The organism is Pelagicoccus sp. SDUM812005, assembly GCF_031127875.1.
Classification (GTDB): domain Bacteria; phylum Verrucomicrobiota; class Verrucomicrobiia; order Opitutales; family Opitutaceae; genus Pelagicoccus.
The window spans coordinates 1-57,350 of sequence record NZ_JARXIA010000016.1 but is presented as its reverse complement, the minus strand read 5'-3'; the positions used below and the strand labels follow the sequence as shown (position 1 = coordinate 57,350).

General features: G+C 59.4%; 47 protein-coding genes, 2 tRNA genes and 1 other RNA gene (1 of these 50 running past the window's edge). 19 read left to right on the top strand and 31 right to left on the bottom strand.

The genetic code is table 11. The annotated features are described in order from the left end of the window. From QEH57_RS17545 to QEH57_RS17535, 3 genes are all read right to left on the bottom strand, one after another. Window positions 1–740, bottom strand: the 5' portion of a protein-coding gene (locus QEH57_RS17545; protein ID WP_309008073.1) for a hypothetical protein. 49 nt of this gene lie to the left of the window's left edge; only the first 740 of its 789 coding nucleotides appear in the window; it begins with the start codon at window positions 738–740; its stop codon lies off the left edge, out of view. A 222-nt stretch (window positions 741–962) separates the two neighbouring features. Beyond that, a complete protein-coding gene (locus QEH57_RS17540) occupies window positions 963–3,530 on the bottom strand; it encodes an FtsX-like permease family protein (RefSeq protein WP_309008072.1) in 2,568 nt (855 codons plus the stop codon). Then, window positions 3,527–4,255, bottom strand: coding sequence for an ABC transporter ATP-binding protein (locus QEH57_RS17535; protein WP_309008071.1), 729 nt, complete (start codon window positions 4,253–4,255; stop codon window positions 3,527–3,529). The genes QEH57_RS17540 and QEH57_RS17535 overlap by 4 nt, the downstream gene beginning before the upstream one ends. On the opposite strand from QEH57_RS17535, the gene QEH57_RS17530 reads away from it, so the two are divergent. Beyond that, entirely contained in the window at window positions 4,254–4,922 is a 669-nt protein-coding gene (locus QEH57_RS17530) for an arylesterase (protein WP_309008070.1), read from the top strand. The two genes, QEH57_RS17535 and QEH57_RS17530, sit on opposite strands and share 2 nt — an antisense overlap. A 16-nt stretch (window positions 4,923–4,938) precedes the next feature. Here QEH57_RS17530 and QEH57_RS17525 read toward each other — a convergent pair whose 3' ends face one another. Next, a complete protein-coding gene (locus QEH57_RS17525; RefSeq protein WP_343224811.1) occupies window positions 4,939–5,445 on the bottom strand; it encodes an EVE domain-containing protein in 507 nt (168 codons plus the stop codon). A 223-nt stretch (window positions 5,446–5,668) separates the two neighbouring features. On the opposite strand from QEH57_RS17525, the gene QEH57_RS17520 reads away from it, so the two are divergent. From QEH57_RS17520 to QEH57_RS17490, 7 genes are all read left to right on the top strand, one after another. After that, window positions 5,669–6,634, top strand: coding sequence for a MoxR family ATPase (locus QEH57_RS17520; RefSeq protein WP_309008068.1), 966 nt, complete (start codon window positions 5,669–5,671; stop codon window positions 6,632–6,634). A 63-nt stretch (window positions 6,635–6,697) separates the two neighbouring features. Next, complete coding sequence (locus QEH57_RS17515; protein WP_309008067.1) at window positions 6,698–7,618, top strand: DUF58 domain-containing protein; 921 nt, start codon at window positions 6,698–6,700, stop codon at window positions 7,616–7,618. After that, window positions 7,615–8,646, top strand: a complete 1,032-nt coding sequence (locus QEH57_RS17510) for a VWA domain-containing protein (RefSeq protein WP_309008066.1) — start codon at window positions 7,615–7,617, stop codon at window positions 8,644–8,646. Before QEH57_RS17515 ends, QEH57_RS17510 begins: the two co-directional genes overlap by 4 nt. Continuing rightward, window positions 8,643–9,680, top strand: a complete 1,038-nt coding sequence (locus QEH57_RS17505) for a VWA domain-containing protein (RefSeq protein ID WP_309008065.1) — start codon at window positions 8,643–8,645, stop codon at window positions 9,678–9,680. Before QEH57_RS17510 ends, QEH57_RS17505 begins: the two co-directional genes overlap by 4 nt. After that, window positions 9,677–10,672 (top strand): hypothetical protein, encoded by a 996-nt coding sequence (locus QEH57_RS17500; RefSeq protein ID WP_309008064.1) that lies wholly within the window; start codon window positions 9,677–9,679, stop codon window positions 10,670–10,672. Before QEH57_RS17505 ends, QEH57_RS17500 begins: the two co-directional genes overlap by 4 nt. Window positions 10,673–10,674: 2 nt before the next feature. Continuing rightward, the gene (locus QEH57_RS17495; protein WP_309008063.1) at window positions 10,675–13,257 is read left to right on the top strand and encodes a BatD family protein; all 2,583 of its coding nucleotides are present in this window, start codon (window positions 10,675–10,677) and stop codon (window positions 13,255–13,257) included. A 118-nt stretch (window positions 13,258–13,375) separates the two neighbouring features. Beyond that, entirely contained in the window at window positions 13,376–13,984 is a 609-nt protein-coding gene (locus tag QEH57_RS17490) for a TlpA disulfide reductase family protein (RefSeq protein ID WP_309008062.1), read from the top strand. Between the two features lie 23 nt (window positions 13,985–14,007). Here the strand turns inward: QEH57_RS17490 and QEH57_RS17485 are convergent, their stop codons facing one another. Continuing rightward, a complete protein-coding gene (locus QEH57_RS17485) occupies window positions 14,008–17,073 on the bottom strand; it encodes a DUF748 domain-containing protein (RefSeq protein WP_309008061.1) in 3,066 nt (1,021 codons plus the stop codon). Window positions 17,074–17,229: 156 nt separating this feature from the next. Between QEH57_RS17485 and QEH57_RS17480 the strand changes: the two genes are divergently transcribed. The 3 genes from QEH57_RS17480 to QEH57_RS17470 all read left to right on the top strand — a co-directional run bounded on the left by QEH57_RS17480 (window position 17,230) and on the right by QEH57_RS17470 (window position 19,858). After that, a complete protein-coding gene (locus QEH57_RS17480; RefSeq protein ID WP_309008060.1) occupies window positions 17,230–17,913 on the top strand; it encodes an HAD family phosphatase in 684 nt (227 codons plus the stop codon). A gap of 73 nt (window positions 17,914–17,986) precedes the next feature. After that, the gene (locus QEH57_RS17475) at window positions 17,987–18,772 is read left to right on the top strand and encodes a dienelactone hydrolase family protein (protein ID WP_309008059.1); all 786 of its coding nucleotides are present in this window, start codon (window positions 17,987–17,989) and stop codon (window positions 18,770–18,772) included. An 18-nt stretch (window positions 18,773–18,790) separates the two neighbouring features. Further along, entirely contained in the window at window positions 18,791–19,858 is a 1,068-nt protein-coding gene (locus QEH57_RS17470) for a metallophosphoesterase (protein ID WP_309008058.1), read from the top strand. 7 nt (window positions 19,859–19,865) lie between these two features. On the opposite strand, the gene QEH57_RS17465 is transcribed toward QEH57_RS17470, so the two are convergent. The 3 genes from QEH57_RS17465 to QEH57_RS17455 are packed head-to-tail and all read right to left on the bottom strand — an operon-like array spanning window position 19,866 to window position 22,638. After that, complete coding sequence (locus QEH57_RS17465) at window positions 19,866–20,393, bottom strand: hypothetical protein (protein WP_309008057.1); 528 nt, start codon at window positions 20,391–20,393, stop codon at window positions 19,866–19,868. 35 nt (window positions 20,394–20,428) lie between these two features. After that, window positions 20,429–21,970, bottom strand: coding sequence for an ATP-binding protein (locus QEH57_RS17460; RefSeq protein WP_309008056.1), 1,542 nt, complete (start codon window positions 21,968–21,970; stop codon window positions 20,429–20,431). Further along, window positions 21,967–22,638: a response regulator transcription factor gene (locus QEH57_RS17455; RefSeq protein ID WP_309008055.1), complete on the bottom strand. Its 672-nt coding sequence runs from the start codon at window positions 22,636–22,638 to the stop codon at window positions 21,967–21,969. Before QEH57_RS17455 ends, QEH57_RS17460 begins: the two co-directional genes overlap by 4 nt. Before the next feature lie 171 nt (window positions 22,639–22,809). On the opposite strand from QEH57_RS17455, the gene QEH57_RS17450 reads away from it, so the two are divergent. Both QEH57_RS17450 and QEH57_RS17445 read left to right on the top strand, forming a co-directional pair. Continuing rightward, a complete protein-coding gene (locus QEH57_RS17450; RefSeq protein WP_309008054.1) occupies window positions 22,810–23,265 on the top strand; it encodes an EF-hand domain-containing protein in 456 nt (151 codons plus the stop codon). A 120-nt stretch (window positions 23,266–23,385) separates the two neighbouring features. Continuing rightward, on the top strand, window positions 23,386–23,904 hold the full coding sequence (locus QEH57_RS17445) for a hypothetical protein (protein ID WP_309008053.1): 519 nt from the start codon (window positions 23,386–23,388) through the stop codon (window positions 23,902–23,904). A gap of 76 nt (window positions 23,905–23,980) precedes the next feature. On the opposite strand, the gene QEH57_RS17440 is transcribed toward QEH57_RS17445, so the two are convergent. The 19 genes from QEH57_RS17440 to QEH57_RS17350 all read right to left on the bottom strand — a co-directional run bounded on the left by QEH57_RS17440 (window position 23,981) and on the right by QEH57_RS17350 (window position 42,588). Next, window positions 23,981–24,331: a VPDSG-CTERM sorting domain-containing protein gene (locus tag QEH57_RS17440; protein ID WP_309008052.1), complete on the bottom strand. Its 351-nt coding sequence runs from the start codon at window positions 24,329–24,331 to the stop codon at window positions 23,981–23,983. Window positions 24,332–24,466: 135 nt separating this feature from the next. Then, on the bottom strand, window positions 24,467–24,739 hold the full coding sequence (locus tag QEH57_RS17435; RefSeq protein ID WP_309008051.1) for a hypothetical protein: 273 nt from the start codon (window positions 24,737–24,739) through the stop codon (window positions 24,467–24,469). Window positions 24,740–24,804: 65 nt separating this feature from the next. Continuing rightward, a complete protein-coding gene (dnaX, locus tag QEH57_RS17430) occupies window positions 24,805–25,950 on the bottom strand; it encodes a DNA polymerase III subunit gamma/tau (protein WP_309008050.1) in 1,146 nt (381 codons plus the stop codon). A 57-nt stretch (window positions 25,951–26,007) separates the two neighbouring features. Then, an RNA gene (ffs, locus tag QEH57_RS17425) (signal recognition particle sRNA small type) lies at window positions 26,008–26,106 on the bottom strand. An 87-nt stretch (window positions 26,107–26,193) separates the two neighbouring features. Continuing rightward, entirely contained in the window at window positions 26,194–28,779 is a 2,586-nt protein-coding gene (gene mprF / locus QEH57_RS17420) for a bifunctional lysylphosphatidylglycerol flippase/synthetase MprF (RefSeq protein ID WP_309008049.1), read from the bottom strand. Then, a complete protein-coding gene (locus QEH57_RS17415; RefSeq protein WP_309008048.1) occupies window positions 28,776–29,603 on the bottom strand; it encodes an alpha/beta hydrolase in 828 nt (275 codons plus the stop codon). The genes mprF and QEH57_RS17415 overlap by 4 nt, the downstream gene beginning before the upstream one ends. Window positions 29,604–29,717: 114 nt before the next feature. Beyond that, window positions 29,718–30,410 carry a hypothetical protein gene (locus tag QEH57_RS17410; protein WP_309008047.1) on the bottom strand — a complete coding sequence of 231 codons (693 nt, stop codon included), beginning with the start codon at window positions 30,408–30,410 and terminating at the stop codon, window positions 29,718–29,720. Further along, on the bottom strand, window positions 30,407–33,265 hold the full coding sequence (locus QEH57_RS17405; protein WP_309008046.1) for a hypothetical protein: 2,859 nt from the start codon (window positions 33,263–33,265) through the stop codon (window positions 30,407–30,409). The genes QEH57_RS17410 and QEH57_RS17405 overlap by 4 nt, the downstream gene beginning before the upstream one ends. A 3-nt stretch (window positions 33,266–33,268) precedes the next feature. Continuing rightward, window positions 33,269–34,219: a type II secretion system protein gene (locus QEH57_RS17400; RefSeq protein WP_309008045.1), complete on the bottom strand. Its 951-nt coding sequence runs from the start codon at window positions 34,217–34,219 to the stop codon at window positions 33,269–33,271. Further along, on the bottom strand, window positions 34,216–34,698 hold the full coding sequence (locus QEH57_RS17395; protein ID WP_309008044.1) for a prepilin-type N-terminal cleavage/methylation domain-containing protein: 483 nt from the start codon (window positions 34,696–34,698) through the stop codon (window positions 34,216–34,218). The genes QEH57_RS17400 and QEH57_RS17395 overlap by 4 nt, the downstream gene beginning before the upstream one ends. 1 nt (window position 34,699) lies before the next feature. Continuing rightward, entirely contained in the window at window positions 34,700–35,491 is a 792-nt protein-coding gene (locus QEH57_RS17390; RefSeq protein WP_309008043.1) for a prepilin-type N-terminal cleavage/methylation domain-containing protein, read from the bottom strand. Beyond that, complete coding sequence (locus tag QEH57_RS17385; RefSeq protein ID WP_309008042.1) at window positions 35,488–36,036, bottom strand: prepilin-type N-terminal cleavage/methylation domain-containing protein; 549 nt, start codon at window positions 36,034–36,036, stop codon at window positions 35,488–35,490. The genes QEH57_RS17390 and QEH57_RS17385 overlap by 4 nt, the downstream gene beginning before the upstream one ends. A 174-nt stretch (window positions 36,037–36,210) precedes the next feature. Beyond that, complete coding sequence (locus QEH57_RS17380; protein WP_309008041.1) at window positions 36,211–37,335, bottom strand: chemotaxis response regulator protein-glutamate methylesterase; 1,125 nt, start codon at window positions 37,333–37,335, stop codon at window positions 36,211–36,213. Between the two features lie 88 nt (window positions 37,336–37,423). After that, complete coding sequence (gene trpS / locus QEH57_RS17375; protein WP_309008040.1) at window positions 37,424–38,389, bottom strand: tryptophan--tRNA ligase; 966 nt, start codon at window positions 38,387–38,389, stop codon at window positions 37,424–37,426. Between the two features lie 136 nt (window positions 38,390–38,525). Continuing rightward, window positions 38,526–39,212 carry a UDP-N-acetylglucosamine diphosphorylase gene (locus QEH57_RS17370; RefSeq protein ID WP_343224808.1) on the bottom strand — a complete coding sequence of 229 codons (687 nt, stop codon included), beginning with the start codon at window positions 39,210–39,212 and terminating at the stop codon, window positions 38,526–38,528. Window positions 39,213–39,560: 348 nt separating this feature from the next. Then, window positions 39,561–39,636 (bottom strand) — tRNA-Gly (locus tag QEH57_RS17365). 36 nt (window positions 39,637–39,672) lie between these two features. Next, window positions 39,673–39,748 (bottom strand) — tRNA-Gly (locus QEH57_RS17360). A 208-nt stretch (window positions 39,749–39,956) separates the two neighbouring features. Next, window positions 39,957–41,321, bottom strand: coding sequence for a sigma-54 dependent transcriptional regulator (locus tag QEH57_RS17355; RefSeq protein ID WP_309008038.1), 1,365 nt, complete (start codon window positions 41,319–41,321; stop codon window positions 39,957–39,959). Window positions 41,322–41,418: 97 nt separating this feature from the next. Beyond that, window positions 41,419–42,588, bottom strand: a complete 1,170-nt coding sequence (locus QEH57_RS17350; protein ID WP_309008037.1) for an ATP-binding protein — start codon at window positions 42,586–42,588, stop codon at window positions 41,419–41,421. 175 nt (window positions 42,589–42,763) lie between these two features. Between QEH57_RS17350 and QEH57_RS17345 the strand changes: the two genes are divergently transcribed. The 6 genes from QEH57_RS17345 to QEH57_RS17320 all read left to right on the top strand — a co-directional run bounded on the left by QEH57_RS17345 (window position 42,764) and on the right by QEH57_RS17320 (window position 49,932). Next, entirely contained in the window at window positions 42,764–43,852 is a 1,089-nt protein-coding gene (locus QEH57_RS17345; protein ID WP_309008036.1) for a hypothetical protein, read from the top strand. Between the two features lie 24 nt (window positions 43,853–43,876). Continuing rightward, entirely contained in the window at window positions 43,877–45,043 is a 1,167-nt protein-coding gene (locus tag QEH57_RS17340) for a cytochrome c biogenesis protein ResB (RefSeq protein ID WP_309008035.1), read from the top strand. Continuing rightward, a complete protein-coding gene (gene ccsA, locus QEH57_RS17335; protein ID WP_309008034.1) occupies window positions 45,040–46,926 on the top strand; it encodes a cytochrome c biogenesis protein CcsA in 1,887 nt (628 codons plus the stop codon). The genes QEH57_RS17340 and ccsA overlap by 4 nt, the downstream gene beginning before the upstream one ends. Window positions 46,927–46,987: 61 nt before the next feature. Then, a complete protein-coding gene (locus tag QEH57_RS17330; protein ID WP_309008033.1) occupies window positions 46,988–47,326 on the top strand; it encodes a hypothetical protein in 339 nt (112 codons plus the stop codon). A gap of 5 nt (window positions 47,327–47,331) precedes the next feature. Continuing rightward, complete coding sequence (locus tag QEH57_RS17325; protein ID WP_309008032.1) at window positions 47,332–48,195, top strand: HDOD domain-containing protein; 864 nt, start codon at window positions 47,332–47,334, stop codon at window positions 48,193–48,195. Window positions 48,196–48,198: 3 nt separating this feature from the next. Beyond that, on the top strand, window positions 48,199–49,932 hold the full coding sequence (locus QEH57_RS17320) for an ATP-binding protein (protein WP_309008031.1): 1,734 nt from the start codon (window positions 48,199–48,201) through the stop codon (window positions 49,930–49,932). 8 nt (window positions 49,933–49,940) lie between these two features. On the opposite strand, the gene clpB is transcribed toward QEH57_RS17320, so the two are convergent. From clpB to QEH57_RS17300, 4 genes are all read right to left on the bottom strand, one after another. Continuing rightward, window positions 49,941–52,523: an ATP-dependent chaperone ClpB gene (clpB, locus tag QEH57_RS17315; protein ID WP_343224810.1), complete on the bottom strand. Its 2,583-nt coding sequence runs from the start codon at window positions 52,521–52,523 to the stop codon at window positions 49,941–49,943. 218 nt (window positions 52,524–52,741) lie between these two features. Then, window positions 52,742–54,610, bottom strand: coding sequence for a sodium:solute symporter family protein (locus QEH57_RS17310; protein WP_309008029.1), 1,869 nt, complete (start codon window positions 54,608–54,610; stop codon window positions 52,742–52,744). A gap of 11 nt (window positions 54,611–54,621) precedes the next feature. Then, on the bottom strand, window positions 54,622–54,945 hold the full coding sequence (locus tag QEH57_RS17305) for a DUF4212 domain-containing protein (protein WP_309008028.1): 324 nt from the start codon (window positions 54,943–54,945) through the stop codon (window positions 54,622–54,624). A gap of 302 nt (window positions 54,946–55,247) precedes the next feature. After that, entirely contained in the window at window positions 55,248–57,080 is a 1,833-nt protein-coding gene (locus QEH57_RS17300; protein WP_309008027.1) for a hypothetical protein, read from the bottom strand. Between the last annotated feature and the right edge of the window lie 270 nt (window positions 57,081–57,350).

Genomic DNA, 57,350 nt, shown 5'->3' with positions numbered 1-57,350 from the left:
CCCAGCTTCACCGAGCCTCGCGTATCTCCTTTAACCGTTGTAATCTTGTCCATATTTAGGCCGATCACGCCGGAAACAGCATCGTTCATCGACTCGAAAGCTTTCTTGAAGCCGATCCCCACCGCCCTCGTGTTATAACGCACCCGCCACACCAGCTTCAGCTCCTTCTTTTCTAGGAAGTGCTGGTAGTCGAACGCGTTCAGGATCACGAAATATCGCTCCTCATCTAAAACATCCCACAGGCTGTCCCGTCTCACCGTCGATTCGAATTCCATCTCCAAATCGTCCTCGAGACCGAGCAGGTGAATGTTCATCGAATTCGGTGTCTTGAACTGCGTTCCCCAATATTGGCTTCGTCCCACGTTCGCGGCATCGAACATTTCGCCAAGCGAGGGAGTCTCCTGAGGTGTGCCCGGAGCCGAGAGCTGTAACTCCCCACCCTCCTTGTCCCGCTTTTCGCGCTGAGCCTGGGTTAGGGTTTCCTCATAATTCATGAAACCCTGGAGCTCGCGGTAGTCGGGATCCGTCGCCGTTCTCCCCCAGGAGAGCATGATCATCAGATCGCCCTTTTCCTTGTCGGGCTCGGGATAGAAGCTCTGCTTCTTCAGCGTGGCCGCAAGGGATTCGGCAAGTTCCTCAAAGGCAGCGCTCTCCATTCCTTTGTCCCGGGTCGCTCCACCAAAAAAATGGCCGCGGATAAAATGATAGGTTTGGTAATCCAGGTCTTTTACGCGTTCCAAATATTCCTCGTCCGCCTCAGCGTTAACGAGGATATTGAACCGCTTCGCCTCCAGGGAAGCGGAGAAAAGCAGAGCAAGGGCGAATACAACAGCAAGCAAGGTACGCGACATCGGACTTCTGGGTAGAGTTAATATCCTAGGAGTGGTTGACCGCTAAGACTCCACTCAGCCTAAATTTATTCGAACCGGCACCCGCAATCCAGCCGAATTTAACTCTCCCAATTAAGCTTCGCTGCGAATCGATTCCATGGGCGACTGCTTGGCGATTCCAAGGCTGTTCAGCATGCCTGTCGCCCAAGTCATCGCTGCCACCAGCAAAACGGTCGCCGCCGTCACTCCCCAAGGAATGAAGAGTTCGACCTTCAGTGCGTATTTCGTGACTGCCCACCCGGAGATCAACGACAAACCCACCCCGGCAAGACCAGCGATGATTCCCACCAAGGCGTACTCCACTCCCATGATGCCGCGTATTTGCTTTGCGGATGCGCCGATGGTCCGCAGCAAAGCGCTCTCCCGGGCCCGCTGGTAGCGGCTCGTGATCACCGAGGCCATCAGGGCAATCAGGCCGGTCACGATCGTAAAGGAAGCCATGAAGCGAATCACGAAGCTGATCTTGTCGAAAATCTCCCGCAGGCTCTCCAGCACCATCGTCAGATTGACCGCCGACACGTTGGGAAACTGCTTAACCACGTTCGACTGCAGGGCCACCAGCGTTTCCTTGTCTTGAGCATGGGCCGCCGTCACGAAAAAAGCCGGGGCCGCCTCCAAGACGCCCGCAGGAAAGACCACGAAAAAGTTGGGCTTCATCTCGCGCCAATCCACTTTTCGGATACTGGTCACTTCCGTTTCGATAGGAAGCCCCTGCACGTCCCAAACAATCCTGTCGCCGAGCTTCAGCTTCAGGGCATCGACCACTCGCTGCTCCACAGAGACCGGAATCGGAGCCCCGGAATCGAGCGTGGCCTCTGGCGTAAAGACTCCGCTGGTCAGCTCTTCGTCCTCGCGAATGTAGTCCCGATACGTCGAGCGGTACTCGCGTCGCGCCGCCCACCGTTCGATCTTCCGGTTCGGGTCGTCGATCAACTCCTCAGCCGTCTGCCCGTTCAAGCTTTGCAAGCGCATGGTCACGATCGGAGCGGGACGAATCGCCTCGACGCCTAGCTCATCGATCACTTTCTGCACCCCTGCCATTTGGTCCGGCTGGATGTCGAACAGTATCACGTTGGGCTGCCCCTCGTTGTCTGCCAGCTCGCCTTGCCGCAGCATGCTTTGCTCGCTGATGTAAATCGTATAGATCAGAAACGCCCCCATCCCTAGCGTCACCACCAGCATGGTAGTGCGGTTGTTGGGACGGTGCAGATTGGAAAGGCCTTGCCGCCAAACGTAGGGCAAGCCCGCCACGCTCATGCGCTTCAAGCTAAACCGAAGCAGCCAGCCAATCCCGGCCAACAGCAGCATCGCGGCCAGAATTCCCCCGAAAAAGCCCAGGGCTTGCTCGAGCGTGCGCGTTTGCGTAACGGTGAATACCGCAGCCAGTATCAACAGCCCCACTACAACTCCCAGGAAGGGCAAATCCCGCCACGCCTTGCCGCTCGCTTCTACCGAAGCCCGAATGGCCCGCAGCGGCGAAACGCGTCGCAGCGGCAGCAACGGCAAGAAGGCGAAGAGGCTCGTGAAAAACCAGCCAAACAGCAGACTCAGAAAAATGCTGCTCCAGGAAATCTCGACCTGCAGCTCCAAGGGCAGGAAGGTCTTCATCAGCTCGGGCAAAAAGGACTGGATCGATACGCCCAGCACCGCCCCGCTCAAGCAGCCAAGCAAACCGACTACGGAAATCTGGATACAGTAGATCAACATCGCTTGCCGCGTGCTTGCTCCGAGACAGCGCAAGATGGCCACCGCATCCGTCTTGGCCTTGAGATAAACCTGCACCGCGCCCGCGATGGCCACGCCGCCCAACAAGAGAGCGACAAATCCGACCATGCTGAGAAAGCTGTTCATCCCGTCCAAGGTACGCCCTACCCGACGCCGCTGGTCCTCCACCGTATCCACGTCGACATCCATCGCCTCCAGTTCGTCCTTCAGGCTTTTCAGCACCTCCAAACTTGGCTCCGCCATCAAGTCGTCGAATTTCTGATACGCGTAGTACTGCAGCCTACTTCCGTACTGCGATAGCCCCGTGGCCTCGAAGAATCTCATTGGAATCAGTACCCGCGGAGCGAAAGAACCGGTGAAGGATCCTTCCCCGGGCACCCGCAGCACTTCCCCTATAATCTCAAATTCCTGCTCTCCGATCTTGATAGGATCCCCCACCTTCAAATCGAACTGCAACATCAAGCTCTCCTCCAGCAAGGCCACCGGTTCGCTGCTTCCAGCAACCCTTAGCCCCGGCGGCACCGTATCCAATTTCCCATACCAAGGAAAACCTCCCTCCATGGCATGGGCCCGCACGATGCGCGTATCGTCCTTAGTCGGGAAATAGGCCATCGTGGCGAACTTGATCTCGCGAGCGATCGCTTCCGCCGGGACCATGGAAATCAGCGATTCGGCTTTGGCGCTGAACGGCACCTTCGCGTCGTATTCGACGTCCGCGCCCAGCAAGCTGCGCGATTGGCGATCCATCTCGCTCTCCAGGTTCGCCCGGAAGGAATTGATCGCGACCAAAGCCGCTACCCCGGCGACCACCGCTAGGGCGAACAAAGTGAGCTGGCGCTTGGCCCGGCGCATATCCCGCCAAGCCATCAGAAAGATCCAGGCCCCAGACGCTCGCTTCGGCTTGACCGCGCTCATGCCTCCAACTCCTGCAAGCGCCCGCGCTCGATGCGCAGCAAACGGTTCGTCGTGCGAGCCAACTCCAGATCGTGCGTCACCAGCACCAGGGTGGTGCCGGCCGTCTTGTTCAGATCGAAGAGCAAATCCACGATCGGCAGACTCGTTTCCGAGTCGAGATTGCCCGTCGGCTCGTCCGCGAAGAGGATGCGAGGCCGGTTGACGAAAGCGCGGGCCAATGCCACTCGCTGCTGCTCGCCGCCGGAAAGCTGGATCGGATAGTGGGACTTGCGCTCGCCGAGGCCCACTTTCTCCAGCAGCTCCTCGGCCCGCTTTCTCGCCCCCTTCTCGCCGCGCAACTCCAGAGGCACCATCACGTTCTCCAAGGCCGTCAAGGTCGGCAACAGCTGGAAATTCTGAAAAACGAAGCCCACGCTCTCGTTTCTCACCGCTGCTCGCTCGTCCTCTCCCAGTTGCGAAATATCGCAGCCGCAGAGCGAAACCGTACCGCTGGTCGGCTGGTCCAGCCCCGCGCAAATGCCCAGCAAGGTCGTCTTGCCGCTGCCGGAAGGACCGATGATCGAGACCGTCTCGCCTGCCTTCACCTCGAAGGAGATGTCCTTCAATACCTCCAAGTCCTCGTGCCCGCTGTGGTAAGCCTTCTTCACTTCCTTCAGCTGCAACACCGACAGCGATTCGCTAGATTCCGTCATGCGGTCCGACCCAATATTCGTATCTTGTAACATGCAACTGCTTAAGCTCTTCTCCTCAATCATGAAGCCAACGCGTCTCGCCGTGCATTTGATTGCCATCTATACGTTGCTATCCCTCACAAACTTCGCGGGCGCCGCTCCCGAAGCCAAGCGAATCCTCTTTCTCGGCGACAGCCTCACCGCTGGCTACGGCATCGATCCCCAGCAAGCCTACCCGGCCCTCATCGCCAAAAAGCTCGAGGAAAGCGGCCGCGACGACTACACCGTCAGCCCGGCCGGACTCAGCGGAGAGACCAGCGCCGGCGGTCTCAGGCGCGCCAGCTGGGTAATGCAAAAGCCTGTCGACATTCTCGTCCTAGCCTTAGGAGCCAACGACGGCCTGCGCGGTATCAAGCTTACGGATACCCAAAAGAATCTGCAGGGAATTATCGATTTCGCCCGCGAGAAGTATCCAGAAATCAAGATCGTGCTGGCTGGCATGCAGATGCCCCCGAACCTGGGCGAAGCCTACACCTCGGAGTTCCGAGCCCTGTATCCGAGCCTGGCCGAACGCAACCAAATCCCCCTGATCCCTTTCTTACTAGAAGGCGTCGCGGGCGATCCCAGCCTCAACATCTCCGACGGCATCCACCCCAATCCCGCCGGACACAAGATCCTCGCCGAAACCGTCTGGACCCACCTCGAGCCCTTGCTGGACTGAAGCGCCTTGCCGTGGCCTAGACTCCGAATTCCTTCAGGTCCTTCGCCGTCAGGCCACCCATCTTGCAGACGGCCTTGAAGTGAACCTTGTCGACGGGCTGGATGGAAAGACGTTGCCCACGCTGCACCACCAGCATTTCAGCCAGCTCCGGAGCTTCCTTGAGCTCCTTCAGCGTGACCAACCGCTTGAAAGGCTTGCCGTACTTGAAATCCACCATCAGCCAACGAGGATTCTCCTTGCTCGACTTCGCGTCGTAGTAGTTGGATTTTGGATCAAATTGGGTGTGGTCCGGGTAGGCCTTCTCGCTCGCAACCGTTGCAAGCCCCACCGCCCCGACCTCCGGACCTGCGTTGGAGTGGTAAAAGATCGCCACGTCGCCCTGCTGCATCTCGTCGCGCATGAAGTTGCGGGCCTGGTAGTTGCGGATCCCGTCCCAGTGCTCGGTTTGATCCTTGCACTTCGCTAAGTCGTCGAAACCAAACACGTCCGGCTCGCTTTTGATCAGCCAAAATTTCTTCGCCATGCCCCATGCCTGCCCTCCCGCCCCGCCCGCCTCAAGCTCTTTTGCAATTCCGCCCGTAATTCCTGCAGCTTGCTCGTCTCCATGCACTTCGGCAACGATCCTGCTCAATTCCCCTGAAACATAGTCTTGATTAGAAGGTCATTCGACGGTGTCCTTCTCAGCTTTCCTAAGGCAGGCGCCTAGACTTGCCACATCCCCCACAACACATTTATCGAAAATCCATATGAGCAGCTGGTCTGAACGAGTCAGAAACGAAGTTGGAAAAGCAATCCTCGGACAGGAAGTCGTTGTCGAACGAATGCTTGTCGCTCTCCTCGCCGATGGACACGTCCTGCTCGAAGGCATGCCTGGTCTCGCCAAGACCCTCCTCATCAAAAGCCTCGGCACCGCCCTCGGCCTCCAGTTCGAACGCGTGCAGTTCACGCCCGACCTCCTGCCGAGCGACGTGATCGGGACCATGATCTTCCAAGCCCAATCCGGCCAGTTCGAGCCGCACAAGGGTCCCATCTTCGCCAACCTCGTCCTCGCCGACGAAATCAACCGCGCCCCCGCCAAGGTCCAGAGCGCCCTGCTCGAAGCCATGCAGGAAAAGCAAGTCACCCTGGGGCCAACCTCCCACAAGCTGCCGCGCCCCTTCTTCGTCATGGCCACCCAAAACCCGGTCGAGCAAGAGGGCACCTACCCGCTTCCCGAAGCCCAACGCGACCGCTTCCTCTTCAAGCTGCTGGTCGACTACCCGAGCCAAGAGGACGAGTTCGAGATGATGCGACGCTGGGGCCAGGTCACCGAGAAGCCGGAACTCGAGCCGGTCGCCACCGGCGAGGAACTGCTCGCCCTGAGGGCCGAAGTCGACAGCGTTCACGTATCCGAGGACATCCAAGCTTATATTCTAGAGCTGGTGCGCGCCACCCGCGAAATGCCCAACGCCGCCCAGGCCGAGGACCGGCTCCTGTCCTACGGAGCCTCGCCGCGCGCCTCCATCAGCCTCTACCAAGCCAGCCGCGCCCTCGCATGGCTGCGCGGCATGGACCACGTCTCCCCCGCCATCGTTAAGGACATTTTCTTCGACGCCATGCGTCACCGCGTCGGCCTAAGCTACGAAGCGGAAGCGGAAGAGATCACCGCGGACCAAGTCCTGCAGAAGATCCTCGACAAGACTGCCCTGCCGAGCCGAGCCGCCGCCGTCTAAGAAATTGGATACAGCAGCCCGTCTCGTTCGCCGCTAGCCAGCGCGAGAACCGCCAGCCGCCCCATGCCGAAACAGCCAGATAACCCAGGCTCAAGCGCCAACCTTTCCGCAACCGTCGCCATGCTGCGACGCTTGGAGTGGCGAGCACGCCTGGTCGTGCAAAGCGCCCTGGGCGGCGAATACAAGTCGTCCTTCCGCGGCAAAGGCATGGAGTTCGACCAGGTCGTCAAGTATGAGTTCGGCGACGACGTACGCGACATCGACTGGAACGTGACCGCCCGCCTCGGCGAAGCCTACCGCAAGAAGTTCATCGAGGAACGCGAAATCACCCTCCTGCTGCTCTTCGAAGACACGCCTTCCCTGCAGTTCGGATCCGGCGGCGTCACCAAACGCCAAGCCTTGCTGGAGCTCGCCAGCCTGCTCATGCTGCTCAGCGCCGTCAACGGCGACCGCATCTCGCTCCTGCACGCCACCCCGCAAGGCTACACCTTGACCAAGTCCGCCACCGGACGCGGACGGGTCATGCACACCGCCGCCAACTTGCTCGGGCACCCCGCGCCGCCCATCCTCGAGCAGCAGGAAGCCAAAATCCCTTGGAAATACGTGCTCAAGGCCGCGCCCCGACACAGCATCTTCGTCTGGCTCGGCGACTTCCCCGGCCACGCCCAACCGGACGTCTGGCCCGTGCTGCGTCGCCGCTACCAACCCGTTGGCTTCCGCATCTCCGACCCTTGGGAGCTCGAACTCCCGAAGTCCGGCAGCCAACCGGTCTACGATCCGACCAGCGGAGAGCTCTACACCCTCAACGGCGGCTCCAGCGCCCAGCGCGCCGCCCACCAAACCTGGGCTGCCCAACGGGACGCCTCCTTCAAAGCGCTTTTTCCAAAGGATAGCGATCGCCTCAGCCTCACCGCGGGCTCCGACGCCCTCGACGCCGTAACCGACTTCTTCCATCAACGCATGAAACGATTCGCCCGCGTATGATCGAACTTCTGGATACGAAATTCCAATTGGCCAATCCCTATTGGCTGCTCGCCTTGCTGGCCTTGCCGCTCATCGCATGGCTACGCGGGCGACGCGCCGTATCCGCCATGATACTACCGTTCTCCGGAGCGTGGCGACGCCCCAGCTTCATCGGTGGCACCAAACTCGCCACCACCTTGGTCTTCCTCGCCGCCATCGGCATGATCCTCGCCCTGACCCGTCCCCAGTCCGTCGCCACCGAAAGCCATTCCAAGAGCCGCGGCTACGACATCATTCTCGCCGTCGACCTCTCCGGCTCCATGGAAGCGGAAGACTACTTCGTCAACCGCAAGCGCTCCAACCGACTCCAAGCAGTCAAACCCGTGCTCAGCGCCTTCATCAACCGCCGCGAAAACGACCGCATCGGCCTCATCGCCTTCGCCGGACGGGCCTACACCGCCGCTCCCTTGACCTTCGACCACAAGTGGCTCGCCCGCCAAACCGAACGCCTCCAGATCGGCCTTATCGAAGATGGAACCGCCATCGGAGATTCGCTCGCGGTCGCCACCTCGCGACTCCTGGAAGGCGCCAAGGAACGAGCCGGCGAACGCGAGGGCGCCTTTATCGTCTTGCTGACCGATGGCGAAAACACCGCTGGCATGATGGAGCCGATGGAGGGAGCTCAGCTGGCCAAGGATGCAGGCATCCGCGTCTACACCATCGCGGCAGGAAAAAACGGATACGTCCCCTTCCCGCGTCGCAACGAGCGCGGCGAACGCATCGGCACCACCCAGCAGCTGCTGCGCGTCGACACCGAAACGCTTAAGAAAATCGCCGACTTCACGGATGGCGAATTTTTCCGTGCCGAAGATTCGGATACGATCGACCAAGCCTTCAAAAAGATCGACGAATCCAGCACCATCGAATTCGAGGTGAAACAGTACTCCACTGTAACCGAACTTTTCCACTACCCGCTCTACGCAGCCGCCTTCTTCGCGGTCCTCAGCGTATTCGCAGGCGCTAGCAAATTCCGGGAGGCCTTGGCATGAACATCGATTGGGCTCACGAAGAATTTCTCTGGGGACTCGCGCTGCCCGTCCTCCTGCTTGCTTGGAGCCTCTTCCATCGCCGCCGCGATTCCGCCCGCCGCAAAGGAGCTCAAGCCCAGTGGGCCACCGCCGGATTTAGCGGAATCAAACAGGCCAGCCGCACTTCCGCCCGCCCGCCAAAAGTCCTGCTCTGCGCCTCCCTCGCTCTCCTTATCGTATCCATCGCCCAACCACGCTGGGGAACCGAAGAACAGATCACCTTCGAGCGCAGCCGCGAAGTCATCATCGCCATGGACCTCTCCAAGAGCATGCTAGCCGACGACATCAAGCCGAACCGCTTGGAACGAGCGAAGCTAGTGGTGGAAGGCATGCTCGACACCCTCGAAGGCGAAAGCGTCGGCTTGATCGTCTTCGCCGGAACCGCCTTCCTGCAAAGCCCCATGAGCCCCGACTACCAGATCCTGCGGGGCTTCCTGGACGACATAAACCCCAGCTTCATCCCCCAAGGCGGCACCAACTACGCCGCCATGATGGACACCGCCCTCGACTCATTCGAACAATCCGACGGCATGGCCGACCGCTTTCTCATCATCATCAGCGACGGCGAAAGCCTGGAGAGCGGCTGGGAAGCGAAAGCCCGCGAGCTCAAGGAGCAAAACGTCCGCACCATCTGCCTGGGCTTCGGCACCAAGGAGGGCAGCCTCATCCCAGACGGAAACGGCGGCTACCTAAAGGACCCGCAAGGCGCCGTGGTGCTCAGCAAGCTCGAACCCAAGACTCTCACCCAAATCGCTCGCATCACCGACGGCATCTACCGCGAGGCCAGCGTCTGGGTCGACCTCGCCCAAGTCGTGGAGGAAACCGTCGAAAAAGGAAAGGCCAGCCTCAAGGAACGGGAACGCGAGAACGCCCTCATCGAGCGCTTCCACTACTTCCTCGCCCCCGGATTCTTCCTGCTCCTGCTTTCCATCTACTGGGAGTTCCCCTCCCTGCCTAAGCCCCGTACCCTCAAGCGAAAGGAGTTGGCCGCATGATCCGCCGTATCCTCTTTTCAATGACCTTGTTCGCGGGCGCCTCGGCCTTCGGCATAACCAGCTCTACGCCCAGCTCCGAGAGCGACAGCGAACCTGCTGCCCCCGCTCCACGAGCTCCCCGAACTCCCAGCTCCCCGGCCACGATTCCGGGGCAAGAAGGCATCACCTTGCCCGATCTCATTTCCGAAATCGCGGAAAAGGACGACATCACCGCGGAAGACTACGCGAAAATAGCTTCCGGAACCATGCAGGTCGCCATGCAAGTCATGCAGCAAGGCGAGAAGATGCCGGACAGCCCCGTGGAAGACGCCCTCGACGCCGTAGCGGCTGGCCGTGCCCTCGACCCAGAAGCCGCCGACTGGGATAAGCTGGAGCAGCGCCTGCTCGACCTGCTCAACCCGCCCCACCAAGACCAGCAGGAACAGCAGCAGGGCGACTCCTCCGAAAACCAGGAAGAGCAGCAGGACGGTGAACAACAGGAGCAGGACGGCAGTTCGGGCTCCTCCGAAGAAGGGTCCGAAAATTCCGAGAACAGCGATGCCCAATCCCAGGAGGAAGCCTCCGAAGACTCGCAGGAAGGCCAGCCCGGAGAAGAGGGCGACCAGCAGCAAGAAGGCGAAAACGGCGAGCAGGAATCCCAGGAGAGCCAAGATCCGCAGTCCGGCCAAGAAGGAGAGGAAGGGGAATCCGCCGAGCAAACCAACACCCAGGACGGCGCCCAGATGGGAGAACTGGACCAAGCGGAAGAGCCACAGCAAGTCGAGCTGGACGGCGAAAACCAGGAGGAAGCCCCGCAGCCTTCCCCAGAGCAGATGCAAACCCTCGGCGGCCAGCAAGGCACCGGCGAACCGGTCGACGCCCAGACTGCCGCCCTCAAGCAGATGCTAGAACAACTCCGCCAGCAGGACCAGCCCGGCAAACTTTACCAGATCTTACAGGAAGCCCAAACGGGTGGAAAAAAGAAACAGCAACCCAATGCCAAGGATTGGTAACCATGCGTTTCCCTCTATTTAAACTCCTCCTCTCCCTTCTCGCCGCCAGCAGCTGCGTATCCATAATCTGGGCCCAGTCGGTCTATTGGTCGCCTAGCAGCGGAACCTTGCAACAGGGCAAGGCAAACTCCATCGACCTTTTCTTCGACTCCTGCCAACCGGATGGAGAACCGGAGATACCGCAATTGAACGGGATGGAACTGCGCTTCCGCGGCCAATCCAGCTCCACCAACATCATCAACGGACGCCGCAGTTCCAAGGTGATCCTCAACTACCAAGCCATCCCCTTGCGCTTGGGCACCGTCACCTTGCCGAGCATCCGCGTGCAAACGTCCGAAGGCGAGATGCAAGTCCCGCCCGCGCGCTTCGAAGTGGTAGAAGCCACCGTTGGCAACACTGGCATGAGCCCGGACGAAGTCTTCGTATCCATTTTTCAAAACAGGGACGAAAAGATCTATGCTGGCGAAGTCTTCGAGCTGGAATACATCGCAGGCGCCAAGGAAGAGTACCAGTTGGCCGACCTCTCCGTCCCCCAGTGGAATCCCACCGAAATCGTCACCAGCGGCCTCGTCGACGGACAAGTAAGCCGCGTCAACTACCAAGGCGCTCCCTACCTTGTTAAGCTCTACAACGCCAAAGCGATCGCCACCACTCCGGGCATCAAGCAGCTCCCCGCCGCCAGCCAGGAAGCCACCGTCGTAATCGGCCGCCGTAGAAACATCTTTCAAGAAGCGGTCTACGACTCCTTCACCATCGAGTCCGAACCCTTCGCTCTCGAGATCCTCCCCCTCCCCGAGGACGCCCCGGCATCCTTCAAAGGCGCGGTGGGACAATTCGAGCTCGAGTCCCGCGTAGTGCCCGAGCAAGTACAAGTGGGAGAGCCGGTCACCTGGACCTTGGAGCTCAGCGGCACCGGCAACTGGCCCGCCGGAATCGGCGTGCCCGCCCGCTCCGTATCCAGCCGGTTCAAGGCGATCCAACCAGAGGTCAAAAAAGAGTTTTCCGAAGACAACATCTTCGTGGGCAGCCAAAGCGAAGACATCGTGCTCATCCCCACCGAAACCGGAACCTTCGAGTTCGGCCCTCTGGACTACACCTACTTCGACCCCAAGGAAGAACGCTACAAAACCATCAGCATCCCCTCCAAGACCGTCACCGTCACGCCTGCCGTTTCCCGAAGCCCCAACGCCGCCTCTCCGAGCGGCGAAGCCGGCGCCCCGGACCAAGACGCGCCAGAACTCGCCGGCCAAAGCTACGACCTGGAACCCAGCGGGCAAAACACCTTCCAGAAACCGCCCCAGCTGCTCAAGGATCCCCTGAACTCGCGCACCGCAGCCCAGGCCCCCGGCGCCCCCAAACCGCTGCTCCTGCCCACGGCCATCGCCGTCAGCGCCCCGCTCGCCGCTTGGTTCGTCCTCGCCCTGCTGCGAAGCGTCGTCATCGATCCCCGCAAAAAGCAGCGCCAAGCCCTGCGCGACCTCAGGAAGGTCAGCAAGGCCCCGCTCCCATCCGACCTGCCAGCCCTCAAACGCCACCACGCGAAGTGGAGGGATGCCGCCAGCCGTTACTTCGACCTAGAGGCGCAGGAGCCGACTCCTATCGAAATCTACCGGACCGCGGAAAAGCTTCGCAATGCGGAGTTCGCCCAGAACTGGAAACAGGCCTGGGAGCTTTCCGACCAGCTGCTCTTCGGCGTCAACCCGGGCGACCCCGAAGAATGGAACCGCGTACAGAAGCTCGCCCTCGGAATGTGCCCAGGCAAGCACTACAATCCTAAAGGCGTCTTCCGTGCCCGCGCTTGGCTGCCTGCCTTCGCCCTCGCCTTGCTTTCCCTTGCTCTGAGCAACGAAAGCTCCGCCCAGGAAGACGCGGCAAGCGCTCCCGCAGACCTCTACTCCGAAGGCAACTTCGCTGCGGCCGCCGAAAAATGGGTCGCCGCCGCGAACGAGGAACCCAACGTCTTCGAGCACCGCTACAACGCGGGCTTGGCCTTCGCCCAAACCGGGGACTGGGCCCGCGCCTGGGGCTACTGGACCAGCGCCTTTTGCTTGAACCCGCAAAGCGAGGAGCTCGCCTGGAACCTCCGCATCGCCCACCAGAACACCTCCGCCTACGATCCCATCCTGCAGTCCCTCGTCGAAAGCGAGGGCCTCTACCGCATCGTTCGCCTGCGCTCGCCCGCCCAATGGCTGCAGCATTCGTCCCAGGCCATCTGGCTCCTGGGCGGCCTGCTGACGCTAGCCATCCTCGCCCTCTACCTGCGACCCGCCCGCCGCCTTTCGCCATACTTCCTGCTCTTCGCCGTGATCGCCGGCCTCTCCGCCTACTTCTGCCAATGGGCGCACTCGAAATACGAAAGCCTCGGAGAAGCCGACTCGATCCTGGTAGTCGCCGCCTCGCCCTTGCTCAGCATTCCGACCGACCTGCAAGCCGAACAAGTGAGCAGCACGGTCTCGGAGGGCACCATCGTCAAGCAGGAGCGCAGCTTCCTGAAGTGGGTGAAAATCCAGCTGCCCAACGGCGAATCCGGCTGGCTGCGACAAGAAAAGCTGATGCCGCTCTATGGCAAGCCTTCGCAAGGCTAAGCAATCCAAGCGCTTAGGCTTACCCATAAAGTAGGTCGACGATTGGTCGATGCTAGGAAAATACCCGAAATCACTCCCGCAATAGAGTCGTTTCTCTGGCATAGTTCACTTTTCCCGCATGGATTTTCTTAAACGCCACTTTTCAACCATCGTTTTGATAACGATAGCAGCATTCTGGATCGGCATACAGCTCGGTACCGATGACTGCCCTAGTTGCGTGGTGTCCAACCTTGCCGACAAAGCCTTCGCCACAGCGGACGCCGCCGAGGTCAAAGCCGTGGCCGCGCCCGTGAAGAAGGCCAACTGGTCAACCGTGGACACCAACGGAAAGCTTTTCTCCAGCAACGACCTCGAAGGAAAGGTCGGCGTGCTGGTCTACTGGGCGACCTGGTGCGGCGGCTGCAAGTCGGAGATTCCCGCCCTCGTGGCCCTGCGCAAGGAATTCGCCCAGAGCGACGTGGAAATCGTAGGCCTCTCCGTCGACGAAGCCCACAAGGACCTCGCCGCCTACGCCAAGTCGGCCGGAATCAACTACCGGATCGCACGCGTCACGCCCTCCATCATCGACACTTTCGGGCAAGCCGATTCCATCCCGACCTTGCTCATCGTAGATCAGGAAGGCCGCATCCACTTCCGCCACACCGGCCTCGTTTCCAAGGACGCCCTCTCGGAGCGAGTACGCAGCCTCCTCGCTACGCACCACATCGATCGCGCCTTCGGCATCTAAGCCTCGCCGCAGCGAACGCGACGCTACTCCACCAGGCGAATCTGAATGGAACCGAGTTGCCCCTTGGCCTCCGCCTCGTCGAGTTCCGAAGTGAAGACCCGACTTCCCTCCACAGTTTCGCCAGCCAAAAGCGCTGTCTTGAAATTTCGGATACGGGCTTCGGCAAGGTCATCCGCCCAATTTTCGTTCACGCCAACGGGCGACATGGATTCGAGCACGGCCGCCAACATCTCGTCAAAGCTGGGAGCTTCAACTTCTGCCTGCGCCGCGGCTTCCTCCCCCTTTTCCTCAGACTGAGGCTTCGCCTCGGCATTCTGTGATGCGGCCGCAGGGGCAGCAGCCACCGTCTCCTTCTTTCCGAGCCCCACCAAGCCTGCCAATCGCTTAACCAAGCCCTTGCGCTCCTCCGCCTCCTGCTTCGCCGGTTCCGGATCCTTCGAGGCAATCTCTTCCGCCGGCGGCGTCTCTCCTGCCGGAGCCGCCGCGCCGACCAAGGTTGCGTAGCGATTTCGCACCGCGTTCTCCAAGGCCTGCGGATCGACCGGCTTGAGCAGGTCCAAGCCGCTGATCACCTGAAACTCAGGATTGATAATTAGGTGCGAGGTGTATTGCTCCTGCAAATACTTCGTCTCCGCGGGATTCGGTAGGAAACTCGCTTCCAGCCTCAAGCCGGGACGCTCCACCATGAACTTTCGCAGCGTCTCCACCTTATCCAGATCGTCCTGGTCCAGCGAAACCTCCGCGACCGCAAAACCGATCGAGTCCAGGTCCTCGCGTCCCCCCGCGAGCTTGGCTAGGAATTTCAGCGGGGATGCCACCGCGTTCAGAATGAGGTTCCGGAAAGCCTTCCCCACCAAGCCCCAAGGCTTTACCTGAGGATCCGCCAAGTCGCCCGAAACCGGCAGGCCCTGATAGTCGATCATGCCGCTGGGGTCCTGCATCAGCTTGATCGCGAACCCGAGCGGCAGGTTGATCGCGCGCTCGCTCTCCACTTTTTCGCCAAGGGTTAGCTGGTCGATCTTGAAGTCGTTGGTCCCCTTCAACTGGTTGTCCCGCACTTCGTAGCTGGAGATGATCTCGAACTGGCCTTTCGCCAGCTTGCGGCCGAGATAGGTCGCCCAATAAGGGCTGGTCGAAGTCAGATCGTACCCGCGGAAGCTCATGTCGAAATCGAGGTGCTTGCCGGGATCCGCAATCGCCACCGCTCCCTTGCCCGCTATGCGAGCGCTCCCGTCCACCACGCCGGAAAACTTGAAATCCGCCAGCCGGTCAGGCGCAGTCGAAACGCCTTCCACCACGAGATCGAAGTCGCTCACGCGGCTGTTGTGCGTGGAAACCAACGTCGTATCCACAAAACCAACACCCGCCGACTTCAACTCCAAACGCTGCAGGGCGAAGCTCAAGCCAGTGCTCTCCTGCAAGGCTCCCGTTTGCTTCTCCACCTCTTCCTCGATCTTGGCGATGCGACTCAGGTTGATTCCCAGATCGTCCTGCCAGGCGGCCACGATCGGCTCCACAAGCGTCACGCTCTCGATCTCTACGCTCTCGCCGTCGAAAACGATCCCGTCGACCGCCAAGCTGCTCAAAGTCGCGATGTCCTTTTGCGATGACGCTTCGCTCACCTTCAAGCGCTGCAAGCCCAGCGACCCGGTCAGCCTTGCCTTGCCCAAAGCCTCGACGCTCCCTGCCAAGTTCAAATCGAGGAAGCCTTCCTCCAGCACAGCGTGGGCATGCTCGGCAACGTAGGGTTGCAGGTGTTGCAGCTGGGCCTGCTTCAGGGCGAGCTTGAATTCCGCCAGCCCTTCCAGCGACTTCAAGGCCGCTTCCATCTCCAGCTGGCCGTCGAGAACGCCCATTGCCAAAGCAAGGGCGCCCGACGCGTCGTAAGCCCCCTCCCTTTGCTCGGCTCGCAAGCTGCTCAGCGTCAGCTCGATGTCCCGCAAATCCGTCTCGAACGGAGCCGCAAGGCTGCGATCCTCGATAAAAACCTGCCCCCGCGACAGGGCCACCGAATCGATACGCGCCGCAAAGTCCAAGGGCTCCGCTTGCGCGCTCGGCTGCTCGGCAGGCGAGGCTTCCGCGCTGGCAAGCGACTTCATCGCCGGCAAACGCGGACTTCCGTCCTCCAGCAAAATGCCTTCGAAAACCGGAGCCACCCAAGCGACTTCCGCGATCGACAATTGCCTGCTGCCCACATCCAAGGCGATTCCCGAAACCCGCAAGGACTCCCAACGGGCGAAAGACTGCTCCGCGTCGGATACCGAGAACGCTTCCAGACCGACTTCGCCCGTGACCTTGATCTCGGGACCGGTCTCCGCCAACTCGACCGTTTCCCGCAGCTTGAAACCGAAACGCCCCGCTAGCTGAGCCACCACCGACTCGTCCACATAAGGCTGCACGCTCTCCAGCGGAAAGCCTAGCAACTCCGTATCGATGCGAAAACGCCAAGGCGACAGACTCTCGGCTCCGCCCGCCACCGCGAGCTTCGCCCCGCTCGCAGTCGAAAGCGTCCCGTCGAAATCCCAATGAAGCGGCGCCTCCCCTGTATCCAATTCCGAAATACCGCTTCTTTCAACCGTTCCAAGGTCGCGGCCAGAAAAGCTATCCACCGTCAGCGTTTCTTCATACGGGGTTCCCAAGCTCGAATCCTTGTAGTGGAAATTCAAATTCGCCAGCAACAGCTCCTTGACGATCACCGCTGGCATTTCCGTCTCCTCAGGAGCTGCCGCGTCCGCAGGCGCCGCTTGACGGTCCAGGATATCTTGAAAGCTGAAACGCCCGGAAGAGTCGACCTCCACCCACAAATCCGCATCGCTCACTTGCGCCGACTTGATCGTGATGGTTCCAAATACGCTGGAGAGCTGCGGGTTCGCGGACAGTTTTCCCACCTCGAGCAAATTCCCGGACTCCCCCGCCTTCGGCCCGATTTCGATGCCGTACAGCTTCGCTTCCAAGCTGAAGGGATTGAAGCTCGCCCGCTCCACCAGAACTTCCCGCCCCAGCAGCTCGCTGCCCTTGCTCTCGATCTGCGAAACCAGAATCGCCGGCACCCCCCAGATACCAAAGGCCAGATATAGGGTGAAAAGCACGACGGCCGTGATAGAAAGGCGTTTGCGCCAGGAATGTTTCGATGAAGCTTTACGTGTCATAACAGCGGGTGCGAAAGGCAGAGCTCTACCGTGAGAGCCCCGAAATGGCAAGGTTTGGAGTTGTAGGTAGCCGCAAATTCAGCTTCCTCCTCACCCATGACTAAAAGCCGAGACTACGACGCAGTCATCTGGGATATGGATGGACTTATTTTCGATACGGAACGCCTTTCCTTCCTCGCTTGGCAAGCGGGAGCCAAAGCGATCGGCCTGGAGATCGACCTCCTCCTCTTCCAATCCCTCATCGGCATGAACGCGCAGGCCATCCAGCAAAAGCTGCGGGCAGAGTTCGGCGAGGATACCGACGTCGTGGCTCTCACCAAAGCCGCCGGCGCCAGCTACGACCAGCTGATCGCCCAAGGAGCTCCGCTCAAGCAAGGAGCCAAGACCTGCTTGGAGACCATCGCCGCCTCGCCCGTCCCCCAAGCCCTCGCCACCTCCTCGTCCCAGCGCTACGCCAGCCAAAAGCTGGCCCACCACGACCTGCTCAAGCTCTTCGACGCGACCGTGACCGGCGACCAGGTCAGCCAAGGCAAGCCGCATCCCGAGCCCTACCTGCTAGCCGCCCAGAAACTTGGCATTTCCCCGGACCGATGCATCGCCTTCGAAGACTCGGTCAACGGAATCCACGCCGCCAAAACCGCCGGCATGACCACGGTGCTCATCCCCGACATGTGTCCGCACGACGCGGAATCCTTGGCAAAAGTCGACTGGCAGTTCCCCACCTTGAACGAGGCCCTGCCCTTCCTGCGCGAACAGTTCGGATTGGATGCGCAGGCCTGAGCCCGGTCCAGCCATCTCCAGCCGCGCTGCAATCTCGCGCCACCAGCATTCGTTGGCCTTAACACGACACGCTATGAAATCCTTCGCCTTTCTCTCCGCCCTACTCTGCATCGCCGCATCGCTCTTCGCCCAAGAGCCGATGCGAACCAAAACCGTGACCTACCAACTGGATGGAGTCACCTTCGAAAGCACCCTCGTGTATTCGGAACGTGGCGACAGCAGCAAACCCGGTATCCTCATGGTTCCCAACTGGATGGGCCCGACCCAATCTTCGCTGGAAAAAGCCGCAAAGGTGGCAGGCGACCAGTACATCGTGATGATGGTCGACATGTACGGCGTGCAAACCCGTCCCCAGAACGGAAAGGAAGCAGGGGCCGCCGCAGGAGCGATTCGCTCGGATCGAGCCCTCATGCGGGCCCGCGCCGCCAAAGCCCTTTCGGTCTTCAAGAGCGAAGCCAAACCGCTAGGACTCGACACTAAAAAGCTGGCCGCCATCGGTTTCTGCTTCGGCGGAGGCACCGTGCTCGAACTGGGCCGCAGCGGGGCAGAGCTAGACGCCATCGTCAGCTTCCATGGCGACCTACTATCGCCAACCCTTGCCAGCGACGCTGCCGCCACCCAGGCAAAGGTCCTGGTGCTGCACGGAGCGGACGATCCCTACGTTCCCCAGTCCGACGTGGAAACCTTCGTGAAGACCATGCAAGACACAGAGGTCGACTGGCAGCTCGTCCAGTACAGCGGTGCCGTTCACAGCTTCACCAACCCGGAGGCAAATTCGGACGGCTCGCGCTACCACGAAACCACCGCCCGCCGCTCCTTCGCCGCCATGGAAGCTCTGTTCGCCGAGATTTGGCGCTAGCCTAGGCCCGACGCTTGTATGTTTTTCGTATTGGTTTCCTTAATACTCGGCCTGCTCAACTACTACCTGTTCCGCACCGCCGCCCACGCCTTTCCAAGCCTCGCAGTCTTTTTCGCCACCTCGGTAGCCCTGCTCTACCTTTCGCTTTTCGCCGCCGTCCTCCTGGAAAAACGGGGCAAGCTCGCCCTCTCGCTGCCCTTTTCCTGGATCGGCTACACTTGGCTGGGCATGTCGGGCATCGCCTTCACCCTGACCGCTCCCAGCGACTTGGCTCAGGTTCTCGGCGTTCCCTTTTCCGACCGCGCCCAATTCATCGGGATCGCTGCCGCCACCTCGGTGCTCTCCCTCTGGGCAGCCTTCGAAGCCAGGCGCTTCCGCGTGAACCGCATCGAGCTGCGCAGCCCCAAACTCAAGGGACTCGGCAAGCCGCTCCGCATCGCCCAAATCTCGGACCTCCACCTCGGCGACAGCAGCAGCCTGAAGCGCACGAAGAAAGTCGTGCAAACCATCAACCTCCACGAGCCGCACCTCGTCGTCTCCACCGGCGACCTCTTCGACGGCTACCTCGAGCTGATGGCGCCCTTCGTGGATTGCCTGCGCGAGCTGGAGGCGCCGTTAGGCAAGTTCGCCGTCTCCGGCAACCACGAGGTCTACGCCGGGCTGGACGAAGCCATGTCCCTCACCGAGCTCGCGGGCTTCTCGCCTCTGCGAAACCGCTCCCAGTCGGTCAACGAATTCCTAACCGTCGCCGGCGTGGAAGATCCTGCTTCGCCCTTGAAACCTGACGAGGCCGCCGCCCTCGATACCCTTTCGCAAATGCCCTTCCACCTGCTGCTCAAGCACCGCCCCGACTTCGATCCAAAATCCAAGGGCAAATTCGACCTGCAGCTTTCCGGGCACACCCACGGCGGACAGATCGCCCCCTTCCTCTTTCTGACCAAGCTGGCCTACAAGGCCAAGCTCGGCCTCTCCGAACTCGCCCCCAAACAATTCCTCTACCTCAGCCGCGGCACCGGATCCTGGGGGCCGCAACTCAGGCTGCTAGCCCCGCCCGAAATCACCATTTTCGAACTGAAAGCCGGATAGCCGCGCCCTAGAAGGTCAGTCCGCTTTCGAAGGGTACCACCTCGTACTTGATGGTCCGGTAGTGCTCCCCGTCGATGTAGATAGTCAGTTCGTAGGTGCCGAGCGGATCGTCCTCCGAGAACCAAAACGGGCTCGAATAAACCTCCCAGTGGATGTCCGCCGTGGAGCGAATGAACTTGCCGCCCTCCATTACCGTATAGGCCTTCTCCAGCTCCGGAGTCACCGTGATCGGCTCGGGAAAGCGGATCTCGAAGTAGCCCATGAAGCGCTGCTGGTCCTTGCGAGCGACCTCGAAGCCGTGCACGTACTCCTGGTCGACGTTGCGGTAGATGTAGGTCGTCTCCGCGTAAACCCGAAACTTGCCGCCGGGCCCCGGGGACATCACGCCAAACTTGGAGGTATAGTCCGATTTCCACTTCTTCTTCGGCTTGGCCTCGAGGGCTGCGGAACCGGCTAGAAGCGAAACCATAAACACGGCTCCCACGCAAAGGCGGGCAAGGACGGAAAGGCGGGGCAAGGTGAGCTTGGAATTCATAAACGCCAAAGGGCTACGAAATTCCGGCCCCTAGGTCAATCCGCCGCTACATCCGAAGCATCGATTGCCGGCAGCTCCAGACGGACCTGCATGCGATCGGCCGCCCCGCTATCGACCAAGCTCAGCTTGCCGGCCTGCGCCTTGGCGAACTCCAAGGACAGGCTCAAGCCCAAGCCCGTCCCATCCACGGAACGATTGCGGGCCGCGTCTCCCCGAATAAAGCGGTCGAACAGTCGGCTGCGCGTGTCGGCGTCCATCGCGGCGCACGGGTTGATCACCTCCACCCGCACGAAACCACCTTGGCGGGACAGCCGAATCGTCACCTCCGCATCCTCCGGAATGCGATACTTCAAGGCGTTCCCCACCAGATTGTTCAGGATCTGCCGCGAAAGCGTTTCGTCGCACAGCGACTCGAAGCGCTCCCCATCGGCCTCCAGACGCAGCGAGGCGCTTGGATCGTCTTCGCGGGCAAGTTCCACCACCTCCCGCACCAATGCTTTCAGGTCTACCCGCTCCGCTTGGATTTCCAGAGTGCCGGCATCCGCCTTGGCCAAAATCAGTAGCTTGCGGGTAATCGACTTGAGCCGCTGCGTCTCCTCCAGCAGTCCGCCCAGCAAGCGTTGGGCATCGCTGCGATCTTCCGCTTGCTGCAGCGCCACCTCCAGCTGCCCCTGCAAGATGGCCAGCGGCGTCTTCAGCTCGTGCGCCGCGTCCGCGCTGAAGCGGGTCGCTTGCGTGAAGCTGCTCTCCAGCCGCTCCAGCATGCGGTTGAAATGCTCGATCAAAACCGCGAACTCGCTGTATTCCCCATCGCTCTCCAAGCGAGCTCCCAAGCTCTTGGCCGAAACCGACTCGATCGTATCGCTCAATCGCCGCACCGGCGAAATCGCCTTCGTCACGAAAATCCAAATACAAGCCGCCATCGCCAGCAGAGCGACTGGAAAGGCGATCGCGAAAGCGTTCCGCATCAGGACCGTGTCCTCCCGCACTTTCTCGAAATTCACCCCCAGCAGGACGTTAAAACCGCGGTACTCCGCCCGAGCCATTCGCCAATGGCTGCCGTCCTCCGAACTCACGAGGTCGTAGGCTACCGTCTCCGGTGGACGCTGCTCGCTGCGCCCTCCACGCTCGCGGCCGCCTCCCAACCCCGGCAAACCAGGAGCCAGCAGCGGTCCGCGGCCACGCTCCTCGTTCGGCTCGAAACGTCCCTTAACGGGTGGCAGATCCGCTTCGCTGGGGTACAGGTTTTCCAGCTTCCCCCAGGAGCGAATCGTTAAAGCTCCCTTTTCCGCCGGATCCTGATCCGGCTCCGCCCGCAAGCGTCCGTAAACGACCAACACCGCGTCCGCTCCCACGCGATTCTCCAGTTCGACCAAAGCGTCCTCTCCGAAGCGATTCCAAAAGCGCTCGTGGCTGGGCGGCGGCGTGCCGCGTTCGATCATGAGCTGGAGCAGGTCGTCGACCTGGCGCTGCTTCACGTGCTTGAAGGCCAAGTTACCAGCGATGCCAAAGCCTAGCATCACCGCTCCCGCGATCACGCTGGTCCAAAGGATAATCCTAAGCCGAAAGGATTTCATGCCTTGCGCATACGGTAGCCGGCGCCCCTTACCGTTTCGATGAGCGGGATATCGTGGCCGGCGTCGATCTTCTTGCGCAACCTTTGTATGCACACATCCACTACATTCGTGCTTGGATCGAAGTCGTATCCCCACACGTGCTCCAAAATTTGGGTACGCGTCAAAACGCGCCCGGGCGACCGCATCAGGTACTCGAGCAGGTTAAACTCCCGCGTGGTCAAGTCGATCGACTCCCCGCCTCGCGATACTTCCCGCGTGCTGAGGTTCACCGTCAAATCCTCGATCTGCATCAAGCTCAAGGACTGCCCGCTCGAACGGCGATGCAAGGCCTGGATACGGGCCACCAGCTCGTCCAAGAAAAAGGGCTTGGTCAGGTAGTCGTCCGCTCCGAGGTTCAAGCCCTCCAGCCGCTCGTCCAATTCGCCGCGAGCCGTAACCAATATCACCGGCACCGTATTGCCCGCCTTTCGCAGCGACTTGAGGATGCTCAGCCCGTCCCGGCCCGGCAGCATGATGTCCAAGACCACTACGTCGTAGCTCTGGGTGCTGGCGTGCAAAAAACCGTCGTTCCCGTCCTCCGCGAGCTCGACCACGTAACCTTGCTCCTTCAAGCCCTTGACCACGAAGTCCGAGATCTTCTTTTCATCCTCAACGAGCAGTACCTTCATTGCGAAACCCTGCTAGAAAAGCGGGCCCCTATCAAGGACGCGATTCATTACAATTTTGTAATCGCAACGGTAACGAAGCGGTAATTCGCGAGTGGTTTACTCCCAACATCAAATCGAACGGCACTTCAGCCGTCCCATTCAACAAAACCCAGGAGGAAAACCAATACCGTAATGAATACACAACTACTCGCACTCTCTATCGCCAGCGCCACGCTCTTCGTAGCCAACCTTTCCGCTCGTCCGGAAGGAGCGCCGCCACGCCCCGATCCCGAAGCCATCGCCGTGGACATGTTCGCCGACTACGACACCGACGAAAGCAACACCCTCAGCCAAACCGAGCTCACCGCAGCCCTCACCGGATTGCGGGAAAAGCACCAAGGCGAGCGTCCACGCATGGGACGCAAGGGATCCGGCGACGAAAGCGACAGCGATCGCCCCGCCAAGGCCCGCCAAGGCAAGCGCAAGGGACCGCCTTCTCCGGAAGAGCTCGCTCCCAAGCTCGTCGAAGATTTCGACGCGAGCGGCGACGGCGAACTCGACACTGAAGAGCTGCTCAACGCTCTCTCGAGCATGCACCAGCGCGGACGCCGCGGCCCCGCTCCCTCGGACAGCGAAGCTGCCGAATAAGTCAACTTTTCCACACACAGCATACACACACGGCGGGTCCAGCTTTTAGCTGGGCCCGTTTGCGTGCGATTCGCAATTGCCAAGCTCAAGGCTGGAATCCTAGGCTGCTCCGCATAAAGCATGCTTAGCGAACGCGAACAGATTCTCTTCAGAAAAGCCCTCACCTACGCCAACGGCTACCGCGAACTGGGCATGTTCGACGACGCGATCCAGGAACTGGAAAACCTCGGCGGCGACTACGCCCAGCGGGTCGAATACCAGCAAATGCAGCTCGCCGTCCTCATGGAAGCGAAACGTTGGGACCAAGCCCTCCCCATCGCCCATACCCTCGCCGCCAACCACGAGTCCGACCCGGGCAACTTCGTCAACCTCGCCTACGTCACCCGCAGGGCGAACGGCATCGAAGGCGCCCGCATCATTCTTGAAAACGCCTCCAAGCGCTTCCCCAGGGAAGCCATCATCCACTACAACCTCGGCTGCTACGCTTGCTGTAGCAACGACTTGGATACGGCCAAAGCCCATTTGCTCACCTCCTTCAGCCTCGACGAAAACTATCTCGAAATGAGCGGGAAGGACGAAGACCTCCGCCCCCTCAAGGATTGGCTCGCCAAAATCCCCCGTCCCAAGAAGCCGCAATAGCCAGCCCAGCGATTCGAGGCCGGCAAAAAGCTGTTCAGGCGCGGGGGACGATCTGCGGGCGGATCGTTACCGAATGTTATTTACGCGACTCACCCAGAGCGCGCTTGGCGCCCAGCAAGGCCGCCGCCCCGATCAATGCGAGAACCATCGTCGCTCCAGAATCGGGAACCTTCTCTAAAGGATCGTGCGGGCCCGTATCGTCAGTCGGATAGTAGTCGTCGGTGGCGTTGAGGGAAAGGGCACCAAAGGTCGCGCCCAGGATGATTGCGGCAATTGACGCTAAGCGCTTGAAAGAGCCGAGGACAAACGGATGTGATGATTTCATAATAAAACGAATATCGTTTTCCCGCACCAAGGTCAAAGCCTTCAGCGGGCGTGCGAGCTCGTTCAGGTTTAGCGTTAGGCGCCTATGAGGCGGTTGGCGCATTCTCCCTTAAGGACGCGTCCGCGATAACCCTTCCTCTCGAATTTCGAACACCTGAGCCCGAGAAACGAAGGTTGAGATAAGCCCGCGTATAGAGAGCGAAACGCGCCGCGACGCGCCAAACGGCGACTCCCCGCCCTACTTGATCTTCTTCGGGTTGACGCGCTGCACCTTGCTGAGCTTGGCCCGGAAAAGCTCCTCCATCAGCACGCGCGTCTTTTCGGGAATCCGCTTCTCCACCATCTCCAACGGCGGCAACTCCTTCCCGTCGTCGGGAATAATATCCTCGTCGCGGATCGGCATGGAACTGCCCAGCTCTTCCGCCAGGTCAAATTCGCTCGGTGCGTCGATATAGTCTTCGTCGCCCTCCGTTTCCCGATTCTCGAAGGGGCTGGCCTCGGGCGCTCCCACGGGAGCGAGCCGTTCAGGCGCGGGAGCGATCTGCGAGCGGACGTAGGGCTTACGCTCCGGAACCGTCAGTCGTTTTTTTTTTCGTCAGCGGTCTCCGGCAAGCCTTCCGCGATGCTGGAAAGCTCGCGAATCAAGCCATCGATGGCACGGGCCCGGCACTCTTCCGAGGCTTTCAAAAGGGCCACTTCGAAATTCACCTTTTCGCTCAGTCCGAACTTCAGGCCGGACTCGCTTTGGCGGAGGCTGTCCAGCAAACGGGTCAAGGACTCCGTGCTCAACTCCTCCCCGAGGCTGGCCGTCTTGCCGCCGCCCCGAACCGCCTCCAGCAGGGCGCGTCGCACCCGAGCCTGCAGGTCTACCAGGGCGCGGTAGAAATCTTGTCCCGACGCGTCGAACTGGTCGCTCAATTCCAACAAGCGCGGGTGGTCGCCGGTGGCGATGGACTTGGCGAGCTCGTCGATGTGCTCGCCGCTCACGAGCCCGTAAACCTGCAGCACGTCCGGCTCCGTAATCTTGGTGCCGCAAAAGGCGATCATCTGGTCGAGGATGGACTGGGAGTCGCGCATGCCGCCGTCGGCCAAACGCGCCACCGCCTTGAGGGCGTCCTCGTCGGCTTCGATGCCTTCCGTCTTGCAGATCAAGGCTAGGCGCTCGCGGATCAAGTCCTCGGGAATGGGCTTCAGGTCGAAACGCTGGCAACGGGAAACAATGGTGGGCAGCACCTTGTGCGCTTCGGTCGTCGCGAAGACGAACTTAACGTGCTCGGGCGGCTCCTCGAGGATCTTGAGCAAAGCGTTGAAGGCGCCGGTCGAGAGCATGTGCACCTCGTCGATGATGTAGACCTTGTACTTGCCTTGGCTCGGAGCGTACTGGGCGTCCTCGCGCAAGGCGCGGACCTGCTCGACGCCGTTGTTGGAGGCGCCGTCGATTTCCAGCACGTCCATGCAAGTCCCGTTCATGATGGCCTGGCAGATCTCGGAATCTTCCGGCGGCTCGGCCAAGGGTCCGCCTTCGCAGTTGAGGCACTTGGCGAAGATACGGGCGGTAGTTGTTTTTCCAGTACCGCGCGGACCGACGAAAAGGTAGGCATGGGCGATCCGATTTTGCTCGATCGCATTCTTCAAGGTGCGGACCACATGGTCCTGTCCGACGACTTCGTCAAATTTCTGCGGACGCCACTTGCGGGCGATTACCTGATAGCCTTGGCTCATTGATTGGGAAAAGGAATGGGGCGGCTTGACCCAAGTCGCCCGAAAAAAAGGGAAAAAGGTGGCCAGGCACCCTACGGCGCATGTGAAACGCGACTACCGTTGCTACCTTCCGGTCCTGGCGGGATTCGCCCGTCCAGCATCGCATAGGACCTGGCCGTTGGAGAAGCTCGACGGTCTGGCCGCCGGTTTCAACCCCAATTTTAACAAATTTCGCCTCCCCCTCTGAAAGCTCCCCGAAGCCGCTCAGTTCAGCGAAAGGCCCGCAGGCGCCGCCATCGGTTTCGCAGGCCGCGAGGAGACCACACGGGTCACGTCAGCCGTCACGAAGGGCAATCGCCAGCTTCCGGGGCTCGCCACGTAGATGGGCTCCCACTCGGGATTGAAGCGGTCCTTGTAGGAGCGGATCCCACGGAACCCGTAGAAATTTTCCCCGTGGTTGAAGACCAGATCGAGCAGCTTGTGGGCAAAGGGTACCGCGTTCCCGACCGTGATCCCCGACAGCGGCGCCACCCGCAGGTCGAAGAACCTGAAGTCCTCCTCCTTCGCCCACTTGATCAGCTCCACGAAGAGGAACTCCATCACGCTGGGCGGAGCGAGCTTGGTATAGCGCATCAGGTCGATGGAGAGCTCCTGCTTGGACTTGGTCTCCCAAATATTGGTGAAAGCCACGATCTGCCCTTCCGCCCGCACCACCGCGATGCGAAAGTTGGCCAGGTACGACTCGTCGAAGTAGCCCAAGGAAAAGCCCTTTTCCTTGGCCTTCTTGGCCGCCAGCCATTCGTCGGAAATGGCCCGCAAGGTCTGCATCTCGAGCAGGGCTTCCGCCTGGCTCAGCACCTCGAAGCTGCAGCCTTTCTTGGCAACCCGCTTCAGGCGCGAGCGCATGCTCTGCCGCTTGGAGCCTTCCAAGGTGAAATCTTCCAGCCGCACGCGGGCGATCTCGCCCACCTTCACCGGACGCAAGCCCACGTCCACGTAGTTAAAGAGGTGATCCTTGCTGGCTTGGTAGAAAACCGGCTGGCCGCCGAAGCGGGCTGCCGTTTCCCGGAAGGAGGCGATCAGCTCCTTGAAGGCGCCGGCTTCGCCCACGGGATCCCCCATGGACACCCAGGTCTTGCCGCTGATGCGAAACATGATGAAGGCAGTTTCCTGCTCGTTGAAAAAGAATCGCTTGTCGCCCATCAGGGCCAGGTTCGCCGAAGCCACGGAGCTCCCTTCCAGGATCCTCTCCACCGCCGCCCGCTTTTTCCAGAAGGGTTCCCCCGCGTCGGGACGCGCCGTGTGCACGAGCTTGTACAAGGCAAACAACAGCCCCAACAAAGCCACCCCGAAAGAGGTCCGCAAAAAGCGCGGCTTCTCCGCGTCGAACTCGAACTGCCACCAGGACTGCTGCTCGTAGGCGCCATGCTGATACACGAATACGCCCAAGTAGATGGAGCTCGCGACCGCGAGCAGCACCGCCAGAATGGAACCGGTTTCCATATTCAGGTCCAGCAGCGATGACTTGCGATAGAAGTAGCGACGACAAGGCGCCAGCACCGCCGCCATCAAAGCGAGCACCGCAAAGGCGCCGATCCCGTCGCCACGCAGCAGCGACAGCGGGGCCCCCACGCAAAGCACCAGCAGCGTCAAGTAATAGGAGCTGTCGATCTTGCGCTTGATCCCGTAGGCCAGAAACAGCAGAGCCAAGCCGATCAAGCTCACCGCGAAGTGCGACAGTTCCACCACCATCAAGGGCAAGAGCCCCTGCAACCACTCCGCATGCACCGAGTTCTGCGGCAAGGAACCGGCGAAGAGCAACATCAAGCCGCCCGCGAAGATGAGGGCCGAAAGCACGCGCGGAGCGATCACGCTCAACCAGCCCTGGGCCTTCGCCATGCGCGGACCCGCCTTGCCGGCGATCGCCTTGCCCTCCAGCACCGCGAACAGCGAACAGGCCACCAGCAACGGCAGCAGGAAGTAGATCGCCCGGTAGACGATGAGAGCCGCCATCAACTCGTTCTGGTTCGCCGTCGTCGGCAGGAAAAGCAGAAAAACCGTTTCGAAGACGCCGATCCCGCCGGGCGTGCTGCTCACCAAGCCCCCAAAAAAGGCGATGCAAAAGATACTGGTAAAAGCGAAGAAACCGAGCTGCTCGTCCGGAATCAAGAAATACAGGGCCGCCGCAGCCGCTACCGTATCCGCCACCGTGATACCGATCTGCCCCACTCCGCTCTTCCATCCGGGCAAAGCGAAAACGCGACCGCGCAAGCTCAGCCCGCCTTTGAAGACCCGACAAGCGACCACGTAAGCCACGCCCGCCAGAGCCATCAGGACGCCGACCGGCTTCACCAAGGCATCGGGAATCGGATACGCCCCATCGAAGCGAGCTCCGGAAGCGCAAAGCGCCACGCCCGCCAGCACGACCAAGCCTAACCAAAAGCTCACCGAAGCGAATACAATCAGCTTTGCGATGTCCTTCGGCTTGTATCCCCAGCCTTGATACATCTTGTAGCGTACCGCCGAGGAGCTCACGATCGAGAGGCCCACGTTCAAGCTCAGCACGTAGCTGTAGAACGCGACCAGCAGGGTACGCTTCCAGTTCTGGCGCTTGCCGATATAGGCCTGCCCCAACCAGTCGTAGCCGCCCATGATCAGGTAGCTGACCGCCGTGAACAGGATCGCCAAGGCGATCGATACCCACGAGTAAGACTTAACCGTCTGCAAAATGCTGCCGTAGTCGAACTTCGACAAATTCTGAAAAAGCAGGTACATCAACCCCGCCACCAAGGCGAAGGCGCCAAGCGTCGCCAAGCGCTTCTTCCAAGGACCTTTCTTCGCTTCTCTCATGACGCAACCTCCCCTTCCGCGGCGATGCGGGCGTAAACCGCCACGATCTCCCTCGCGATCACGCTGGCATGGCTTCGCGTCAAGGCATGCCCGCCGCCGGGCACCACCGTAAGCTTCGCCACAGCGCCGCCGAAGCGATCCCGCGCGTATTCGGAATTCGCCAAGGGGATGAGAGAATCCTCGTCGCCGTGAATCAAGGAAACCGCAAGATCGTCGCTCCGCCAAACCGCCTCCAGGACAGAGAGCTGCCCCGCTACCGCCGACATTTCCCTAGCCGACTGCACGTAGCGCTGCGGAGCCACCCGCGAAACCAGCGGCAGAAGTAGAGCCCGATGGTACCAGCGACGCTGTTTTTCCTTCGGACTCAAAACGCCCGACACCAACACCAGCCCAGCCACGCGGCCATCGTCCGCGAAACGCTCTGCCAATCCCAACGCCAAAGCCGCCCCATAGGAGTGCCCCACCAAAACCAGGCGCGTCCCCTCCTGCAGCTCCGGCAACAACGCCGACTCGAAGCAATCGATCTGCTCCTCCCAGTTTTCGGCCGCCTTCCAAGCCTCGTTTTCTCCGAAGCCGGGACGGTCCAAGCAAAGCGTTTCGCAATCGAAACCGAGCTTGTCCAACTCCTCCCAAACGAGAGACCAATCCGAGGCAGCCCCCGGCGTCCCGTGAATGAAAAACGCCAGCCGCAGCCGGTCGGCACCGCCGGAGCTCCAAACCACCGCCTGCGAGCGACGCAGCTTTCGGTTCGGCAAGACGGACGGCCTCGCGGCCGCCTCCTCGGTTTCCTTGGAGCAAGAGTGAGATTCGATTTCGTGGTACATCGAGAGAGTGACGCTAAGCTAGCTTAACCCTTAGCCTAGAGCTCTTCCTCTATCGGACTAAGGCGCTTCCCCATGCAGCCCGAAGACGCAGAAAGCGCCGCTTTTCCCAACTTTTTACCAGATCGTCTCCACCTCGACCTTGAACGAGCCCGCGCTACGCGGAGGCTTCACCACCAGCAGCTTCGGCGAATACTGGTCCGCCACGAAACGGGCCGAGTAGACGATCTCCCGCCTGCCTCGCCAAGGCAGCGAAAGCTCCAAGGTCATGGGGACGGAGTACTCTCCCTCGAAACACAGAATGTCGCTCGGCCCCTCCTCCAAAGCGAAAGCGAAACGCTGCATCCTAGCGTCCAACGGAACCCCGGTCAGGTTCAGGAAACGCACGCAACGCGGCCCCCAGACCTCCGGCGACTCGTCCAAGGCCAAGATATCAAAAGCAGGGGGCGAATCCCCTAGCGATTCTCTTTCCAAAAACACCAGCAAGACACGCTCCGCCCCATCCGGCCAAGCCACCTCGCCCAAGTCCACCCGCTGGCGGCGCCCGCGAGCATCCAGCTCCTCCTTAAAAAAACTCAAACGCCCCGGCGCCTCCGCCAGCTTAACCGGCCGAGACTTCCTATCCGGCACGAAACCCAAGTTCACCGTCTCCGGCCCCTCCAGCCCCTCCCGTTCGAATAAGATGCCTTGAAAATCGCCGTTCCCGTAGCCAAGCACGCGAAAGCTCGCCTCAGCCTCTTCCTCCTCGGCGAAGACGCCGCTGGCCCAAGCGCAGCAGCAAAACAAGTAGAGACGCAGCGCGGCTTTCATATCTCGGCAGGCGACAGCCAACGAAAGGCTACCACTTCGAATTTACGTTCAGTATCCGCTAGAGACGCAGCCGGACCATTATACTCCTCGTGGGTCCGCTGCACGATCGCCTCGCAATAGGCCCGAGCCCAGACCTTGCTCGGATCGGCCGGATCCACCGCATCCCCATAGGCCCGCACCAGAAAGGTGTCGCTACGCACCGAAAGGATCCCCGAAATCAGGTTCAAGATCGTCGACTGCCGAAACTCCGCCGGCGTCCCCGCAATCACCCAAGAAGGATTGATACGCAACGACGGATCCACGTGCTCATCAAGCGCATCGATCGCATCCTGCAGCACTCCGGAGTTAACGAACTCCTCCAGCGAATCGAAAGGGTTTACTGGATCGTCACCTACGCGTCCTCGAATCTTCTCTACAATCAACTCGGCCAAAGCGTCCACCTGCTCCTCGCTTAAGGCGAAAGCGTTCTTCTTAAGACTTAAACGTATCGCATCTAAAGAATCGACATCCGGCGCGGAGGCTTCATCCACCACGACGTTTATGTCCTCCCCACCCAAGGGATGATTCATAAACAAGTAGGTATCATTCGGAAGAATATCCTTCCAGTAGGGATGCTTTTCGACCGGTGCACCTCTCAAAAGCGCAGCCCATGAATCAACCGACGTAGAGTGCACATTAAACAACCCATGGACAAAAATTTCTTCGCCAGAGTCCGTGGAGAAACCTGAAATGCCAGCACGAGGTTTATAAATTGCATTGGGTAGGCTATCGCCAAATTTCCAATTTGTAATTCCTTTTGGAATACCAGAAAAATAGTATTGGTCGAAAAAGCGATTTTGGTTAGTTGACACGTCAGCCTCGCCAATGCTCGGAACCACTGGGTCACGACGTACTCCTGTCGCCACACTCAGTTGTCCGACATTCGTAAACGCCTGCTTGGGAAGTTTTATCAATGGAAAGTCAGATTCAGAAGCGTCAACCGTAGCCGCTGCACCGAAAAGTGCCGATCCCGACGTAGGGAATACTGGGTCAACATTGACCTCAGCTGCGGCATTAGGCTCCCAAGCATTCAATACCGATGAACCTAAAGACGGATTGAAAAGTTGCGTCGTGTCGACAATTGGGAAAGATAAATCTTTAAACTCCCAACTGAATCCGAAACGAGGTGGCGTCACTGCCATAGGATTCTCGAATAGAGTCTTCGAAAGCGAGAATCCTTGAGGATTATAGGTTAACAAATCAGTCCCCCCATCCCTTAACTTTACATTGATACCAATAGTACTTGGGTCCTCCACCAAACCCGATTTAGCATAAAAATGAGTTAAAGGCGCAACTAACTCTACTGTTGATGAATAAACAATTCCGCGCGTCAAACCAGTCCCTCCTGACTTTAATTCGTATACCACTCCACCGCTACCATCTCCCAATGGCCCCGACAATAGGACAATCTGCCCTGCCCTCATTCGCTTGGACCCATTTGAAATAGAGCTAATTTTAAAGGTCAAAGCGGAAGGCAGGTTCCCATCCTTTAAAACGAAATCAGGACCTCCTTCAGAGTTTCCATCATTGAGCCAGATTGCTAGCACTTCTGGAAGCCCATCGACGATTATTTCCAACTCTCCCTCGCCGAACTCAATAGCGCTAGCGTAGGGATTCCATAGCTCCAATGTCGCTTCAACTGAGATCGACAATTCTGAAGGTCCAGCAATTACCGACGAAAAACTAATAGAGTAATTCAAATTGAATTGCGATATAGCTGGCAAAACCGGCAAAACCCCTAAACTCGATCCTCTTAGGCGGTAGGTGTAGGCGTCAAAATCTTCATAAGAGGCTAACTCCGCGGCATAGAAATTGGAATACGCCTTGTAAGCTTGTATATATATAGCGTCCGAAGCAGGTTCCAGCAACGAAAGATCTAACCTAAACCCACCGAGCGAGCTATTCACCATCATCCCTTTGCTAAGTGCAGTAAAGTCGTGAAAATAGTATTCAGCATCACTCGAATCTAGACCTACCAAGAATCGTTCATCTGTTCCTGATCCACCGAATCTATGCCTAAACTGGAAATCGTTAACAAAAGAATCAATTCTTGCTGAATTGACTGGATCATCACTATCTACGACGTCCTCCCATGAAGGAGACCCTGGTTCCGGGTTCTGGTTTTCTCGTAACCCCGGTTTAGAGATTGTAGCTTGGCGAAGCCGATTTTGAGCAAAATAAATCTCTTCGCCTTCATCCTCGGCGATAACGTACGGCTCATGCGAAACCGAATCGATCTGGTCGTACCAAGCGTAGCTGGCCTTCACGCCGAGGTCTCCGACCCAGTAAGCGTAGTTTCCGATGGTGCGTGCCGAATCCGCCGCAAAACCATCCACTCCCTTCATCGAGATCGCTTCCGTTGGAACCTTGACCCTCAGCAAATCGTTTGCGCCCACCGTTCCTTCTCCCAGCAGCTCAACTTCGTCGCTCGGCGCAGCTCCGGTAGGGAGCGCAGTAGTCCCGTTTAGAGCCTGAGTTACCAACCAACTGGTAGTATTCCCATCGCTGGCTCCCGTCCAATACGGTTCCCGAACTGCCCCCACCCGTTCATCCTTGAAATCCTCCGCCAAGGCCGCGCTTTGCGTATCCGCCGTGAAGGACACCGCGATGTCCTTGCCGAGCTTGTCCTGCAAATCGGCCACGGCCATGTCCAGAGCGGCGCGGGCGTGCTCGCGGGCGAGGCGTACCCGCTGGTCGTAGTTAGCCGATGCGGACTGCAGCCGCGCCAGCACCACCAGCGTCGCCCCGAGCAGGAAGATCAAGCCCGCGAGCGCTGCCACCAATACAATTGCGAATCCTTTTCGTTTCGTCCTCATCCGCTAAAAACGTCCCGGCAGCCTCACCATCCTTCGGTACAAGTGTCCGTGCTGCTCCACAATTCCTTCGTAGGTTTCCGTCGAAGTCCCTTCTTCGAGGGCCAGCAGCTTGTCCGCTCCCACGTCATCCAAGACCCGCAAAAAGACCTCAACCAGCTCCGGATAGCGGGAATCATAGTCACCCTCCGAATGATACATCGCAAGGTGCTCCGTATCCGTGGCGCTCAGATTCCCATTATCATCCGCAGGGAAAATCAGCCTCAGCCCCGCCGGCGTATCATCGGTAGCATCCATATCGTCGTCATAGATATAAAAGCGAACTCCAAAATCGATAACATCCTCTAGCAGCACCCCATCTAGGCGCGGACTCAAAAGCCCATTCGTCGTATTTCCATCCTTGAATCCGTTGGCGCTTATATCAAATCCCCCGTTCACAGTATTATCATGGCGGATCACGGTGCGATGCAGCAGGTAGCGCGGTTCCGTCGAATCTCCGAAGGGAGTCCGGCGAATGATTTGATAGCCAACCGCGTTAAAACTGGGAGCCGCCGTAAAGAAACGCAGCCACGTGCCTGCCCAGCCATAGCGGTGCGCCGCAGGATCGAAATGCCAGCTCGCGGGACGCTTCGAATTATCCTTGCCGACCCAGCGCTTGGATTGGCTGACGTCGCCATCACCCAAGGCTGTAGCGGCCAGCATAGGCAAACCAATCTCTTGCTCGGCCTCGTCCGCCCCCTTCCGCTCCTGGAAAATGGCGGACTCTATATCGCGGGCAATCTGGTCGAGAGCGATTTGAGCGTCCAGCTCCGTACTCACGCCCGCCTCAGTCGTTCGCCAGATCTTGGCGAGATTGGTAGCGAACTGAAAGACGAACAATGCGATGATCGCAGTGATCGCCAGCGAGACGATAAGCTCTACCAAGGTAAACCCTCTTCTAATGCCGCGAAGTCTCATTTTCTGAATACAGCGGGAAAAAAGAGCTGGTTTCGCTTGGTTTCCTGAGTGTTCTCCGGCCAGGTCACCTCGTACACGAAGACGCGACAGGCATCTCCGTCCGAATAGGAATAGCCTTCCGGCTCCCGCAGGACAACCTTGTAGTACTTATCGTTAGCTTCCGTCTCGCTGTCTTGAGCCTCGATATACATCAGGTCCCGACTACCCCAAAAGACCTTACCCGCGCCGCTGACATCGTAGGTATCCGCCATAACGTCTATCGACGCATGAGCCCGGAGGGCCGTATCGATGCGCCCCTTCAATTCAGAGGCCTGTCCCGCCGTCATCTGGTCCTTGCTTCCGGATACCGCCATGGTCGCAAGCCCCACCGCAGGAATCGCGATCAAAGCGAGCATCGCCAGAGCGACCACCACCTCCAGCAAGGAAAACGCGCGACGCCGTTTCCGCGTCCGACCACAGCCTGTTGTAGCAAGAACCATCCTAATCCCCTGCCTCCGCTTCTTCCTTCTCGAGCTCGAAAAGAGCGGAATCCTCGGAAGCGAAACTCGCTCCACTCAACTTGAAGGCGATCCCCAAAAACCGCTCCGCGTTTCGAAAGTCCACCTTCCCGCCCGACCAATGCCCGCGAGCGAGGATCAATTGGTTGGAGCGGGGAACCAAGCCCCCGCCCCCAGGCGTAGCGGAGGACAAACGCCCATTAGGCGCGAATTGGATACAGATCCAGTCTGGCGTTCCCGAAACGTTTACCGGCACCGCCTCCTTCATCGGATACTCGAACGAATAAACCGCCGTATCGTCCGAAGTGTCACCATTCACCTGGCGATAGATACTGCGAGGGAAACCGCTCCCCACCAAGGCGCCGCTTCCCTGGGGAACGATATAGATGCCCTCCGGCAGCAAAGCTCCCCGCTCGACTGCCTGCACCGTATAGTGATCTTCCGAATCAATCGTCACCTCCCCATCTCCCTCCAAGACGACGCCGATGCGCCGCAGGTAGAATTCGGGATCGCTCGCATCGGCATTGATAATCAAGCGGGCGTGCACCCCATTGGTGATGGCTTGCGTACGGGCCACCCGAATCATCGAGTGCAGCACGTCCGCCCCTCTCTCCAAAGCGCGTTCGTTGGTCCCGCGGGCGATCGAATAAAAGCCGACTCCCACCAACGTGCTGATCACCGCCAGGGTCACCAGCAACTCGATAAGCGTGAAGCCAGCCTTGGTTCGAACTCGCGGCAAAAACAATCGCCGCGCCTGCTTGCTTCGGCCGTTCATTGGGCGACGATGTTGTCCTCCTCCGTGTTAAACTCTCCGTCCGGTCCGGCCGAGCGCAGGATGTATCCAAAAAGCAATTCATCGTCCGCGTTTTTCGGCTCGTCGTCATATTCGTAAGTCTTCCCCCACGGGTCGACGATGGCGTTCTCCTGCAGACCGGAGAACGGCAAGCCTGGATTTGAATAGCTCAACAAGGATGTATTCAACATTACCGGTATACCGCTCCCGCTGATCTTATGCCCTGCCGGCCCGATCTGGCCGCAGAGGGCGTTGAGCAGGTAGGCTTCCTCCGAGGCAATTCCAGCCGGAAAGTTGTCCGGATACCTCGGGTAGTCGCCGAACCTCGCCCGGTAAGCTTCCAGCCCTTGCTGGATTACCTGCAGATCCGCTCGGGCTCGGTCCTTCTTCGCTTCGCCCCGCTGGCTGAAAAAGGTAACGCTCCCGATGCTCACCAAAATCGCGATGATCGCTGCCACCACCATGAGCTCCAGCAAGGTGAAGCCTTGCTCGGGGCGGGACGATAGCTGGGTGGGAGTTGGGATCATTGGACTTTCTTGCTTTCCTATCACTTCCGCAGGCTCGCCGTCACCCCTTGCGCTTGCTTTCGCGGCGCGGCGCTTTGGCATCCGGTGACCTTTGATTGGGATCTTGCGGCGCGGTCGCGGGCTTCCGCCTTCGCCAAGGCTATTGCGGACGTGAAAGCTCCGCGCTACGGGCCCCTAGGCCAAGGTCTTGGCGAGAGCTCGGGGGCCGATCTTTTCCAGCGGCAGCGTTTCGTGCACGCCGCCGTGCTTGATGGCCTCGTTCGGCATGCCGAAGACCACGCAGGAATCGCGGTCCTGAGCGAAATTATAGGCGCCGGAATCGCGCAACTCCTTCATGCAAAGCGCTCCGTCGTCGCCCATGCCGGTCAGGATCACGCCCACCGCGTTGCGCCCCGCGTTCAAGGCAACGGAGCGAAAAAGCACGTCCACCGAGGGGCGATGCCGGCTCACCAGCGGCCCGTCCTTGACCTCCACCGTGTAGCGGTTGCCGGCGCGTCGCAGGGTCATGTGATGCGAACCGGGGGCCACCAGCGCCAGCCCCGGCTCCACCAGGTCCCCGTTGCGGGCCTCCTTCACGCGCACGTTGCAGGTGGCGTTCAGGCGATTGGCGAAGGATGCCGTAAAGCCTTCCGGCATGTGCTGGACGATGACGATGCCCGGGCAATTGGGCGGCATCTTTTCGAGGAAAACCTTGATCGCATCCGTCCCGCCCGTCGAAGCGCCCACCGCGATGACCTTCTGGGCCGTGACTGGGATATTGCGATAGGCATCCATCCGCGGCTGCGGAATGACCTCGTCCGGCGAAAGCTTGGCCCGAGGAGTGAAAGCTGGCGGAGGAGTCTTTTGCTCGGTCCGGCTGGAGACCAGACCGCCCGAGCGGGAGCGGAAACGCGCCACCGCTGCCGAGCGGATGACGTCATGGATGCGCAGCTCGAGCTCGTGCATGACCTCCTTGGTCGCCGCCCGCGGCTTGGCGATGATTTCCACGGCTCCGTTTTCCAGGCATTCGAAGGAGGTCTTCGAGCCTTCTTCCGTCAGGCTGGAACACATGATCACCGGCAACGGATGCTGCACCATGAGCTTCTTCAGGAAGGTGATCCCATCCATGCGCGGCATCTGCACGTCGAGGATCATCACGTCCGGCGTCTGCCTCTTGAGCTGGGCCACCGCCTCGTAAGGATCCGCGACCGCGGCGATGACTTCCATGTTTTGCCCGCGATTGACGATGTCCGTGAGTATCCGCCGCGCTGTCGACGAATCGTCGACTATCATGACGCTGATCTTGTTTGGGTCCGGCATAAGAAAGGGAGGAAAGGCCAAGGAGAATTCAAGCGCTGCAAAATACAAGCCTAAGCAGCGGCTCGGCAGCCCTTTGCAGGGAATTCCGCTACTCGAGGCCGCAGGCCACGCGGGCCCGCTTGTTCACCACGGAAGCGATTCCGCGAGCCTTCTCCGCGCCTTCGCGCAGCACCTGGTCCACGTAGTCGAGGTTGGCGAGCAGCTCCTCGCGGCGCTGGCGGGCAGCCGCGAAGTGATCCCAATAGCACTCGAAAAGCTTCTTCTTCACGTGGCCGTAGCCGTAGCCGCCGGCCTTGAGCAGTTCCACCGTCTCGTTGTAGGTCGCCTCGTCCGTCACGAACTTGAGGATCTGGATCGCGTTGTTCTCCTCCGCGTCGGGCTTGGGCTCCTCCATGCCGCGGCTGTCCATCACGATGCTCATGATCCGCTTCTTGATGGCCTTCTCCTCGCCGAAGATGTCGATGGTATTGTTGTAGCTCTTGGACATCTTGCCGCCGTCGATGCCGGGCACCTTGGCGACGTCGCCGCGTATCCGCGGTTCGGGTACGACAAAAGTTTCTCCGTAGAGGTCGTTGAACTTGTTGGCCAAGTCCCGCGTAACCTCCACGTGCTGCTTCTGGTCCTGCCCGACCGGAACCACGTCCGCATCGTAGATCAAAATATCCGCCGCCATAAGCACCGGGTAGGCGAAGAGCCCGTGGTTGGGCGTGATGCCCTTGGCGATCTTGTCCTTGTAGCTGTGGCAACGCTCCAGCAAGCCCATCGGACAAACCGTGGAGAGCATCCACGAGAGCTCCACGTGCTCGGGCACGTCCGACTGCTTGAAGAGCACCGCTTTCTTCGGATCCAAGCCGCAGGCCAAAAAGTCGATCGCTACCCGCTGGGTGTACTCCCGACGTAGCTTCGCGTCGGTCAGCGAAGTCATGGAATGGTAGTCGGCGATGAAGTAGAATGCCTCGCCCTGCTCCTGCAGGTCGATCGATGGCTTCATCATGCCAAAGTAGTTGCCAGCGTGAAGGATGCCCGAAGGCTGGATGCCTGAAAGAATTCTCATGTCTAAAGTTCGGTGGGAAAGCTGCCGGAGTTTGCGGCCAGCGGCGACGGGTTCAAGCGAAACATAACGAAGCTGGGACCGGCCCTGCCAAAGCCGGCCGATCGCCGCAGTTCGCCAGCCCTCAAAGCGAAAGGGATCAGTCCGGACGGCCGACCTCGCGACTGCTCGGCTTGCTCAAGAGCATGCGCCCCTCGCCCAAGGTTCCCAAGAAAGGCGTCAAGGGCCCGACCAAGGAACGCTTCCCCAAAATCGAGCCCGGGTTGAGCACGGCGTTGCAGCCCACTTCCGCCTCGTCGCCCAGCAAGGCCCCGAACTTGCGCATACCCGTATCCACGATCCCCTCCGGCGTCTTCACCTTAACCGGCTTCTGGTCCAAACGCAGGTTCGAGAGGATCACGCCGGCCCCCAGGTGGGAGCGGTTTCCCAGCACCGAATCTCCGATGTAGGAAAAATGCGGCGTCTGCACGCCCTCCAGCAGGAGGCAGTTCTTGTACTCGCAGGAATTTCCGACCACCGAGCCGGCGCCGATGATCACGTTGCCGCGAATGTAGGCGCCAGGGCGGATCTGCACGTGGGCGCCGATCCAAGTCGGCCCTTCGATCGAGCAAAACGCCGGCAGCTCCACGGACTCGTGGATGTAAACCGCTCCCTTGATGGAAACGCCCGCTGGAATCTCGACAGGTAGCCGCTGCTCGAAACCCGCCGCCAAGGCCGGCTTGATCTGCTGGATCCACTGCCACGGCAGCGCGTTAGGATCGAAAAAATCCGCAAAGGGAATGCTCTCGGGAAAACTGAAAAGGTCGCTGGCTTTCACGCCGCGCATTGGAGCCGCTCCCCCGCCAACCCTCAAGCCCTTAGACGCAAAAAGAAACGCCCCCGCCCCGCGCGTTACCCACACCGCAACTACACCCACCGCAACGGCCCCCGCCGCCGTGACGCCCCCGCCCCACGCCACCCTCCGCGAAGGCCCGCCTGCGCAAGTTTTCCATAACGTTATAGAAATTTTGCGCACGCCCCGCCCCTGACGCCGGAGGGCGGGCGCGAACCATTGCGGAGGGCTTGCCCGCTACACTCCTTGTGAACCGCTTATGCATTGCGTTCCTAGCGGCCCGCCTGCCCGTTGCCCGAACGCAAAAAAGCCTCCCCGATCCCGGAGAGGCTTATAAAAAAATGGAGCGGGCGAAGAGATTCGAACTCTCGACAGCTACCTTGGCAAGGTAGTGCTCTACCAACTGAGCTACGCCCGCTTTAAATGAGGTTTTCGCACCTTCCCGAAAGGAAAGTGGAGCGGGCGAAGAGATTCGAACTCTCGACAGCTACCTTGGCAAGGTAGTGCTCTACCAACTGAGCTACGCCCGCCTCATTAAAGAGGTGCGTCAGAATCCATTTCGAAGACCTCAAGTCAACAAAAAATCCGCAAAAATTTCACCTCCCTCGAAAAGCCCAAAATCGACGCTCCGAAAACCGCGCTCCGCGCTCGCCCAAGCCGCTCCAAGCCCCGCTCCAAGCGAGGCCCTTCCCCAGCAAGTCCCAACATTTCGGATACAGGCAACGCCCTCGCCCACCGCTAGCGGTCCACCACGTCGAGCTCGGGCCATTGCTGCAGCTTGCGGTGCAAGGTACGCCTCGAGATCCCCAGCAAGGCCGCTGCCCGCGTCCGGTTTCCTCGCGCGTCGGCCAAGGCTTCCCGCAGCAGCCGCTTCTCGTTTTCCTCCTTGTCCAGAGGCGAGACGATCTTGCCCGAGCCGTCCACCGAAGGCCCTTCGCCGCGAAACTTCGACTCCAGGTCGTAGTCGTGGATCACTCCGCCGCGATGAAGCACCACCGCGTTTTCGGCGAAGTTGCGCAGCTCGCGAATGTTGCCCGGCCAGCTGTAGCGCCGCAGGGCCTGGATGGCCCCGGGCTCGAACGTGGGCGGCTCCATCTCGTTCTCCTTCGCAAACTCCTTGAGAAAATGGTTCAAGAGCAACGGCAGGTCTTCCGCCCGGTCGGCCAGCGACGGCATGCGGATCTGCACCACGTTCAAGCGATAGTAGAGGTCCTCGCGAAAGTCGCCCTTCCCCACCATGGCCAAAAGGTCCTTGTTGGTGGCGGCTACGAGACGGGTGTCCACCTTGATCGACTTGCTGCTGCCCAAGCGCTCGAAGGTCCGTTGCTCCAAGAAACGCAGCAGCTTCACTTGGGTCGAAAGGTCGATCTCGCCGATTTCGTCAAGGAACAGGGTCCCGCCTTCCGCCATCTCGAAGCGGCCGATGCGACGCTCCGTCGCCCCCGTAAAGGCACCTCGCTCGTGGCCGAACAGTTCGCTCTCCAGCAAGGCTGCCGGCAAGGCCGCGCAGTGTACCGCCACGAAGGGCCCCTTGGAGCGATTCGAATTCTGGTGGATGGCCTGGGCAATCAGCTCCTTGCCGGTGCCGGTCTCGCCTTCTATTAAGACACTGGCACGGGAAGGAGCCACCAGCTTGACCCGGTCGATCACCTTCATCAGCTCCGAGGAGTTGCCCACAATTCCCTCGAAATTGAACTTCACATCCAGGCGCTCGTGCAGCTGGGCGACCTCCGTCTCCAAGCTCTTGGACTTGAGGGCCCGCTTGATCAGAATCTCCAGCTTCTCCAAGTTGACCGGCTTGGTAAGGAAGTCGTAGGCCCCGCGCTTCATGGCCTCCACCGCCGAATCCACGTCTCCGTAAGCTGTCATCATGATGACCGGCGGCCGGTTCGCTAGGCCTAGAGCCTTGTCGATCACCTTCATGCCCGACTTGCCCGGCATGCGCAGGTCCGTGAGCACCAGATCGAAGGATTCCGATTCCATCAAATTAAAGGCCTCGTCGGCGTTTTCGGCGAGGTAAACGTCGTAGGAGTCCTCCAGCACTTGCATCAAGCCCTCGCGGGTGTGACGCTCGTCGTCCACAATGAGAATAGTTGGCACCATTCCCACTAACCTAGGCTAGAAGCCCCGCAGGTCAAGTGTGCAAGTTTGTCTCAAAGGACCTCGAACGCGCTTTTCGAGCGCCGCTCCGGGCAAGGACTTAAGCTTCCAGCATCACCAGCTTGCGATTCCGCTTCGGCAGCTCGATAGTCACTACGGTTCCGACCCCTTCCTGGCTGTCGATACCGACTTGTCCGCCGTGCCCGCGCACGATGCGCTGCACGATCATCAAGCCCAGCCCGGATCCGGACTTCTTGGTAGTGTGGTAAGGTTGGAAGACCCGCGAAAGGTCGGACTGGCGAATGCCCTCCCCCGAATCCCCGAATCGCAGGTAGATCCGCTCCTCGTCCGAACGGGAGACGATCTTGAGCGTTCCACCCGGCCCCATGGCCTCCATGGCGTTCTTTATTAGATTGAAGAAAACCTGCTTCATCTGGTTGCGGTCCGCCCGCACGATCGGAGCCTCGGACACCACTTCCACTTCTACGGTGATGCCGCGATCGTTCAGCTCCGACCCGACCACCTCGAGCACCTCCTCCAGGACCAAGCTGAGGTCCAGGACCTGGAAATCCGGGTCCTGCGGACGGATCGCCTCCAGGAAGTTCTTGATGATCCCGTCCAAGCGCTCGACCTCGCCGCGACAGACGTTCAGGGAGCGGCTCAGCTTGTCCGTGCCCGGGCGATCTTCCAACTTCTTGAGCTGCCGCTCCATCAACTGCAGGTGAATGGTCAAGGAATTCAGCGGGTTGCCCAGCTCGTGGGCCACCCCTGCCGCCAAAAGCAGGATCGACGCGATTTTCTCGGACTCGATGGTCTCGTCCTTGGATATCTTCTCGCTGGTAACATCCGACAACATCACCACGAACTGCTTCTCGTCGTCGCCCACCGGTTCCTTGAAAGGCAGGAAATAGATACGCACGAAGCGCCGCTCCGGATAGGTCAGCTCCAACTCCCGCGAGCTGATGGAGTCCCGCAACGGTTCCCCCTCCTCCAGTCCCAAAGAGTCGCGCAGCCCGGGAATGAGGCGCCAGAGCAAGGTCGTGCCCAGCTCGCTGTCGCTCAAGCCGATCATGCGCTGCCCGGACTCGTTCGCGTACTGCACCTCGCCTTCCTCGTCCACCACCAGGATCCCCTCCAGGGCCGTGTTGAATACCGTTTCCAGGTAAGCGCGCTCGCGGGCCAGTTTTTGGGCCAAGTTCGTGAGGTTGGTCGTATCGAGACTTTCGATGCGCCCCAGTACGCGGTCGAGGGAGGATTCTTTCTTTGCCATAATAGAAAACGCTGCTGCGAAGGTGTTTAGACCGTTCCATTCCCGCTTGGCAACCTTTCGACGCGTTTGGCCACCCTTAACTAATAGCTACTATTAGATTTCAAGAGTCCCGCCGACAAAGTCCGGTCCTGCTTGATTTATGTAAATTCAGTCCCTTATCTCACTCGCGATTCATATGAGATCCTATCAGTGCCTAATCTGGATCGGCGTCTTAAGCGCGTCGCTCACCTTGCCTACCGGCTGCCGTAAACCCGAAGTGAAGATTTACGACGTCGAGAAAGGCTCCAGCGCGTCCCAGCTGCCGCTTGCGCAGTCGACTCCCTCCCAGCCCCAAACGGATCCCATCGCGTGGACTCCCGCCGCCCATTGGAAAGAGCTGCCGCCCACCCAGTTCCGCAAAGGCAACTACCTTTACACCGACCCAGCCGGCTCCGCCGAGATCACCGTCACCGCCTTTCCCGGCGACACCGGCGGGCTGCTCGCCAACGCGAACCGTTGGCTCCGCCAAGCCTCCCTTCCCGAAATCACCGAGGAGGAACTCGCAAAAATCACCGTCGAAGTCGACCTAGCCGACAAGGCCACCGCCTTCGTGCTGGACCTCAAGGCCAGCGCCAAAGCGCAATCCTCCAACCGCGTCTACGCCGCCGTCGTCCCCTACCAAGGCCAAAGCTGGTTCTTCAAGATGTCCGGCCCCTACAGCACCGTGCAAAGCCAGATCCCCGCTTTCAGCGCCTTCCTACGCGGATTGCGCTTCGGCGAGGACGCCGCGTCCGCCAACAGCATCCCAGGCCACAATCACGGCGAACACCTCGGCGATCTCGCCTTCACCGCCCCCGCCGGTTGGGTCGAATCGCCCGGAAACTCTATCCGCATCGCCAGCTACACCATCGTCAAGGAAGGCTACCCACCCGCAGACTTCGCCATCACCTCCTTCCCCGGCGACACCGGAGGCTTGGTAGCCAACGTCAATCGCTGGCGCGGCCAAATCGGACTCGCCCCCTGGAGCCCCGCCCAAGTCCAGGCCGCCGTCCAAACGCTCAAGAACCCAGCCGGACTGGAATTCAAGGTTTTCGAACTCAAGCCCGACTCCAACAGCGAAAATTCGGTATCTGACGAATGGATACGCGTCGCCATCATGGAAAAGGGAGGCAAATCCTGGTTCTTCAAGCTCAAGGGCGACGCCGTTCTGGTAGATTTGCAACGCGATGAATTCAAATCCCTCCTCCAAAGCGTCCACTTCAGCCACGCAGGGCATAACCACTAAAGGACGCAGCTGCGTTTCAACGACATGAAGCCACTTCTCAAACTACTCGCATCGCTCGAGCTGACCATCGGAGCATTCGTGCTCGCCATGGTCCTCATCCTCTTCGGAACGATCGACCAAGCGAACCTTGGCATCCACGGAGCCACCGAAAAGTATTTTTATACTGTATTCGTCACGCAATACATCCCGGCGATCGATATCAACGTGCCCTACATGCCCGGCGGCTACCTCATCGGCTTCGCCTTGCTCGTCAACATGACCGCCGCCATGATCTACCGCTTCCGCCTCAGTACCCAGAAGATCGGGATCTGGATGGTACACCTCGGTTTCGTTCTCCTGCTGCTCGGCGAATTCATCTCCAGCGTCTTCCAGGAAGAAGCCAGCCTCACCATCGACGAAGGGCAAACCGTGGACTTCACCGAAAGCTTCCGCGACTCCGAGCTCGCGATCATCGACACCACCTATCCCGACAAGGACCGCGTCTACGCCATCCCGCAAGCCATGCTGGAACGCAAGCAGCAGATCGCCATCGACGAGCTTCCCTTTAACATCAGCGTCGACGAGTTCATGCCCAACTCCGTCGTCCAGCGCCGCAACGAATCGACTCCCGACTTCGCGCGGCTCGCCAACCGCGGCATCGGCCTCCAAGCCTACGCCATCCAAGTCCCCGAGACAGGCAAGATGAACGACCGCAACGTTCCCGCAGCCATCATCACCCTCTTTTCGAAGAGCAACGGCCAAGAGGACCCCGAGGTGCTCGGCACCTGGCTCGTCCGCGAGTTCATCCCGAACCAAACCGTGACGTACCAAGACCGCGAATACACGATCCTGATGCGGCGCGAGCGGGAGATGATCAACTACGCCATCACTCTCAAGGACTTCAGCCACGACCGCTACCTCGGCACCAATATTCCGAAGAACTTCTCTAGCGACGTAACGGTACACGACAAGACCACCGGCCTCGAGCAGGACTTCCTCATCTACATGAACAACCCGCTGCGCTACGACGACCTAACCTTCTACCAGCAAGGATTCATGAACGACGACAAGACCACCATCCTGCAAGTCGTCCGCAATCCCGGCCGCAGCCTTCCCTACATATCCTGTACCATAATGACACTGGGCTTAGTCGTCCAATTCGGACTCAGCCTGCAACGCTTCTCCAAGAAAAGAAAGAAAGTCGCCGCATGAAACGCAGCCTTTTCACCATAATCGCCCTGTGCCTCTTCTTCGGCACGATCTACTCGAACTACAAGCGGCAGACTCCCAAGTCCCCCCTCGACTACGATTCCCTCGGCAAAGTGCCAGTCGTCCTGAACGGACGTATCCAACCACTGGATTCAGTGGCGAGAAACACCTTGCTCGCCATCAACGGAAAAAGCACCGCCACCTACCAGGACGGAAGCCGCCACAAGCCCATCGAATGGCTCGCGGAAGTACTCTTCCAGCCCCAGCTCGCGGTCGATCGCCCGGTATTCAGAATCCACGACGACGGCCTGCGGGCCATCCTTCCCTACAAGGAGCCGGACCAGAGCGGAAACATGATCAAGAGAATGATTCTCGGGTCAGGCAGCAGCCACCACTACTATTCGCTCAACGAGATCCGCACCGCCTACGATAAGATTCGCCAAGACGCCATCGAAGCATCCGAAATTGAAGGCCAGCTGCGCAACCGCTACCAAAACGCGGTCGTCAACTTGGCCAACAACGTCATCCGCTTCTACAACCTGACCCGCACCGTCCACCACGGAGAATCGCCGAGCTTCGTCGACGAGCTCACCGCCCTGCAGACAATCATCCCTGCCGCGATCGAAGAAACCGAAAAGCAGCAACGCGGCGAAGAGTTCGATTCCTCCAAGCTGAGCCCCATGCTCGGCTTCATGCAGGTCTACCGCACTTTCGAGTCCGAAGCCCTCTTCTTCACCCATCCCATGCCTCCCGTGGAAGGCGAGCAGACTTGGAAGAAGATGAGCGTCGCCCTCGATGAAATCACGCGCGACGGCAAACCCAGCGAAATCACCCAGCTCTACGCGACCCTCGTCGACTCCTATCGTCAAGGCGACGCCGCCACCTTCAACCAGGCCGTGCCCCAGCTCCTATCCGCCATCGAGAGCATCGACTCCGAGGCAGCGAGCAAGGCCAAGGCGGAGCGGCTCTTCAACTACCTAAGCCCCTTCTATGTATCCATCGTTGGATACGTGATCGTTCTGCTCTTGGCCGTTTTCTCCTGGCCACTTGCCTCCCAAGGTCTCAACCGAGCCGCCTACTGGACCACCGTCGCCGTATTCGCCTTCCATACCATCGGCATGGGATTCCGCGTCTACATCATCGACTACGCCCCCGTCATCAACCTCTACTCCTCCGCCATCTACGTCGGCTGGGGCGCCACCTTGCTCGCCCTTATCATCGAAAAGCTCTTCAAGAACGGCATCGGCAGCTTCGTGGCCTCGGTCATCGGCATCGGCAGCCTCATCGTCGCCCACCACCTCATCGACGGCAAGGACACCCTCGAGCAAATGAAGGCCGTGCTCGACTCCAACTTCTGGCTCACGGTACACGTGCTCACCGTCACCTTCGGCTACGCATCCACCTTCTTCGCCGGATTCGTGGCGATCTTCTACGTCATCGCCGGCCTCACCACCAACCTCATCACCAAGCAGATCGCCAAGATGCTCTCCTCGGTCGTCTTCGGCATCGTCTGCTTCTCCACCTTGTTCAGCTTCTTCGGCACCGTAACGGGCGGCATCTGGGCCGACCAGTCCTGGGGACGCTTCTGGGGCTGGGACCCCAAGGAAAACGGAGCCATCCTTCTGGTGCTCTGGAACGTCATCATTCTGCACGCCCGCTGGGGAGGCTTCGCCAAAACCCGTGGCATCATGGCCATGGCCATCTTCGGCAACGTCGTTACCAGCTGGTCCTGGATGGGGACAAACATGCTAGGGATCGGACTGCACTCCTACGGATTCATGAATTCAGCATTCCAGTACCTCGCTGGATTCTGGATACTGCAGCTCGTCTTCATCCTGCTCGCCTACATCCCGCAAAACCGCTGGAAAAGCCCAGTCAACGGATAAGGGCGGTTGCCAAAGAAGCGCCTTAGAATAAGCTAAGTATCCAAAAAACAACGCTTCCCCCATGCCAAACCGTTCGCCCCACGAAGTAAAGCCTGGCGCCGTACTCGCAGACGACGTCTACAATTTGGACGCCAGGCTGCTCTTCCCCGGCGGGACGAAACTAACGGAAAAGAAGATCGAAATCCTCATGATGTGGGGCGTGGAAACCGTCCCCATCAAAGGCCAGCCCGACTCCCAGCAGAGCGTAGCCATCGAACTCTTTTCCAACACCGCCAAACACGACGCGGAGCTGGAAGTCCAAAAACGCTTCAAGCTCGTCAAGTCCTCCCACCCAGTCGTCGTAGCCATCAGGGAAATCGCAGTCCTCGAAGCCGCGAAATCGTCGGACCACCCCATCTAGTCGCCGTGAACTCCCTCCTCAATCCCGTACTCGAAGACGCAGACAAGTTCCCGCCCCTTCCTCCCATCGCCCTCGCTATCGAGGACGCCGTAGACAGCCCCGAATCGTCGTTCGAAGACATCGCCCGCATCGTCGAGTCCGATGCGGAACTCGCCGCTCGCTTCCTAGCCTTGGCAAACTCCTGCTTCTACAACTACCCCGTCGCCATCGCCAACATCCCCGACGCCCTGAGCGTGATCGGACTTCGCAATACCCGCAACATCAGCATCGCCCTCTCCCTGCCAGCTCGCCTCAAGCTCACACCCGAGTTCCCCGTACCCACGGAAAGGTTTTGGCGGCACAGCATAGCGGTAGGACTCTGCGCTCGCCTCATCGCCCTCGAAAGCCGCGACGCCAATACGGAGCGCCACTTCCTTGCCGGCTACCTGCACAAGATCGGCCGCCCCCTCATCGCGCAGCTTTTCCCCGAAGAAGCAAAAAGCATCTACAAGCGTACCCGCAAAAAGGATACGCACTACCAAACCGCTGCCCAATCCCTGCTCGGCTTCGACGAATCGGAAGTCGGAGCCGCCGCCCTGCAGCACTGGCGATTTCCCGAAAACATCAGCACCCTCGTCCGCCACCACAACAAGCCCGTCCTCGCCCGCACCCATGTGCGCGGCGTGAGTTTCGTGCACATTGCCAACTTCATCGTATCCGCCCTCAACCTAGGAGACTCCGGCGACCGCTTCGTGCCCGAGTTCTCCGAAGCGGCATGGGGTTTCGGAAACTTCGACGAATCCAAGCTCTCGCACGTCATCGAGGAGCTGCTCCGCCAAGTCGACAGCGTTTGCCACGTTTTCCTAGCTCCGGACCCGGGACAGAAGTAGCCCATGGATAACAGACCTCAAGATAAGCACGAGCAGATTCAAAGCCGCTTCGAAACCCTCGACTTCTTCCAGCGCAAGCTACGGGAAGCCTCCAACGTGCGCGAAGTTATCCAAATCACCGAAAACGAGCTCGATAGTATCCAAGAGTTCGCTACGCTCGGATTCTACCTCGTCGACGAAAAAACCGGCGGATTCGAACTTCACAAGACCCGCCCCACCACCGAGTACGCGTCCTTCCAGTCCGTAGTCCGCAGCGCCATCCGCCAAGGCGCCTTCGCCTGGGCCCTGAGACAGCAAAAGCCGCTCTTTTGGGCGGACGACAAGTCAGGAAAAAAACTCATCCTGCATGCCCTTTCCACGCGGGAGCGCACCCTTGGCATGTTTATCGGACTCTTCGACGAAGTAGACCCCAGCGGACAGCACAACATCGTCCTCAATCAAATTTCTCTCACTCTCACCCTGACCGCGACCACCTTGGACGCGCTCGTATTGAGAAGCGAACTACAGGCTCAAAACCGCAGCCTCGAAGAAACTGTCAACAAGCGCACCGCAGCCTTCCTCAAGGCCAAGGAGGAAGCGGAAAAGGCGAACCTCGCGAAGAGCGAATTCCTCGCCATGATGAGCCACGAGCTCCGAACTCCGATGAATGGAGTCATCGGGTTCGCCTCGCTCTTGCTGGAAACGAACGTCGACGAAGAACAGCGCGACTTCGTCGAAACCATCCGCACCTCCGGGGACGCCCTCCTCACAATAATCAACGACATCCTCGACTTCTCCAAGATCGAAGCCGGTCGCGAAGAGCTGGAGCTGGTTAGTTTCAGCCTAAAGCAACTGCTCCAGGAGGTGCTCAACATCACCTCGCCCATCGCCGCCGGAAAAGGACTCGCCCTCAAGCTCGAATACTCGGACGCGCTGCCGGAGTTCGTGATCGGAGACCCAGGCAAAGTCCGCCAAGTCATCCTCAACCTCGTCAGCAACGCCATCAAATTCACCAACGAAGGCGAAGTCCGGCTCAGGGCTCGAGCGGACGAAACCACAGGCAGCCACTCCATCGTACGTATCAGCGTCATAGATACAGGCATCGGAATCTCCGAAGCCGTACAGAAACGACTCTTCCAACCCTTCACCCAAGCCGATTCGTCCACCCGCAGGAAACACGGCGGAACCGGCCTAGGCCTCGTAATCTCCAAACGCCTCGCCGAAATGATGGGCGGCGATATAACGATCCAAAGCGAAGCGGGCGCCGGCTCTACCTTCACCTTCACCGCCTACCTCGAACCGAGCGTCCAGCAGGAAGAGCAATACTTCGACAATATGCTGCACTTGGAGCCTTCCGAAACGCTCTCCCACCACAAAGTGCTCGTCGCCGAAGACAACATCGGAAACCAGAAGCTCATCCTCGGCATGCTCAAGCGCATCGGCCTCTCGGCCGACACCGCCTCCAACGGGCTCGAAGCCCTCGATCTGTTCTCCAAGAACAAGTACGACCTCATCCTCATGGATTGCCAGATGCCCGAAATGGACGGCTTCGAGACAACCCGCGGAATCCGCCAAAGCGAGAAGGCGAGCGGCGGCCATACCCCCATCATCGCCCTCACCGCCATGTCCTTCAAAGGAGCGCGAGAACGCTGCCTCGAAGCGGGAATGGATGACTACCTTTCCAAACCGCTCGAGATCAAGCCGCTCGCCGCAACCCTAAGAAAATGGGCGAAGCCTGGTGGAGGCCTCGCCCACTAGAAAGGCGCTTAGATTTTCAATACCAGAGCCTCGTCGGACACCGTGAAACGGGCCGTGTCTCCGTCGCCGATCTCGCCGCTGATAATCGCCTTGGCAAGGTCCGTCTGGATCGAGCGCTGGATGAAGCGCCTCAAGGGCCGAGCCCCGTAAACCGGATCGAAGCCTTTCAAGGCGACCCACTTCAACGCCTCCTCGTCGAGCTCCACCGTAATGCGGCGCTCTTCCAAAGTACGGTTCAAGTCGGCCAGCAAGAGCACCACGATCTTTTCGATGTCCTCCAAGTCGAGCGGCCTGAAAATAACCGTCTCGTCGATACGATTGAGGAACTCCGGACGGAAGTTCCGGCGCAGCTCCGTCATCACCGACTCCTTGGTCGAATCCGAGATTTCGCCACCCCCTTGCTCGAGCAGGAATTGGCTGCCGAGATTGGAAGTCATGATCACGATCGTATTCTTGAAGTCCACCAGGCGACCTTGGGAATCGGTTACTCGTCCGTCGTCCAAGATCTGTAGCATGATGTTGAATACATCCGGATGCGCCTTTTCCACCTCGTCGAAGAGGATGACCGAATACGGCTTGCGGCGGACGGCCTCGGTGAGCTGGCCACCTTCCTCGTAGCCGACGTACCCCGGAGGGGCGCCGATCAGGCGCGCCACCGCGTGACGCTCCATGTATTCGCTCATGTCGATTCGGATAATCGCGTCTTCGCTGTCGAACAACGTGCTGGCAAGCGTCTTCACCAGCTCGGTCTTGCCTACCCCGGTGGGACCGAGGAACATGAAGCTGCCGATCGGCCGCTTCGGATCCTTGATGCCGGCCCGAGCTCGCAAAATCGCTTCCGTCACGTAGCGGATCGCTTCCGGCTGACCGATCACTCGCTTCTCCAATGCGTCATCGAGGTGGAGCAGCTTTTGGCGTTCCCCTTCGATCAGCTTCGCGACAGGAACTCCCGTCCATTTGGATACGATATCCGCGATCTCTTCCTGCGAAACCTCCTCCTTCAGCAAGGAGCGTTCGCTGTGCTTCGCTTCCGCCGCCGACAAGCGGGCCTCCAGCTGCGGCAAGCGTCCGTGCTTGAGCTCCGCGGCCTTGTTCAGGTCGTAGGCTCGCTCCGCCCGCTCGATCTCGGCTTTCGTCGACTCGATCTCTTCGCGCAGCTTCTGCAGTTCGGAAATCACTTCCTTCTCCGCATTCCAGATCTGGCGCTGCGCCTTTTCCTCTTCCTTCAAGTCAGCGATTTCGCGCTGCACCCCTGCGAGACGTTCCTTGGACGCCGTATCCGTTTCTTGGATCAAGGCAGCCTCTTCGATCTCCAGCTGCATCAAGCGACGCGTCAAGGTATCCAACTCTTCCGGCAAGCTATCCATCTCGGTACGGATCGCCGCGCAGGCCTCGTCTACCAAGTCGATCGCCTTGTCGGGCAAGAACCGGTCCGTGATGTAGCGATTGGAAAGCACCGTCGCAGTCACCAAAGCGTTGTCCTGGATCCGCACCCCGTGGTGCACCTCGAAACGCTCCTTCAAGCCGCGCAAAATGGATATCGTATCTTCCACGCTAGGCTGGTCGACCAGCACGCTTTGGAAGCGGCGTTCCAAGGCCGCGTCCTTTTCGATGTAGCGACGGTATTCGTCCAAAGTCGTGGCGCCGATACAGTGCAACTCGCCGCGGGCCAGCATGGGCTTGAGCAAGTTTCCGGCATCCATCGCCCCGTCGGTCTTGCCCGCTCCCACGATGGTGTGCAACTCGTCGATGAACAACAGGATCTGCCCGTCGCTCGACTTCACTTCCTGCAGCACCGCCTTCAAGCGTTCCTCGAACTCGCCGCGAAACTTCGCCCCGGCGATAAGGGCTCCCATATCGAGCGAAAAAACCGTCTTTTCCTTCAGGCCTTCGGGCACGTCGCCCCGCACGATGCGCTGGGCCAGTCCTTCGGCGATGGCCGTCTTGCCCACCCCTGGCTCACCGATCAAAACCGGATTGTTCTTGGTTTTGCGGGAAAGGATCCGGATCACGCGGCGGATCTCGTCGTCGCGCCCAATCACGGGATCCATCTTTCCGGACCGGGCACGCTCCACCAGATCCGTGCCGTACTTTTCCAAGGCCTGATAGGTCGCCTCTGGGTTCTGCGAGGTCACGCGCTGGTTGCCGCGCACCGACTTCAAGGCACCCATGATCTTGGCCCGATCCAGCCCGAAGCTCTTGAGCACGTTCGCCAAGGCCACCGGCTTTTGCACCGTCGCAAGGGCCAAGAGCAGGTGCTCGACGCTGATGAATTCATCCTTCAACGACTTTGCTTCCTCCTCGGCCTTGGTGTACACCTCGTTGGTCGCCTGCGTTATGAAAATCTTGGAGCTGTCCACGCTGCCGGACACCTTTGGAAGGCGGTCGAGCTCGCGGTCCAGAGCCAGCGAGAGAGCGTTGGACGACAAGTCCAGCTTCTTCAGCACGCCCTCCACGATCCCCTTGTCCTGTTCCGTCAATGCCGCCAAAAGGTGAAGCGTATCGACTTCATTGTTCTGCTTGCGCCGGGCAATGGCTTGGGCCGCAGTCAAAGCGTTGCGGGCCATCTCTGTAAGTCTGTTCGGGTCAATCATTTCGTGTATTCCTCCATCGCTTCTCTCCTTCGCACATTCCGTACCCGGCGTCACGGGGCAGCGCGACTATCGGGTATAAAAACCGTAAGCTGCTAATATTTATGAAGTTGCAACATTTTGCGAGCTTTGAGTTTCGCCTGTATCCGGACACAAAAAAACGGCCAGTGCGACACACTGACCGTTCTTAAATTCAGGTGGGACGCTTAGCTGTCACACTAAATGCCCTCGCCACCCACGCCGGAAACGCGCTCTTCCGATTCGCTCGAATCGTCCATGCTCAAGTCCGAGGAGCCCGGCAAGTGGATGCCTGCGACCATCCGCTGAATCTCCACAGGCGGCGGAGGCGTCAAGGCGCTGACCAAGAAGGTCACCGCGAAGTTGATCAGCATTCCCACGAAACCGATCCCTTCCGGCGTGATTCCGAAGAGGTACTGGCTCGCCGTTCCGCCCAGGAACTGGAAGTAGATAATGTAGCTGATCGTGAATACGATGCCGCAAAGCATTCCGGACACCGCCCCCTGCTTGTTCACCCGCTTCGAGAAGATCCCCATCAGCAAGGTCGGAAAAAACGAGGACGCCGCCAAACCGAAGGCGAAGGCCACCGTCTTGGCGATGAAGGCGGAAGGCGGATTGATGCCGAAATACGCCGCTACCGCCAAGGCCACGAAGGAGGCCGCACGAGCGTAGTTGACCTCCTCCTTGTCGCTCAGCGACGGCTTCACGATCTTCTTCATCAGGTCGTGCGAAATCGAAGTAGAAAGCACCAGCAACAAGCCCGCCGCCGTAGACAGGGCAGCCGCGATACAACCAGCCATCAAGAGAGCAACCACCCACTTCGGCAAGCCAGCCATCTGCGGATTCGCCATCACCATGATGTCGTTTCCAAACCACAGCTCGTTCGGATTGGTAACGTCCGCCTTGTTGGCCAAAAGTCGTTCGCCATACTCGCCCCTTAGCTGACTGGCAGGCGCGTCGTCGGCAGGATACATCGGCCCCTTGCCCACGAACACATCGTTCGATCCCGTATCGGATTTTCCAGGACCGAAGTACTGGATCATGCCATCACCATTCTTGTCGACCCAAGCCATTTGGCCGGTGCTCTCGAACTCTTGAAACCAGCTCGGCGCCTCCTGGTAGCTGGTATTGTGCAGCTTCGAAATGAGGTTCACCCGGGAAAACGCTCCAATGGCAGGCGCCGTCAGGTAAATGACCGAGATGAACAGCAAGGTCCAGCAAGCGGACTTGCGCACCGAAGCGACGTTCTTAACGGTGAAGAAGCGCACGATCACGTGAGGCAAGCCCGCGGTGCCGCACATCAAGGCCGCAGTGATACAAAACATATTCACCTTGTCCATCTTGCCCGCCGTAAACTCGCTAAATCCGAGCTCGGTGTTTATATTATTTATCTTCTCTAAGAACGGAATCTTCGCGCCCTCCAAGGTAAAGTCGCCGATCAAGCCGAGCTGAGGCACAAAGTTATTCGTCAGGGCAATCGCTATAAAGATAGCCGGGATCGTATAGGCAAACGCCATCACGCAGTATTGGGCAACCTGCGTGTAGGTGATCCCTTTCATCCCCCCCAAACCAGCGTAGAAAAATACAATACTGGCGCCGACCAGCACTCCCGACTGAATCTTAATCCCAAACAACTGGGAGAAGACCACGCCAACGCCACGCATCTGCCCCATGATATAAGTCATGCAAATAAAGATCGCGCAGACGACAGCCACGCCGCGAGCCAGCTTCGAATAGTAGCGATCGCCAATGAAATCCGGAACGGTCGGCTTTCCAAACTTCCGTAGATACGGCACCATCAGCACGGTCAGCAATACGAAACCGCCGGTCCAGCCCATCAAGAAGCGGGATGCATCGTAACCGCTAATAGCGACCGTACCAGCCATCGAGATGAAGGTCGCCGCCGACATCCAATCCGCCGCAGTTGCCATCCCGTTCGCAAAAGGAGATACGCCGCCCCCCGCCGTATAGTATTCCTTGGTGGAAGAAGCGCGGGAGGCGACCGCTATGAAAATGTATAAACCGAAACTAAGTCCGATGAATATGAAATTGAGCAAATCTTGGGACATCGCTTATAATATTAGTTTCCTTCGCCTTGGTTGAGCTTGCGATCAAGCCGGTTCATCCACGCGGCATAAACCACCAGCACGATCACGAAACAGATAACCGCGCCCTGCTGGGCCATCCAAAATCCAAAGGGAGCGTTCCCCACGCGCGGAGCGTTGGCGTCCAGCCAGTCGCGAAAGAGGATGCCACAGCCGTAGCTAACGAAGAACCATATCGGCAAGAGCACGAATATCACCCGCAGGCTCGCCTTCCGGTAGACGATTTGACGTTCCAAGTCTTGCTTTTCTCCAGACGCAGAACTTCCCGCGCTGGACCCGACGGAAGATGGATCACTCATAAAGGTATTGGATGGATTGGGGCTAAATCTTAAAGGGGAAAAGGTGTCCGCTAACTGAACGGATCCTCCCATTCCCAGCAAGGTAAAAGTCCCCAAGTTCTAATCAGACAGTTCAGTCTAACTAATAACCCAGCCGAAGGAGCCCGCTCGAATCACCTTTCTGGATACATCCCGACAAAGCCCGGCGCTCGCAAGCGACCATCCCGAGATAGCAAGTCTCCCGACCACCGGGACACAAAAAAGGAGAGCCGAACGGCTCTCCTTTCGAAATATCTATCTGCGGACTACGAATGGCCGGAGCCTTACTTCTCCTCCGCCTTCGCCTCTTCGGTTTCGGCAGACGGTTCGGTTTCGGCGGACGGTTCCGCTTCCGCGGTTGGCTTCACTGCGGCAGGCGCGTCGCTTTCCTTCGATGCTTCCGGCTCTTCCGCTGCCGGGGCAGCCGCTTCCGGAGCTTCTGGAACGGGAGTTTGAGCTCCTGCTGCCGCCACTTCCGCCTCGCTCGCCACCGCTTCAGCCGCAGGCTCAGCTGTGGCTTCATCCTTAGTGCCCGTCTCGACTGCAGTCGCCGACGCTTCCGTCTCGCTTGGAGCTTCCGCTTCAGCTGGCTTTTCCGCGACAGCCTCCGTTTTGGGCGTCTCGGCTGCGGCCTGCGGGGCCTCGGCGGGCTTCGCCTTCGGCGCAGAGGCTTGCGGCTTAGCGGAACCTGTTTCCAGAACTGGTTGGGCGAACAGCGTGTCGTCCTCGAAGTGACTGACGTAGCCATCCGCGATGAGCCAATGCAAATCGCGCACAACCTTCTTCTCGTCCATCACCTCTTCGATCCCCTCCGACTTGAGCCATTCCTGGTAGGCGGCAGGCATTTCCTTGGCCTTGGTCAACTGGTTCGCCTCGAGGAAGCGGATGATCCGATCCAAATCCGGCGACATGACTTGTCCCGGCGAACGGAAATTTCTCTTGGTAGAGCAAACGTAGGTGATCCCCTTCGCTCCCTTCTTATAGATGCTGAACTTTTCGCGGCGCATGCGGCCACGGATCGCGTTGGCCGCGTCCAAGGGGAATCGCTGCTGACGCTGACGCTCGCCGTCCATCGCCTTGAACGCTTCGCTGTCCTTGTACTGCTCGAGTACGTTGCCAGCAACCCGAGCGTAATTGACCTGCTTCACGACCTTTCCCTTAAGAGACGTACGCAAGTAGGCCATCGCCTCCTCCACGGAGTTGCAGACCTTAGGCTCCTCGCCCTCGGGCGCTTCCTTAGCCGTGTAGCGAGTCGCCTTCTTTTGGCTTTCCAGCCATTGGGCGACCACTTCCTCTTCGCGCACCGTCTCGATCGAGCTTTGCAGCTTTTCGAACGACATGTTTGGCAAACGGGTACGGTGGTGGTTCAGCAGGGCTGCCTCGTACTTGTGGTAGTTAGGCGGTCCCAGCAGCTCCTTGGTAAAGGGGCAACGGTTCACGAAGGGGAAGTTTCCGCTCGGGGGCTCGACCTCGACTTCTTCGATAGTGAAAAACTCGCCCGCATGGTGAGCCATAGCATGGGCAATTGCCTCTTCGTCGTTCGCGAAAGGCATGTTGTCGATGGCGCAAATGGAAACCTTTTCCGGCTTCTGCCCTTCCGCAGCCTTGCGAGTGATGCTGGCGATGAAGCGGTCCGGCTTCTCCATGAACAACTTCGCCACCTGAAACAGCTCGTAGGTCATGTGGTTTCCGCGCATCGCCTTGATGATCGCCGAAAAGCAATTGTCCTCCGGATAGAAGCAAACGTCGAATACGGGGCTCTCGTAAGGATGGAATGGAGGGCGCGGCGCGTCATGACGAGCGCGACCTCTTGGGCGACGGCCGCCTTGTTCTCGCGGCTGGCGATCGCCCTGCGGCTGCTCTGCCCCGGCGCCTTCGGGGCGCGGCGAACGCGGCGGACGGCGGTCCTTGCGGGCTGGGCCACTCGAGCCGGGCCTGCGACCGGAGCGCTCGCCGCTCCGAGGTCCGCCCCTGCCAGAGCGTGGCTTCCCCGAATCAGGAGAGGATTTGCTCGCTGCGGTCCACTGGGTACCGAAGCTGAAGCTTTGTAGGTCTGAAAGGTCAACCGAGTCTTGCTTCGGTTCCTCGTTGGAATCCTTGGGTGTGGAGTCAGGCATCTGAGATTTTGAAAAGGCGCCGCAGAAATGGCATCCTGTTATTTGTAGTTCTAGAGAAGTCGCTTACGAAGGACGAAAAGGGGATATTGGCAGAGGTTTTAACTAGGTTGCTTCGGGAGAATCAACCCAATACGAAGAAATATGAGAAATGTTCATTTTCGCGCTTTACAAGGCCCCTTAGATCTCCATTTCTTTGCGACCTCAATCATCTTGCTCAGGTGGTGGAATTGGTAGACACGTACGCTTGAGGGGCGTATGGCGCAAGCCGTG

What these genes read in the sequence shown, in the direction of transcription:
- QEH57_RS17540 (WP_309008072.1), bottom strand. Translation starts at nt 3,530, where the DNA reads ATGAGCGCGGTCAAGCCGAAGCGAGCGTCTGGGGCCTGGATCTTTCTG.
- QEH57_RS17530 (WP_309008070.1), top strand. Translation starts at nt 4,254, where the DNA reads ATGCAACTGCTTAAGCTCTTCTCCTCAATCATGAAGCCAACGCGTCTC.
- QEH57_RS17535 (WP_309008071.1), bottom strand. Translation starts at nt 4,255, where the DNA reads ATGTTACAAGATACGAATATTGGGTCGGACCGCATGACGGAATCTAGC.
- QEH57_RS17525 (WP_343224811.1), bottom strand. Translation starts at nt 5,445, where the DNA reads ATGGCGAAGAAATTTTGGCTGATCAAAAGCGAGCCGGACGTGTTTGGT.
- QEH57_RS17520 (WP_309008068.1), top strand. Translation starts at nt 5,669, where the DNA reads ATGAGCAGCTGGTCTGAACGAGTCAGAAACGAAGTTGGAAAAGCAATC.
- QEH57_RS17515 (WP_309008067.1), top strand. Translation starts at nt 6,698, where the DNA reads ATGCCGAAACAGCCAGATAACCCAGGCTCAAGCGCCAACCTTTCCGCA.
- QEH57_RS17510 (WP_309008066.1), top strand. Translation starts at nt 7,615, where the DNA reads ATGATCGAACTTCTGGATACGAAATTCCAATTGGCCAATCCCTATTGG.
- QEH57_RS17505 (WP_309008065.1), top strand. Translation starts at nt 8,643, where the DNA reads ATGAACATCGATTGGGCTCACGAAGAATTTCTCTGGGGACTCGCGCTG.
- QEH57_RS17500 (WP_309008064.1), top strand. Translation starts at nt 9,677, where the DNA reads ATGATCCGCCGTATCCTCTTTTCAATGACCTTGTTCGCGGGCGCCTCG.
- QEH57_RS17495 (WP_309008063.1), top strand. Translation starts at nt 10,675, where the DNA reads ATGCGTTTCCCTCTATTTAAACTCCTCCTCTCCCTTCTCGCCGCCAGC.
- QEH57_RS17490 (WP_309008062.1), top strand. Translation starts at nt 13,376, where the DNA reads ATGGATTTTCTTAAACGCCACTTTTCAACCATCGTTTTGATAACGATA.
- QEH57_RS17480 (WP_309008060.1), top strand. Translation starts at nt 17,230, where the DNA reads ATGACTAAAAGCCGAGACTACGACGCAGTCATCTGGGATATGGATGGA.
- QEH57_RS17475 (WP_309008059.1), top strand. Translation starts at nt 17,987, where the DNA reads ATGAAATCCTTCGCCTTTCTCTCCGCCCTACTCTGCATCGCCGCATCG.
- QEH57_RS17470 (WP_309008058.1), top strand. Translation starts at nt 18,791, where the DNA reads ATGTTTTTCGTATTGGTTTCCTTAATACTCGGCCTGCTCAACTACTAC.
- QEH57_RS17465 (WP_309008057.1), bottom strand. Translation starts at nt 20,393, where the DNA reads ATGAATTCCAAGCTCACCTTGCCCCGCCTTTCCGTCCTTGCCCGCCTT.
- QEH57_RS17460 (WP_309008056.1), bottom strand. Translation starts at nt 21,970, where the DNA reads ATGAAATCCTTTCGGCTTAGGATTATCCTTTGGACCAGCGTGATCGCG.
- QEH57_RS17455 (WP_309008055.1), bottom strand. Translation starts at nt 22,638, where the DNA reads ATGAAGGTACTGCTCGTTGAGGATGAAAAGAAGATCTCGGACTTCGTG.
- QEH57_RS17450 (WP_309008054.1), top strand. Translation starts at nt 22,810, where the DNA reads ATGAATACACAACTACTCGCACTCTCTATCGCCAGCGCCACGCTCTTC.
- QEH57_RS17445 (WP_309008053.1), top strand. Translation starts at nt 23,386, where the DNA reads ATGCTTAGCGAACGCGAACAGATTCTCTTCAGAAAAGCCCTCACCTAC.
- QEH57_RS17440 (WP_309008052.1), bottom strand. Translation starts at nt 24,331, where the DNA reads ATGCGCCAACCGCCTCATAGGCGCCTAACGCTAAACCTGAACGAGCTC.
- dnaX (WP_309008050.1), bottom strand. Translation starts at nt 25,950, where the DNA reads ATGAGCCAAGGCTATCAGGTAATCGCCCGCAAGTGGCGTCCGCAGAAA.
- mprF (WP_309008049.1), bottom strand. Translation starts at nt 28,779, where the DNA reads ATGAGAGAAGCGAAGAAAGGTCCTTGGAAGAAGCGCTTGGCGACGCTT.
- QEH57_RS17415 (WP_309008048.1), bottom strand. Translation starts at nt 29,603, where the DNA reads ATGTACCACGAAATCGAATCTCACTCTTGCTCCAAGGAAACCGAGGAG.
- QEH57_RS17410 (WP_309008047.1), bottom strand. Translation starts at nt 30,410, where the DNA reads ATGAAAGCCGCGCTGCGTCTCTACTTGTTTTGCTGCTGCGCTTGGGCC.
- QEH57_RS17405 (WP_309008046.1), bottom strand. Translation starts at nt 33,265, where the DNA reads ATGAGGACGAAACGAAAAGGATTCGCAATTGTATTGGTGGCAGCGCTC.
- QEH57_RS17400 (WP_309008045.1), bottom strand. Translation starts at nt 34,219, where the DNA reads ATGAGACTTCGCGGCATTAGAAGAGGGTTTACCTTGGTAGAGCTTATC.
- QEH57_RS17395 (WP_309008044.1), bottom strand. Translation starts at nt 34,698, where the DNA reads ATGGTTCTTGCTACAACAGGCTGTGGTCGGACGCGGAAACGGCGTCGC.
- QEH57_RS17390 (WP_309008043.1), bottom strand. Translation starts at nt 35,491, where the DNA reads ATGAACGGCCGAAGCAAGCAGGCGCGGCGATTGTTTTTGCCGCGAGTT.
- QEH57_RS17385 (WP_309008042.1), bottom strand. Translation starts at nt 36,036, where the DNA reads ATGATCCCAACTCCCACCCAGCTATCGTCCCGCCCCGAGCAAGGCTTC.
- QEH57_RS17380 (WP_309008041.1), bottom strand. Translation starts at nt 37,335, where the DNA reads ATGCCGGACCCAAACAAGATCAGCGTCATGATAGTCGACGATTCGTCG.
- trpS (WP_309008040.1), bottom strand. Translation starts at nt 38,389, where the DNA reads ATGAGAATTCTTTCAGGCATCCAGCCTTCGGGCATCCTTCACGCTGGC.
- QEH57_RS17370 (WP_343224808.1), bottom strand. Translation starts at nt 39,212, where the DNA reads ATGCGCGGCGTGAAAGCCAGCGACCTTTTCAGTTTTCCCGAGAGCATT.
- QEH57_RS17355 (WP_309008038.1), bottom strand. Translation starts at nt 41,321, where the DNA reads ATGGTGCCAACTATTCTCATTGTGGACGACGAGCGTCACACCCGCGAG.
- QEH57_RS17350 (WP_309008037.1), bottom strand. Translation starts at nt 42,588, where the DNA reads ATGGCAAAGAAAGAATCCTCCCTCGACCGCGTACTGGGGCGCATCGAA.
- QEH57_RS17345 (WP_309008036.1), top strand. Translation starts at nt 42,764, where the DNA reads ATGAGATCCTATCAGTGCCTAATCTGGATCGGCGTCTTAAGCGCGTCG.
- QEH57_RS17340 (WP_309008035.1), top strand. Translation starts at nt 43,877, where the DNA reads ATGAAGCCACTTCTCAAACTACTCGCATCGCTCGAGCTGACCATCGGA.
- ccsA (WP_309008034.1), top strand. Translation starts at nt 45,040, where the DNA reads ATGAAACGCAGCCTTTTCACCATAATCGCCCTGTGCCTCTTCTTCGGC.
- QEH57_RS17330 (WP_309008033.1), top strand. Translation starts at nt 46,988, where the DNA reads ATGCCAAACCGTTCGCCCCACGAAGTAAAGCCTGGCGCCGTACTCGCA.
- QEH57_RS17320 (WP_309008031.1), top strand. Translation starts at nt 48,199, where the DNA reads ATGGATAACAGACCTCAAGATAAGCACGAGCAGATTCAAAGCCGCTTC.
- QEH57_RS17310 (WP_309008029.1), bottom strand. Translation starts at nt 54,610, where the DNA reads ATGTCCCAAGATTTGCTCAATTTCATATTCATCGGACTTAGTTTCGGT.
- QEH57_RS17305 (WP_309008028.1), bottom strand. Translation starts at nt 54,945, where the DNA reads ATGAGTGATCCATCTTCCGTCGGGTCCAGCGCGGGAAGTTCTGCGTCT.
- QEH57_RS17300 (WP_309008027.1), bottom strand. Translation starts at nt 57,080, where the DNA reads ATGCCTGACTCCACACCCAAGGATTCCAACGAGGAACCGAAGCAAGAC.